44 protein-coding genes and 1 pseudogene are annotated in these 56669 nt (G+C 41.6%); 35 read left to right on the top strand and 10 right to left on the bottom strand.

The window, feature by feature from the left end:
* Positions 1–292, top strand: a 292-nt coding sequence (locus tag AACU25_RS36475; protein WP_339382137.1) for a site-specific integrase, incomplete at its 5' end; no start/stop codon positions are given.
* 141 nt (positions 293–433) lie between these two features.
* Positions 434–976: a hypothetical protein gene (locus tag AACU25_RS36470; RefSeq protein ID WP_096585565.1), complete on the top strand. Its 543-nt coding sequence runs from the start codon at positions 434–436 to the stop codon at positions 974–976.
* Between the two features lie 315 nt (positions 977–1291).
* On the opposite strand, the gene AACU25_RS36465 is transcribed toward AACU25_RS36470, so the two are convergent.
* Complete coding sequence (locus AACU25_RS36465) at positions 1292–2347, bottom strand: hypothetical protein (RefSeq protein ID WP_199346865.1); 1056 nt, start codon at positions 2345–2347, stop codon at positions 1292–1294.
* Between the two features lie 334 nt (positions 2348–2681).
* Here AACU25_RS36465 and AACU25_RS36460 point away from each other — a divergent pair, with 334 nt between their 5' ends.
* On the top strand, positions 2682–2945 hold the full coding sequence (locus AACU25_RS36460; RefSeq protein WP_096585562.1) for a helix-turn-helix domain-containing protein: 264 nt from the start codon (positions 2682–2684) through the stop codon (positions 2943–2945).
* Between the two features lie 267 nt (positions 2946–3212).
* Here AACU25_RS36460 and AACU25_RS37075 read toward each other — a convergent pair whose 3' ends face one another.
* Together AACU25_RS37075 and AACU25_RS36455 are read right to left on the bottom strand one after the other, a co-directional pair.
* Positions 3213–3419 (bottom strand): transposase, encoded by a 207-nt coding sequence (locus tag AACU25_RS37075; protein ID WP_422641130.1) that lies wholly within the window; start codon positions 3417–3419, stop codon positions 3213–3215.
* Between the two features lie 8 nt (positions 3420–3427).
* Positions 3428–4078 (bottom strand): annotated as a pseudogene (locus AACU25_RS36455) (IS1380 family transposase); the annotation flags it as partial.
* On the opposite strand from AACU25_RS36455, the gene AACU25_RS36450 reads away from it, so the two are divergent.
* Positions 4060–4542 (top strand): tyrosine-type recombinase/integrase, encoded by a 483-nt coding sequence (locus AACU25_RS36450; RefSeq protein ID WP_096585560.1) that lies wholly within the window; start codon positions 4060–4062, stop codon positions 4540–4542. The pseudogene AACU25_RS36455 and the gene AACU25_RS36450 overlap by 19 nt on opposite strands.
* A gap of 658 nt (positions 4543–5200) precedes the next feature.
* On the opposite strand, the gene AACU25_RS36445 is transcribed toward AACU25_RS36450, so the two are convergent.
* Positions 5201–5353: a hypothetical protein gene (locus AACU25_RS36445; RefSeq protein ID WP_190445937.1), complete on the bottom strand. Its 153-nt coding sequence runs from the start codon at positions 5351–5353 to the stop codon at positions 5201–5203.
* A gap of 568 nt (positions 5354–5921) precedes the next feature.
* Here AACU25_RS36445 and AACU25_RS36440 point away from each other — a divergent pair.
* Positions 5922–8144, top strand: coding sequence for an AAA family ATPase (locus AACU25_RS36440; protein WP_096585557.1), 2223 nt, complete (start codon positions 5922–5924; stop codon positions 8142–8144).
* Positions 8145–8748: 604 nt separating this feature from the next.
* On the opposite strand, the gene AACU25_RS36435 is transcribed toward AACU25_RS36440, so the two are convergent.
* Positions 8749–12543, bottom strand: coding sequence for a DUF3854 domain-containing protein (locus AACU25_RS36435; RefSeq protein ID WP_096585554.1), 3795 nt, complete (start codon positions 12541–12543; stop codon positions 8749–8751).
* 283 nt (positions 12544–12826) lie between these two features.
* On the opposite strand from AACU25_RS36435, the gene AACU25_RS36430 reads away from it, so the two are divergent.
* Positions 12827–12982, top strand: coding sequence for a hypothetical protein (locus AACU25_RS36430; protein ID WP_190445934.1), 156 nt, complete (start codon positions 12827–12829; stop codon positions 12980–12982).
* Positions 12983–13081: 99 nt separating this feature from the next.
* On the opposite strand, the gene AACU25_RS36425 is transcribed toward AACU25_RS36430, so the two are convergent.
* Together AACU25_RS36425 and AACU25_RS36420 are read right to left on the bottom strand one after the other, a co-directional pair.
* A complete protein-coding gene (locus AACU25_RS36425; protein WP_096585551.1) occupies positions 13082–14938 on the bottom strand; it encodes a helix-turn-helix domain-containing protein in 1857 nt (618 codons plus the stop codon).
* Between the two features lie 336 nt (positions 14939–15274).
* Positions 15275–15481, bottom strand: coding sequence for a plasmid partition protein ParG (locus tag AACU25_RS36420; protein WP_096585548.1), 207 nt, complete (start codon positions 15479–15481; stop codon positions 15275–15277).
* 229 nt (positions 15482–15710) lie between these two features.
* Here AACU25_RS36420 and AACU25_RS36415 point away from each other — a divergent pair, with 229 nt between their 5' ends.
* The 11 genes from AACU25_RS36415 to AACU25_RS36365 all read left to right on the top strand — a co-directional run bounded on the left by AACU25_RS36415 (position 15711) and on the right by AACU25_RS36365 (position 28882).
* On the top strand, positions 15711–16787 hold the full coding sequence (locus AACU25_RS36415) for a ParM/StbA family protein (RefSeq protein ID WP_096585546.1): 1077 nt from the start codon (positions 15711–15713) through the stop codon (positions 16785–16787).
* Positions 16787–17128: a hypothetical protein gene (locus AACU25_RS36410; protein ID WP_321206835.1), complete on the top strand. Its 342-nt coding sequence runs from the start codon at positions 16787–16789 to the stop codon at positions 17126–17128. The genes AACU25_RS36415 and AACU25_RS36410 overlap by 1 nt, the downstream gene beginning before the upstream one ends.
* Positions 17125–17319: a hypothetical protein gene (locus AACU25_RS36405; protein ID WP_096585540.1), complete on the top strand. Its 195-nt coding sequence runs from the start codon at positions 17125–17127 to the stop codon at positions 17317–17319. Before AACU25_RS36410 ends, AACU25_RS36405 begins: the two co-directional genes overlap by 4 nt.
* Before the next feature lie 116 nt (positions 17320–17435).
* A complete protein-coding gene (locus tag AACU25_RS36400; protein WP_096585575.1) occupies positions 17436–18155 on the top strand; it encodes a hypothetical protein in 720 nt (239 codons plus the stop codon).
* A gap of 16 nt (positions 18156–18171) precedes the next feature.
* Positions 18172–18714: a hypothetical protein gene (locus tag AACU25_RS36395; protein ID WP_096585537.1), complete on the top strand. Its 543-nt coding sequence runs from the start codon at positions 18172–18174 to the stop codon at positions 18712–18714.
* Positions 18711–20759, top strand: coding sequence for a type IV secretory system conjugative DNA transfer family protein (locus AACU25_RS36390; RefSeq protein WP_096585534.1), 2049 nt, complete (start codon positions 18711–18713; stop codon positions 20757–20759). Before AACU25_RS36395 ends, AACU25_RS36390 begins: the two co-directional genes overlap by 4 nt.
* A gap of 501 nt (positions 20760–21260) precedes the next feature.
* Complete coding sequence (locus AACU25_RS36385; protein WP_096585531.1) at positions 21261–22340, top strand: trypsin-like peptidase domain-containing protein; 1080 nt, start codon at positions 21261–21263, stop codon at positions 22338–22340.
* A gap of 3 nt (positions 22341–22343) precedes the next feature.
* Positions 22344–23822: a VMAP-C domain-containing protein gene (locus AACU25_RS36380; RefSeq protein ID WP_096585528.1), complete on the top strand. Its 1479-nt coding sequence runs from the start codon at positions 22344–22346 to the stop codon at positions 23820–23822.
* Between the two features lie 8 nt (positions 23823–23830).
* Positions 23831–24850, top strand: coding sequence for an AAA family ATPase (locus AACU25_RS36375; protein WP_096585526.1), 1020 nt, complete (start codon positions 23831–23833; stop codon positions 24848–24850).
* On the top strand, positions 24847–27858 hold the full coding sequence (locus AACU25_RS36370) for an SAV_2336 N-terminal domain-related protein (RefSeq protein WP_096585523.1): 3012 nt from the start codon (positions 24847–24849) through the stop codon (positions 27856–27858). The genes AACU25_RS36375 and AACU25_RS36370 overlap by 4 nt, the downstream gene beginning before the upstream one ends.
* Before the next feature lie 151 nt (positions 27859–28009).
* Entirely contained in the window at positions 28010–28882 is an 873-nt protein-coding gene (locus AACU25_RS36365) for a formylglycine-generating enzyme family protein (RefSeq protein WP_096585518.1), read from the top strand.
* Between the two features lie 121 nt (positions 28883–29003).
* Here the strand turns inward: AACU25_RS36365 and AACU25_RS36360 are convergent, their stop codons facing one another.
* A complete protein-coding gene (locus tag AACU25_RS36360; protein ID WP_096585516.1) occupies positions 29004–29579 on the bottom strand; it encodes a hypothetical protein in 576 nt (191 codons plus the stop codon).
* A 439-nt stretch (positions 29580–30018) separates the two neighbouring features.
* Here AACU25_RS36360 and AACU25_RS36355 point away from each other — a divergent pair, with 439 nt between their 5' ends.
* From AACU25_RS36355 to AACU25_RS36330, 6 genes are all read left to right on the top strand, one after another.
* Positions 30019–31005, top strand: a complete 987-nt coding sequence (locus AACU25_RS36355) for a tyrosine-type recombinase/integrase (RefSeq protein WP_096585514.1) — start codon at positions 30019–30021, stop codon at positions 31003–31005.
* Positions 31006–31433: 428 nt separating this feature from the next.
* Positions 31434–32933 (top strand): sensor histidine kinase, encoded by a 1500-nt coding sequence (locus AACU25_RS36350; protein ID WP_096585511.1) that lies wholly within the window; start codon positions 31434–31436, stop codon positions 32931–32933.
* A gap of 2 nt (positions 32934–32935) precedes the next feature.
* Positions 32936–33871: a response regulator gene (locus AACU25_RS36345; RefSeq protein WP_096585508.1), complete on the top strand. Its 936-nt coding sequence runs from the start codon at positions 32936–32938 to the stop codon at positions 33869–33871.
* Between the two features lie 179 nt (positions 33872–34050).
* Positions 34051–35724 carry a DUF262 domain-containing protein gene (locus tag AACU25_RS36340; protein ID WP_096585505.1) on the top strand — a complete coding sequence of 558 codons (1674 nt, stop codon included), beginning with the start codon at positions 34051–34053 and terminating at the stop codon, positions 35722–35724.
* Between the two features lie 191 nt (positions 35725–35915).
* Positions 35916–36314 (top strand): hypothetical protein, encoded by a 399-nt coding sequence (locus tag AACU25_RS36335; protein WP_096585502.1) that lies wholly within the window; start codon positions 35916–35918, stop codon positions 36312–36314.
* A complete protein-coding gene (locus AACU25_RS36330) occupies positions 36311–36742 on the top strand; it encodes an HNH endonuclease (RefSeq protein ID WP_096585499.1) in 432 nt (143 codons plus the stop codon). The genes AACU25_RS36335 and AACU25_RS36330 overlap by 4 nt, the downstream gene beginning before the upstream one ends.
* 82 nt (positions 36743–36824) lie before the next feature.
* Here the strand turns inward: AACU25_RS36330 and AACU25_RS36325 are convergent, their stop codons facing one another.
* On the bottom strand, positions 36825–37025 hold the full coding sequence (locus tag AACU25_RS36325) for a hypothetical protein (RefSeq protein WP_190445935.1): 201 nt from the start codon (positions 37023–37025) through the stop codon (positions 36825–36827).
* Positions 37026–37209: 184 nt separating this feature from the next.
* Between AACU25_RS36325 and hsdR the strand changes: the two genes are divergently transcribed.
* The 9 genes from hsdR to AACU25_RS36280 all read left to right on the top strand — a co-directional run bounded on the left by hsdR (position 37210) and on the right by AACU25_RS36280 (position 47785).
* Complete coding sequence (hsdR, locus tag AACU25_RS36320) at positions 37210–40542, top strand: type I restriction-modification system endonuclease (RefSeq protein WP_096585497.1); 3333 nt, start codon at positions 37210–37212, stop codon at positions 40540–40542.
* A gap of 2 nt (positions 40543–40544) precedes the next feature.
* Positions 40545–41474 (top strand): pentapeptide repeat-containing protein, encoded by a 930-nt coding sequence (locus tag AACU25_RS36315; RefSeq protein WP_199347456.1) that lies wholly within the window; start codon positions 40545–40547, stop codon positions 41472–41474.
* Between the two features lie 171 nt (positions 41475–41645).
* Positions 41646–43154, top strand: coding sequence for a class I SAM-dependent DNA methyltransferase (locus tag AACU25_RS36310; protein WP_339382136.1), 1509 nt, complete (start codon positions 41646–41648; stop codon positions 43152–43154).
* Positions 43155–43181: 27 nt separating this feature from the next.
* Positions 43182–43799, top strand: coding sequence for a Uma2 family endonuclease (locus AACU25_RS36305; RefSeq protein WP_096585491.1), 618 nt, complete (start codon positions 43182–43184; stop codon positions 43797–43799).
* Between the two features lie 33 nt (positions 43800–43832).
* Positions 43833–44087: a hypothetical protein gene (locus tag AACU25_RS36300; protein WP_096585488.1), complete on the top strand. Its 255-nt coding sequence runs from the start codon at positions 43833–43835 to the stop codon at positions 44085–44087.
* The gene (vapC, locus tag AACU25_RS36295) at positions 44084–44491 is read left to right on the top strand and encodes a type II toxin-antitoxin system tRNA(fMet)-specific endonuclease VapC (protein WP_096585485.1); all 408 of its coding nucleotides are present in this window, start codon (positions 44084–44086) and stop codon (positions 44489–44491) included. The genes AACU25_RS36300 and vapC overlap by 4 nt, the downstream gene beginning before the upstream one ends.
* Positions 44488–46089 (top strand): restriction endonuclease subunit S, encoded by a 1602-nt coding sequence (locus tag AACU25_RS36290; protein ID WP_199347457.1) that lies wholly within the window; start codon positions 44488–44490, stop codon positions 46087–46089. Before vapC ends, AACU25_RS36290 begins: the two co-directional genes overlap by 4 nt.
* Positions 46090–46850: 761 nt before the next feature.
* Positions 46851–47444, top strand: a complete 594-nt coding sequence (locus tag AACU25_RS36285) for a ParA family protein (RefSeq protein ID WP_096585479.1) — start codon at positions 46851–46853, stop codon at positions 47442–47444.
* A complete protein-coding gene (locus AACU25_RS36280; protein ID WP_096585476.1) occupies positions 47441–47785 on the top strand; it encodes a hypothetical protein in 345 nt (114 codons plus the stop codon). Before AACU25_RS36285 ends, AACU25_RS36280 begins: the two co-directional genes overlap by 4 nt.
* 1270 nt (positions 47786–49055) lie before the next feature.
* On the opposite strand, the gene AACU25_RS36275 is transcribed toward AACU25_RS36280, so the two are convergent.
* The gene (locus AACU25_RS36275; RefSeq protein ID WP_190445936.1) at positions 49056–49214 is read right to left on the bottom strand and encodes a hypothetical protein; all 159 of its coding nucleotides are present in this window, start codon (positions 49212–49214) and stop codon (positions 49056–49058) included.
* Positions 49215–49353: 139 nt separating this feature from the next.
* On the opposite strand from AACU25_RS36275, the gene AACU25_RS36270 reads away from it, so the two are divergent.
* From AACU25_RS36270 to AACU25_RS36260, 3 genes are all read left to right on the top strand, one after another.
* On the top strand, positions 49354–51996 hold the full coding sequence (locus tag AACU25_RS36270) for a hypothetical protein (protein ID WP_096585473.1): 2643 nt from the start codon (positions 49354–49356) through the stop codon (positions 51994–51996).
* A gap of 86 nt (positions 51997–52082) precedes the next feature.
* Entirely contained in the window at positions 52083–53171 is a 1089-nt protein-coding gene (locus AACU25_RS36265) for a hypothetical protein (RefSeq protein ID WP_096585470.1), read from the top strand.
* Between the two features lie 2056 nt (positions 53172–55227).
* The coding region (locus AACU25_RS36260) for a site-specific integrase (RefSeq protein WP_339382134.1) at positions 55228–56669 on the top strand (1442 nt) is incomplete at its 3' end.

Genomic DNA, 56669 nt, shown 5'->3' with positions numbered 1-56669 from the left:
TTTCCGTAAACGCATCTATCGTCTTACTGGACAGGCGTTTACACCTCATATGGTGCGGGATTCTATTGTTACGTATCTTAAATTGTCTGGGACTTCGGATCAGGTGCTAGCTGCGTTGGCAGAACTGATGGCTCACAGTCAAAAGACCCAACACCAAATTTATGATCGCCGTACTTCAGAACAAAAATTGGCTCCCGCTTTGGAGGTATTGCAGTCATTACCTACAGGTAATTTGCCACCAGCACCAGCACCAGCACCACTTAAAACTATTCAGCTACCTATGGAGGTTTAGAAGCAATGATTGACTTGACATTCTCTGTACTGACTGTCGTAGTCCTGTACAGGAGCATCGATGAATTCAACAGGCTATTAATGCCCACTTTTTTAGTGGAAGTACCTCAAAAATTATCAAATAAAAATCAGGAGATGATAGATGGAATATTCTAAATTTGTCCTAACCCATCATACACTGCACTCTCGCTTAGTTTCTTATGCAGCGCACAGAATTACCAGAACCAGTGAGCATATAGAATCGGAAACTAGAGCCAGAATTGCCAAACTGGAAAAACAAAAGGAACGGATGGGCATAGACTTGTTAATATCTAAACAATTGCCTTGTGATTATCATGATATCCCGCGCGATCTGTTTCAAAGTATCGCCTACAGTGACCCAACCTACCGCCAGATTTCCCTAGAGCTTGCTGCTGCTAAATTCAGTTTTATGAAAATGATGAGAACTGATACTACCCCAAATCAGCAAGATTATGCACTAGCGGAGCAACAGGTAAGGGATTATTTTGAAGCCTTGCAAAATCCATCAAAATATGTATATGAATACTGGGGAAGTAAGCTATCAGCTAGAGAGAAACACCTCCTCTACAGTTTAGACTTTCTCTGGTATGACGAAAACGGCAAACCCTGTGAGGCAATTGTATCGACCAACGATGTCACCTGCTGGTATAACCCGCTTTTGTGACTCTGGAAGGATAATAATCAAAGCTAAATGATGAAACTCAGATTTGCTAAGGGTACTAGCACTCTCAAACTAATAGAAATTTCCAAACAAAGCTCTACAGGTAAAATCCTATCAGGGCAAGGGTTTCAGTTTTTAGTTTAGTGAAAGTGATAAAGGAGGGTTAGGTAATTGTCACATAAATGACTCATGTCACCGAACAGGAGGGTCTTGAAGCTCTTGGTGCTAAGGAGGCTGGGGGAGTGAGTTGTTAAAATCATCTCTTTGTCTCCTTTCTTCCGCAGCTTCCCCGGCTCTCTTCTTTTACACTTGCTACTTTTATCTCAACAATTGTAAAAATTCTCGAACAACATCAAAAGGTTGCTCTAGACACCTAGTAGAATCGTATCGTTCGACGATTCGTACACCTTGAAGCCGGAAAAGGCGTTCGCGTTCTTGTTCTTCTACCCGTCTATCCGGGGTGTGATACGGCCCATCGACTTCCAGAATTCCCAACTTTCCTTGATAGCAAACTAAAAAATCCGCCTCTTTGTTGACTCGTGAGTTTGGTTTTCCTGGGTCATTCAAGCGTGCTAAACAGTTTGGGAGATAGAGCACAGAAAATCCGTCTAGTGCATGGGCGATTGCGATTTCAGCTTTTGAGCGAAACCGCAATCCTTTCCATTCGTAAATTCGACTATTTGGATAAAATTGAATCCCTTGGTTATGAACCGCTCTTTCTTCTGGCGCAGCATTACTATCAACTTTTGTTGTCCTATCCAGTACAGTAAATTCTAGAACTTCCCTATCAGGAATTGCCTTTTCAAAGTCTGTGCAATCTTCTCCATCGTAATTACCTGGTGCGCCATCGACATACAGGTAATCAGTTTTTTCACCAGAAGATTGCGTTGTTTGATGCACAAATTGTGACAGCAATTTTTCGGGTTCTCTCAATGAGGGAGCAACCAATTTGCGGGCATTTTCGATATCTTCTGCGGTCACTTTATTGTTACGGCAAATCTTTAATGCCATTTTTAATGTTTGGCGTTTCGTTTCCAAATTTTTTGTCTTTCTTAACTCTAAAAGTGTAGTTACAGAAAGTTTAATATTGGAAATATCAATTTGAAATTTATCATTAATAATTATTCTCTCGTTGTAAGCCCAGGCTCTTTCATGACAAGTAGATGGAGCCAAAAAACCTTCTTCTTCATGCAACCTTGCACAAATTTGATCAAAAGACCCAAATTTCTGAGATTTTTTTAGCCCATCATCAAATATTTCATATTTTAAGCGCCAAAGTAAATGATCAATCTTTTGGTTATGAGTGTGTAAAGAATCAATTATTTTTTTACACTCAGACTCTTCAGGTTCCGACAAATATAGCTCGTCTAACATAGACTATACGCAACAACAGTAAATATTTCCCAGATTTATTGACATGGAGAGCATTCAAAGAAGAGTGGTGCGCCAATGCAACACCTGCTTGGTGGCAAGCTCTTGAGTCAAGAAAGTAATTGGTAAAGTGTTCACTTCCCCCCGTCCAAGAGATGCTGAAGCTTGGCTCTACCCGGTCTTTTTGGTTTGGTCGAGAACTAGGGATAGAGGTAAAGTTACTGGAGGTTACCATCCCTTCAATGCAAAATGCAGACGACAGAAACGATTGACATAGGTAATTGTAACAACAATATGCTGTTTTTGCATATTAACTCAGCCACTGTAACCTCCGAGCATGGGAGGTTCTATCTACTCGGTAAGGTACAGGGCATTTCTTGTACGACTGCGTTCAGCGCGACTTGAAGCTAATTTGACTCAAGTAGAAGTTGCCCAAAAGCTAAATCAGCCCCAGTCGTATGTTTCGCGGTGCGAGTCAGGCGAACGTCGTGTTGATGTGGTTGAACTGACCGACTTTGCAATGATTTACAAAAAGCCTCTCGAATATTTTGTGGATTTTTGTACTCCTAGGAATAGCGATGTCAACGAGGCGCACAAGTAAACGCAAATTTCTCACAAACAATAAAAAATCGATTGATATAGACTGATGTGAGACATTTTTTCGATACATCACCCATTCAAATTGACGGAGATAAATAAACTAAGTATAATTTAGTATATATTCAGCTAAAACAATTACTTCATTTATTCTGAATACCGAAACAAAAATGCTCTGTTCATAAAATCAAGTATTCCAAAACCAGGCTTGGATAAAACCAAACCCAAAGCATCATTAATTAGAGATTCAGGAAATACAAATTGCTTGATATTAAGCGGTATTAGTTAGAAATTTTAAGCATCTGTAAGCAGCAGCAAAGATATGTTTAGAAGGACTTGAGCTTGTAATCGCAATTAAAATTCGCCGTGAGCTTACAGTAATTAAGGCTCCTAACTTCAATAATTTTGTCCGAATAGTTCCAACTTGAGCATTTTGTAGTTCGGTTTTAGCTAAACATTGTTGACGCAATGCATTCATCAAAATATATTCTTCCATTGTTGCCATATTTGTTTAATAACTCTCTCTAGTTCTTCTAACGCCCCTGCTGCTGGATCTATATTAGAAGGGCGAAGTTTGGCTGCCAATAAGTGTTTTCCACAAAAGATATAAAGTGGAGCATAGCAGTATCCTCCATAATAAGTGTTGAAGAAAACTTGCTCTTGATTACCATGCACTAAATCATCAGTTACATCCAAATCTAAAATAATTTGTCGTGGTTCTTTAGAGTAAGACTCTAGAAATATCTTCACAAATAGACTTTCAATTTCTTCTGGCGAGTGACCTATTTTATGATAACGACTGTCTGCTCCTTGTTCTACATCTTCAGGACAATGCTCAAGACGATTTAATGTACTTTTCCCTGCTAAAGTAACTGATTCATTTTCTATACCAATTCTTTTTTGCAATGCTAGCGCAAACATTGGATCATGGCGTAATTCCTCGTGGTCATTCAAGTCTTCATACCCCATGACCAGCCCGTATATCCGTTGCTTAATTAAGCTTTCTATCGAATGATTAATTCGATTTGGCTTTCGGTAATCTTGGAAACACTGTGCAAACTGTGATGTGATTTGCAGTTTGCTGTCTATTTCAGCAATTAAGCTTAACCCTGCATCCGATGTTACCTGTCCACCCTCACCGAGATTCAACCATAATTTTGCTTTGCTACCGTCACGGATTGCGAGTGGCAGAGGTGGCATCTTTGCGGTGGGAGCAAATAGATTGGAATGGTGGCACAATTTACGTGAGGCGAGTCAAAAAAGGTACATCCTCTGTTCAACCCCTTTCTGGTTTGGAGATTCGCGCTCTCCGTCAGTTGCAACGAGATTATCCTGCCAGTCCCTATATTTTCCAGTCGTCTCGACTTAGCCCGTTGGCACATGATACGATCGCCGGCATTGTTGAGCGGGCTGGTAAATTAGCAGGTTTGCCTTTCCCTATTCATGCTCATATGCTGCGGCATGGAACAGGTTACTATCTGGCGAATCGAGGTATTGATACCCGAACCATTCAGAGTTACTTGGGGCATAAAAATATTCAGCATACCGTTCGTTACACCGAACTTGCGTCTACCAAGTTTCAAGGTCTTTGGGATGATTGATGTTTAAGGCCCCTGCTTAATTGTTGCCCATCTCCCCCGAAAAAAATCGCTCTCTTGAAAAACCTCAAAATTTAAGTAAAGCAAGCAACAGGGCTTTTATGGTTCATTTGTATGCATTGCAGCGAACAGAGCTTTTAAAACTGAAGCCAGATGCGATCGCTTGATCACTTAATTTGTGGCTAAAACTGTTTTTGAACCATATTGTGGTTCTTGGCAACTTTTGGTGATCTTGGTTGGGGCAAGGCAGAAGGCAGACGGCAGACGGCAGAAGGAAGGAGGAAGAAAAAATTCCCACAATTGTAGAAGTGCAAGGATTATAGAACATCTGCATTGCAAGAAAGCCTTCTTGCGTAGACGCGAAGCGGCTTGTCGCTAGACATCGCCCGTCTTGGTCACAAGTCCCAATGAGGATAACAAAACGTCTTAAAACCTTCTGCCTTCTGCCTCCTGCCTTCTGCCTTCTGCCCATATTGTGGACGTTTTAAATCATATTTTGACCGAAAGTCGAAAATTTAAGGGTAAAATTAGTGTGTCTTGCTCTACATTTTTTGCCAAATCCAAAAATAAAACTTTTGGTTGCATTATGATTCACATTGAAAACACGCGGACATAATTTGATTCATAAAATTAGGTTGTTGATTGGCTCAAAAGCTTGAAATTACGTTAACCTTTGTAGCTTAAAAGATAAAGTGACCGTTTTTAAAGCAATAAGTGGCCGCAGAACAGAACCTATGACAGAAGCGTATTTGCGAGAATTGAGTGCGATCGCTTGTAAAGTATGGCGAAAGTAGGGCGACGCAAAAATAAGCATTGCAGGTTTTTAGGGCGGCCACTTTATCCTTTAATTCCAGCCACTTTATCCCTTAAGTTACAACCTTTGGTCAGGCTATGGTTCAAAATTTGGTCACGCGGGGGGTAAAATCACAATGAACTTACCCTCGTAAATTGGCAAAGGGATTGTCTATTAAAAGGAATTTCTAGTAAGATAATTTACTTAAGACGAATTAAGAGGTGAAGTAAGGGAGAAATACGATAGATGATTTTTGGCAGTAAATTCTTTAGGTTGAATCAACCAAAAACTCCAACGTTGGTTTTAACCTACTTTATTTGTTTAGTAGACGCTATATCTTAAAAGAGGGGGTGCAACAGCTCACTTCCTCAAAAAGTAGTAACCGTCCACCCACCTCATTAAAAAACTTTCTAGGGTTAATTGTAACTTACTTCGTAAATTAAGTAAAATGTTTGCCTTAAATTAAGGCTTCCCTGATTAATTCAGGTTCAGACAGAGTAAGGGTGGCGGCTGTTGTTTAAATTTTGCACAATCCTTAAGTAGGTTGTGCAGGCCTCCTCTTTTGATTCAATCAAGAGAGGAAAAAATCGTGAGTAAAAATAAATCCACACAACTAATAGAAACATTTAATACAGCATCTCCTGTCCAGGAAATTACTAACTCTTCAGAACTTCAAGAGGTAAGTAAATACCATCCATGCCCTCATTGCAGTAAACCAGATTGGTGCTACCGAATAGGTGATTTAACAGTTTGCAAACGTGGTGCTAAACCTGCGCCCGGTTGGCAAGAAACTAGCACAACAGATAATCAAGGAACCCCATATTATGCTTATGTAAATCCCAAAAAGGAACTAAGACCCAAAAGCAAGAAAGAATTTGTTTATGTAGATAGACAGGGTAAGGAACTTATAAAAGTAACTCGCATCGACAATGGCGAAGGCAAGAAAAAATTCTATCAATCTCATTGGGACGGAAAGGAATGGATTAAAGGTTTGACAGATGAAGTCAAATCTAAAGTACTGATATACCGTTATCCAGAAGTCAGGGCAGCGATCGCAGAAGGCAAAAAGATTTTTTGCGTGGAAGGAGAAGGAATTGCTGATCTACTTTGGTCATTGGGTTTACCAGCAACAACAACGCTGGGTGGCTCAAAAGCATACTGTAAATATGGTAACTACAGTAATGACCTCAAGGGAGCAGATTTGGTACTTTGTCCAGACCGCGATAGGCCAGGAGTTGCATATATGGCTGATGTGGCTATTGACTACCCAGATGCTAAATGGCTTTATGCCCCCCCTAATCATTCTTTGTGGGCTAGATTACCTGACAGCGGTGGACTAGATATAGGAGACTGGATTAAAGATGGTGCTACGGTTGAGCAAATAATGGATTCTATCTCCGACAGAATCAAAGAATGGGAAAATTTGCTTGCAGCAGTTCCCAGCGACAAAGTTGAGCAAGCGCAGGTTGAAAAACCACAATCCACAAAGCAGGAAGCAATAGAACAAGCTAGATTAATTCTTCAATCAGGGCTTAATGAAATTGAGGAGGCTATTCAGCTGGAGAATTTGAGGGAACAGGCGAATTTAAGCACTTCCCTCTGGGAACGTAAGATACTGCCATCTTTGCGCCGAGAATTGCAACCTAAACTGTTAAAAATAGAAATACAGGCATTTTTGAAACTGGCAGATCCCATAGAGCAAGTGACGCAGCGGAGCCGTATCGTCAGCCGCTATCACCTAACCAATAGAGAATTTGATCAGCAGTGCCATGCTATTAGGAACGCCGAAAAGCAGAACCTTCAAAAGCCAAGGCTTTTAACACCGAAGGAACTTTTTAACCTTGAGAGCGAAAATCTAGATTTTTTGGTTGCTGGTTATTTGCCGCGCTTTACTAGTGGACTAGTATCCGGCTTGCCGGGGGTTGGCAAATCTTTGTTAACAATTGATTTAGCTTATGCAATCGTCACAGGTGGAGAATTCTTAGGTGAAAAGGTAAAGCAAGGTAAGGTGTTAATTATCAACTCCGACCAGCCCCTCAACATCACTGCTAACTATTTAAGTGATCACGGGTTTGATGAAGAAACTCCTAATTTGAGAGTTATGGGACAAACCAAGGATATGGCTGGGTGGACTATCAAGGATATGGAATCACTTGAGTATTCGTTAGAGGAGTTCCAACCAGTTTTGACAATTATCGATTCTATCCGCGCTACCATTTGCTACCCGCTGGGAATTGAAGAAAAATCAGAAATTGTCGGGTATTGGATGAAGGAAGTAGAGCGCTTATGCATTCGCTATGGTTCGTTATTGTGGGTTCATCACGACAACAAGGACAAAGATTTAAGTGGTGTCAGCCGCTCTTCTGGGTCAACAGCTATACCAGGAAATGCTTCCTTTCACTGGAGATTGGAAAAAGCAAATAAAGATGACTCAGATCCAAACAGGATTTTCTCAATGCCTAAAACACGGGGATTTGAACCTGTAACGCTCAATCTAAAATATGAAGCTAATACCGGACAGTGGATTAGCCAAGGACGAGTCGGGGAGTCTCCAGATGTCGCAAAGGCCAATCAAACCTTACAACAAAGAATTCTTGACTTTTTAATGCAACGCCCAAACACTGGCTATACGGGGATAGAGATAAAAGAAGCTTTAGGTGGTAGCGATAGTGTATACACGATTCTTAACCGAATGGTGCAAAGAGGAATTATTGGTAAGCGAAAATCAAAATCTGACACTGCTAAAAACACCAAAGTCTATTTTGTCAAAATAGAAGATACTGAAAAAGGTGTAAATACCCCTCCCCCCTAATTTTTCCTAAAGTAGTGTTAGGTTTAAAGCTAAAAGTCTTACAGAGTAAGACTTTCCAAAACCTAACACTAAACCTAACACCTTAGAAGTGTTAAATTCTAAAAAATAGGTGTCAAGCTTTGAAAACTCTGACATCACAGCACTTTCAGTTCAAGAACAGGTAAACTTAACACCTAAACCTAACAAGGGAGAGGGTTACACAAATAAGTAGAACAAATCGCTTCTCAAGTAGCCTAAATCGAAAAAGCTGTTTTGAGTTTTTGGGATAAATTTCGGTTTTAGGCTTAATCCGCGAGCGCACTACGCCTTTAGCTCAATCTAACTGAGTTGCGTTACCCAAAACTTTGTTCACGGCTGAGGTGTTTCTGGAAATGGTCTGTGAACGAACAATTGGGCAGTAAAAAATCGCCATGTTCTATTTAACATGCCTGCGATCGCGCTATACATCCAAAACCCCTTAACTGTGAACGGATGATCGCTCATGTTCAATTGAACATAAAAAATGAGTACTGCAACCTCCCAAGTTAGCCAAAAATGGCAGGAGAAACTGTGCCACGTTCATAACTTGACTAGTTCAAAATATCTTTATCGAGCAATTAAATACTTACAAACTCAACCACACATAGAAGTCCGGTATTATTTGTTCCAATCTACGTAGTTCCGCAGCGGCAATTTCCTCAAGCAGCAGGACTGCACCCCACCGCCGCTCTTCACTCCAATTACTGAGGATAGCTGTTACAGCCATAACGCCATTCTTAATCCCCTCCCTTAATAATTCAACACAGGTTTCTATGGGGGTGTTTTCTCCATCGTCTGGCTCAAAAACCCCAAAATCGATGCTCTCAACTTTGGTATCCACCCCTGCCAATGGGGGTATCCCTATACCATTATGGGGGGGGGTGGATACCAAGCAGCTTGACTCCTCAACACCTTTCGGGCTTGTAGTTGCTTCACGTTTTGGCACCGCCTCAGCCCATTGCTCACCATATCTGGTCTGCATTGCCGCCTGATATCGCTGTTGGTCAAAAGCTGCTTGTCTAGCTCGCTCTTCCTTTTGGGCACGTTTACTGGCACGGTGGGCAATTACCGCATTAGCAAAATCCAATTCCGCTGGAGATAGCGAGAAATGTTTAACCTGTTTCCCCCGTGGCCCAACTTTACGATCAACCAATTTTAATCCCAGTTGTTCTAGCAGAACCCCCAGCAGCCATATTGGTTGGCAGTTAGAAGGAACTGTGAAACCCAAAATCGCTTTAATATGAGGCGCACAGTATTTGGCATTTTCGGTCATTCTCAACAAGTCGGGGTCATGAGCCGTAACTTCCTCTCCGGCTACTAAGCGTATGAGAATATCATGCAGTCCCAAGTTAAACCTAGCCAACCACCGCGCCGAGTAATTGCCCCAGTCCATGCACAAAGGTAGGTGGAATCGCTCAAAGAGATCTTTGTCTGCCACAATTCTTGGCGGGGAAGGGTATTGTCTTCCGGTACGTGCATCCACAATTGTACCTTCTGGTTCTTGAAGGATTGCTTCTAAATGGGCGATCGCTTTAGATAATCTGCCACCGTTATCTTTTTCTACCAGAGCAGGAGTTACGGGCATTCCATAAGCATCGAGTATGCGAAATTTCTCACATTCAAATACTTCAGACGGTGTGAGGTAGTCTTTGCTTGCACGCTGACGATATTCGCTCTTGGAGATATCTTTGGCTTGAGCCACAGCTGCACAATAAGCAGTATCTAAAGCATTTGCGGCATTTTTGAGATACTCCTGGGTGAGTTTATCTTCTTGAGTACCCATAGGTATAATTTGATTTCCCATCTCACTCAACAAGTCGCGCAGATCTGCACGCAGGTTGTTGATTGATTGATGACGAGCAGCCATGATTTGGCAGTGTGCATCTAATGCCCAGTCTTTTTCAGTACCGCGAGAGCCAGAATCCCGGTCAATTCGCAACAGAAAAGCGGTTATTTCATTAGTTTGCAGTAAGTGTTCCTTAATCTTGGTGGCGTTAGTGTCTTTGTAGCCAAAAGGCGGGCGCTTTGCCACCCAAACATGAATCGGTACGATTGGGCGATAGCGATAAAGCTGTTGGGCGCATTCAGTAGCAGTTTGGGAAACCCCATGAAAAACGCCAAAAACGGCATCAAAATGATAATTAGGTATATCCACCCCCGTACCCAGGCTAGGAGAGGTTAAAAGGGCATCTAGACCATTTACAGCGTTAGTTATGTCTTTAATGAAGGCGACATTTTCTTCACTACCGGAGTTTTCCGAGTGAATTGCCCAGATTTTTAAGGGTGTGGGGTCACTTTGGGGTGTAGTGCCTATTGCAGGTATCGAAGGCAGGGAATTGTTCTGGGGGATGGTTCTGTGGATAGCGGAGTTATTGACTCTAGTTTCTCCCGTGATGGGTGATGTACTTTCCCCTAAACTGCTATCTGAAATGTTTGGGGTTTTGGGAGATGCTGTGCTTTCTTCCCCAACATACAACAAGCAACACGCAACATCTTGCCCTTGGAAAGCAGAATCTTCCATATGCACTGACATAGAAAGCGACTGCTCAAGTTTTTTAATAAAGCGCTTGGAGTCGGAAACCACCATGATTTTCTGTCCCGTCATCAGTGCTGCCGAAATTTGGGCAACTAGGGCAGAAGAATCATCTCCCTCATACCAGTAGATGGGGCGAGCGCCATTTTTCCACTCGTTTTTGATAATAAAAGGCTTTTCGCCCACAGGACGCATGGCGCGAAAGAAATCCACTGTCACATCGTCCATGTGCGCGTCGGCAATGACGACTAAGGGCGCATTATACACGATGTATTCCAGTATTTCTAAAATTTGTGCCCGGTATTCTTTGCAGGTTTTGCTGTGCAGTAGGTGGGTGAGGTATTGGCAAGCTTCATCGATAAACACGCAGCCATAGGTGAGGGCTTGAGTGTTAAGTTTGTGCAAGCTGTCGATGGTGATGCTGAGGGCAGTAGCTTTGGCTAAACCTGTATAACCCAGGTCAGAGTACATCTCGGTGTTGAGACGTTTTGCCAGGTTTTTCAGTAAATTAACCCGATGTCCGTTATTGAGGAACCGCTTGTCAGGATGTGCAATGCGCCACTGTCGCATGAGTTCGGTTTTACCCGTACCCATGTCACTCCACAAGACAACTAGTCCAGACTGGGGAAGTAGGAAACTCTGGGAGTGGTGGCTATGGGGCTTAGACTCACCTCCGGGAGTGGTGGCTATGGGCCTATGGGGGCTGAAACTCTCCTTTGAGTGTGGGGACTTTGCAACTGTGGGGGAATGGCTCATAAAGGAAGACTCCATCTCATCTTCCTCTACACCCTGGACTGAAATGGCTTGAGTTAGATACTTGACATTTACTGTAATATGTGGATTGTATTTGCTGCTGAGTCCCCGGTGTTTCTGGAAGTAGGAGCGCTGGTAATCTTGAAGGCTTTTGGCATCATCGATGATCGCAGTCAGTAACTCGTCGGCTTTTTCGCCCTTCGGGTTCGCAGAGCCGACACGAGGGAAACCCTCCCGCAGCGCTGACTCACTACGCTCAACAACAAAATCATCTACGCCTTTTTCTGGGCCTGGTAGCAATGCTACAGAGCAGATATTACCTGCTGCCTCAATAGCTTTGCCAGTACGTATGGTGGCTTGAAAGACTGACCAGCGGGTTTTGGGCTTCGCCTCATAGTCGAAAAGGATGATAAACTTGCGCCCTGGTTGTGCCATTGGCAGCAAGTCTGGGTGGAGGCGTTCGTCAAAATCTTTTTTACCAACCCGTCCGTTCCAGATACCAGGGAGAGCGATCGCCACAAACCCAAGACTTAGCAAACAGGCAGCTTTCTTCTCCCCTTCACACAAAATTATGGGGATTTGTGGGTTTTGCTGTACCCACTCCCAAAATAACCGTGGATTAAGCCTGTCTTGTAAGCGCAGGGCAAGGGGGGAATGATACCACTTGATATTGTATCGTCGCGCTACCATTACCCAAATACAGTCAGGGATATCGAAGTAGGTGACACGGTTGGGTGTTTTGGGTGGCGATTCGTATTTGACGGGTTTACCTTTTTCCGCGTCAATTCTGGGTTGGGAAGGTTTTAAGCGCCCCCATTCCATCGGGAGCCAGTTGTTTTGGGGGTCGAGTCCGCTAATCCATAATCCTCCCAATTGCGCGTGTTGGTACTGCTTTAAGAAGCTATCTGTGACTCGACCAGCGTTTTTGCGGGGGATGGCATTGGAGATGAACAGGTAGGAGAAAACTGCTTCTCCTGCGAGATGGATGAAATTGCGCTCAATGAGGGCAGGGTGAATGGCGCTAAGGGTGGCAAGTTCGTGGTACTCAGCAGGAGTTAGGTTATTTGGGTAATGGTTTGGGGTGTTGTCGTTCATGAAGCATCACCCCTTCTGCCACTATTACACCTCAATACTCCAGGAATGGGGCACAAAAGAGAGAAAGGTGAGGGAGAAAGCGATTGAATTGAGCAGTTAGATAAGCTTGTACTTTGTATAGAAATCTTCACGGTGGCTATTCCAGTATAGGAATAATCACGAATAAAGCATCTTTTGTAATAAGCACTTTTCGCTCCCATCAATATTTATCAATATTGATCTAGCTGTTAACTCTGGCTGAAACTATTGCTAAATAAGGGTTTCAAAAAAAGCTGGTCGCCCGATGGGGCGTTTTGGTCGCCCGATGGGGCGTTTTGGTCGCCCGATGGGGCGTTTTCTGTTAACCGCTGAAAGTATTGCCGTGCAAACTTTAGAAGCCTTTTTTAGCAACTTTTTTTGGTTAACAAAACTGTTAACTATTTACCCCATAGGATGTTAACCCCCTATGGGGGGCAACTTGCTTGATTGAAAATTCTGAAACCCTCTTGGGCTAGGGTTTTAACATCGCCAATTCCAAATTATCTTGGGGAAGGTAAATTCACGCTTGGTCTGACTGATTCGCCAAAAAGTCAATACCCGCCCAAAGCTCTTGCGCTTCTTTCGGGTCTAGTTTTCGTTTGCCCTTCTCCACCATGCACAGCCAAGCTTTGGTTTTACCTGCCCACTCAGCCAAGGCTGTTTGGCTGACTCCTTTGGCTTCCCTTTGCTTTCGGATATCAGCCCCTGTTAAGATACCTTCTGACTTGGTGCGTGTGACTGGCTTCAGTTGTAATGGTTCAGTCTTGGCAGCTAGCAGTGCTGGGATAGGGTCAGGCGGCTTAATCGTCAACTTGGCTTTCCACAGTCGGTCAATAATTTTCTCTTTTCTCCAATCAGAAGGTTTCTCGGTTTGGCTATTAGGTCTCAACCATTCTGGGTAGGTGGAATCGTCAAAGATAACTCGCCAGTTCATACTCATTAATAAAGTCAGAGAGTTATCCCATCGTTGCTTCAGATTATAGGCTTCTCGCTTTTCTTGACGGGCTGCATTAATTCGGGACTCAAGCTCTACGGCTTCTAACAGGCTGCCAACTTTGTGTTCGTACTGGTTTTTATCCCACATTTTGATGCGGCTAACCATTGTGAGGTGAATTGCCAGTTTCAGTGCCAGTTCTTCATGGTAGGGGTCGATTTTCAAGATTTCTGTGGCTAGCCAGCCAAATTGATGCAGCGCAATTCCAGCTTTTATTCCCATTCTATTTAGCCATTTTTCAGCCCAAGGCCCAGGACTAACATTGATGTAAACCTCCAAAGGAGCATCCACCTTTCCTGTAAATATATTCTTCTGTCCTCTGGCATCTACCTCGATTACCCATAGTGGAGAAACACTAACACTAACATCAACTTTATTGCCCTTCGGCTTGCCTTCAACCCAGGTGCATTCCATTAACATTCGTCCCAAATGAAAGGCGATGCTAGCAAGTTCAGCGAGTTTTTCAGATACAGTTAAACGATGTTTTTTATCCCAACCTATTTGCTTAATAACTTCTGTACCTTTTAAAATGAAATTAGATTGAAAAGGATTATGTTGATTAAAAAGATGGGAAGCAAAAACTAACTGAAGTTTGGCTGCATCAATTCCCATTAAATCGATAACTTGGAGGGCTGCTTCCCATGCCAAAATATCACCATCCTTTTCCCCACCTATGAAAACTTCTACCCGATTGTTGGGGTTAGTCTTAGAAGCCGCTTCAAACACACCGTGGTTATTGGCATTTCTTTTCCATTTATCGGGACGATAGTGAGACTCAACACCAGCCCTCAGAGGTGCTGGAGTGGGTAAGCCTGTAATTTCGGGTAGTTTGGGTTCAGTGGCTGGCTCTCCTAATGTTGGCTCTCCTAATAAATTTTCTAGAGTTGACAAACTGAGCTTATGCAATTCCATTTTCTGTATTAACTCAGCAGCAACTCGGAGCGCACATAACTTAGTTAAAGAATCTTCGATAACGAATACAGTATCGCCAACCTTATTACTCTGATTGGCCTTACTTTTACTGGAGTCTGGCTTGCATATTGAGGGATTTTTTCTAGATGCAAGTAGGGTTTTATCAATTTTTATGTCTTTGAATAAATCCAGATATGGGTTAATTTCTGAATTGAAAAAATTCTGTAATTCTTTCTCATTATGAGCTAATTTATGAGCCTGCTGTAGCCATTCATATTTCAAATCCCAGAATTCGTCTGGAATTTTAAAATACTTTTCTAAAAAGATGTTCTCAACTCCAAGAGGTACATTATTTATATTTTGTTTTCCTCTTATATCAGGGTCTAGTTTGGTAATTCTTTCTAAGAGAAACTCTTCTAGCAGACGGATTATTTGAAGTTTGAAATAATCCTTATTATCTGGGTCTAACATAATCTCTAAGACTGACCAACTAATGCGGATTCAATTCACCTTCGGACTGGAAAATAATTTACTTGTCCATTGGTTAGTATTCTTGGTAATAAGTACTGCTCATGGCGTTCATGCACTATTACAAAATACCAGCCTCGGTTAATACTTGACTTAAAGCATCAACTTCAGTGACGCTCATTAATCCTCCCTTACAGCGGCACCATCTGATCTCCTAAGTGATGCGCTCGCCCACAAGGGGCAAGGTTGATGGTTTTACCAATGTACAAAACCGCGCTCATACTGCATCACAAAGTAAACAGCAGGGTCTGAAGGGCATCTGCAATTGCAGATGATTGTTCATGCTTCCCCCTTTTCTTTCTTGGCGGGCGAGGGGTTTTCGTTTTCTTCTAGCCATTCTTCTATAAGGTCAGTTATCACTTCGCTCATAGTTTTTTGTTTTGCTGTGCAAGCCAGCTTAAATCTCAGCTTCAAATCCTTGTCGATATAGCTGCTCAGTTCCGTCATGTTTGGCGGTAGTTTCGCCATTAGTTCCTCAAGTTTCATATACGCTCATCCTCGTATATTACTGTTTTGCTTTTTCAAGTTTACTCGTTTACGCGTAAACGAGTAGTGATGCTATACTACCACCATATTCTGAAAACGCCCAAAAACCTTGCGCTGACTCAAAAGCAGCCTATTTTGGGTGACAGAGTTTTATTGTCAAAAAAATTGCCTCAATCAACTCTGACAAAGGATTGAGCGCGTTCATCCCCAATATTTGGAGAAATAAATCATGATTGCTCCTTTTCCGAAATTGGCTGAAACACCCCAAACTACCCCAGCAATAGCTGTAGGAGACGATTCTGGGGCTGGGCTAAAAAAGCTTTGCTTAGGCAATGGCACAACCCAAACAAGAGTCCGTACTCCCTCAAAAGTCTTGGAAATAAAGGAAGAATTGCACGATGTCCTGACCTCCAATGAAGGGGGACACTTCTTCTACCACTCAGGCGACAGGCAGGATTTAGTTGGGCGGGAATTTCTCACTGGTACACTCGCAGCCTGGAAAGCCCCTTCAACCCACATCAAACTCAGTGACGACCCCGCACTAAAAGCTGAATACGGCTTGCACACATTACTTGGGGCGTTGGCTACCCTGCCCTACCGTCCAGAGTGGAACCTGCATTTAGTGCTATCTATACATAATGTGAAAGTTTTCAAAAATTTGTTAACCGAGAAAACCAGTGGCAGTCACACAGTTAGCTTCAACGGCAAAAATACGCCAGTGTCACAGGTCAATTTGAACGTAAGTTTGGTCGTCCCCGAAGGCGCTGGCTCCTACTCCTACTGCGTTTGTGCTAAACCAGAACCATTAATTGACCGCAGCGCCCACGCCATCGCCGTGGATTTTGGCACATCCACAGTCATCCCCACAGTTTTCGCCCCAGGTGGCAGCATTATCCACCGCCAAGTGTTGGCAGTCGGTGGTTGTATTGATTTGTTAGATGCAATCGCCGCAGATCCAGAATTGGTTCAATTCCTGGGAACGGGCAAAGCAGGCAGCATTGAAATTATTCGCCAAGGAATTGAATCGCATTCATTTCAATATGGCACTCGCAATTTTAACTTCCGCCATATTTACGCTCGTCATCTCAAACCTTGGTTAGCAGACCGCCTGCGCCTAGCCTTGAAGGAAGTTGAGGAATGGCGAGATGCTGCTCAAAGCTTTGTCGCTTGGGGTGGTGGTGTGGAAATGCCAGGGGTAGCCTCCATGCTGCAACGAGAAGGCATTACCCCAGTAGCAGAGGGATGTTGGGCTAATGCCATTGGTTTGCAACGGATGGCATTTGCAAGAATGCAGCGGGGGAAATAATGATGGCTGAGAATAAGCGAGTGCGCCTAGAGCCACATATTGAGGAATATCTCAAGTCACATGCTATTAGAGTATTAGACAAACCAGCATCGGCAGTTACTAGTGCTGAGTTAACCACCCTGACCAACGCCATTATCTACGAACACAAGCTGGCACAGTCGATGGCCAAACAGATACCATTCGCCAAATTGTTTAGTTGGCTGATGAGTTGGGTTCCTGGGAGTAGAGTTGTTGGATTGAACCAACAGGCGACGGATGTGCCAACAATGAAGGAACTTCCAGAACCAGACAACTTTGAATTTGACGCAGACTTAGGCGATTTATATGAGGAGGCAGCATGACAATAGACCAAATCGCTCTTCTCAACAAAATTGAGCAGTTGTTGGGCGAAATCATTGCCAGTGCTGAGTTTAAAGCCATTGTTGATGACTATATCCCGTCCGTGGATGTCACCTTAGGCGACGCAAAGACCGCAGTTAGCCAGTTATTGAATTACTTACAGCAGACAAGCTCCAAGTGTTGGCGCTCTTAAAATCCTTTCTTTGGCTCATAACTGCTGTTTCAATTGTCTTGTCTAAATTTACTCTTGAAAAACCACGATTCAAACCAAATCAAATTGACGCTCTTAAAAGCGACTGTGGAGAATTTATGGATTTTGGCATCAAAAACCCAGTAATGGGGCATAGCTCCCACATCGACGAAAAATCTCTCGCTTGGGGTGGTGTAGACCCTGATATCCTGGCTTATCTGTCTGATGTCAGCAAGCTAGAGCAGTTTGCTGACATGGCGCAAAACACCGACCAACTCGCGCAGTACCTCGACCCCTTCCTGGAAAACGCCGCCAAATATTTTGAGGCGATGCAAAAGCTAGCAGACGGACAGGTGACTTGGACTCAACTCAGGAAACAGTTCGGCTCGAAAGTGGCAAACGCGATCGCCAAAATCAGGAAACTCAATGCCGAATTTGATGCCGATATGCAGAAGGTGGATGCTCAAGATAGGGCAGATTTACTACGAATTGAGCAAAAGCGGAAGAATGCACTAACTGAGATAGCGGTACAACTACACCAAGACTTGCAAGCGGAACTGTGGCGACATGAAAACAAGATATCTACCATCGAAAGCCGCCACCAAGTAAGCGCACAACGTCAAACCATCCAGGAGGGGCTAAGGGCGAGAAGGCAGGAATTACTTGCCCGTGCCCGATACGGCTCCAAGGTTTTGAATCCCCACCAAGAGCAAGCAGAAACCATACCAGTATCAATTGCTGCTGGTGCTACACCAGCCAGTTCCGTATCAGCTAGTGGCACAGTTCAAGGCTTTGGAAATTGGTGGACTAATTTCTGGAATGGACTAGGAAATCGCTAAAAGGGGAGTCGGTTGGATGTTAGCACGGAAAGAACCAGAAACTTCGACTAACGCCAGCCCCTTTCAATTTGGGGGGTTGGTACAACCACAACAGGTAAAATCCCAACAACCCAACACGCAACCCCCACCCGTACCAGAAAACAACCGAGAACGGACATTTCGACGGGCAGGTAATCTCTGCGAGATTGTGGCTGGGGCATCCCTTAACTCCGCTGTGATTTTTACTTTCCACCTGCTCCAATTTCACCCCGTGGGGTTGCTGCTGGCGTTAGGTGTAGCACATTTGTACTTCACCGCGACGGCAGCAGGGGAGAAGGGACGGCAACTAACCAATGTCATGACCGGCTGTAGTGCCTCCCTTGCCCTGCTGTGTTCTTTATCGGAACCTGTAGGCGAATGGTGGGAAGCCAGTACATCTAAATCTGTGGCACAGAGCGAAATCCAACAGATGTATGCACCATCTACCAACAAATCAAATTGGCTAACGGGAGTAGGGATTGCAGTAGTTATCGCTGTTTTAGTGATTTACATTACCAGTGGTAGTAGAACGAGAAGATGAGCTACTTAACCCCCCAACATGAGCAATTAGCTCATCAACAGCAGTCCAGCTTCATGCAGTGGTTTGGACAACTGCCTTTTGATAGGAAGATTGCAGCCATTGGGGTTTCCATCACCATCGGCGTAACCTGTGCAGCTGCTTCCTGGACTTTGGAAGCGAGCGATCGCATTTACTTTTGCATTCGCACTCCCCAACAAGGACTACGGTGTGCCGATAATCACAATCGCCCTTACCGCATGACTTTATGGCATTGGCAGCAGTGGCAGAAAGACGGGATGCCTACGGTTGTGGTACCCAATAGGAGTATTTCACCCAAGGGTTTGGTTAAAGCTACTAACCCCTACAAACCCCTGTGGGCAATGGGTGCATTCGTTGGGTTTGCCGCTGCTGGTTGGATGCTCAGGCACTTGCAGGACACAGAACGCCAGCTAGCCAATTTCCAGACTGTAGCAGAGAAACGGGGCTATGCACAGGCTGAACTCAAGGCACAGTCAGAATTACTAGATGATTATCGCGCTGTTGCGATTAAACAGGTAGAATTGCAGACTGAGTTAGAACTGATTGCCAACGACCACACGGTAGACATCCAAAAAGCCGAAATTTTGGGTGAAACCGAAATCAAAATTACCCAGATAGAAGCTAACGATGTGATGTTTGCAGCAGAAACTGTTGGGATGAGTGAGGAACAGAAGCAGGAGTACATTAACTTTCTCAAATCTCAGAAAACCCCATATCTGCAAGGAAGCCAAACTTTACAGGGAACAATTGACCCCGGCGATAAGGTAGAAGGTTCGGGGAATAAAGAAGCACGTTTAGAAGGCGAAAATACTCAAGATGAACAAAATAGCGAAAATAGCGATTTATCCACCTCCCAACCGCTGACACCAATAATCCCAGCAGCTTCTTCCTGCAATAATCCCACCTTGGAACCGCTGAATCGCATACTGGGTGCCAAGCGCTCAACCCTAATTGTCGGTGGTACTGGTGCTGGTAAGAGCGTCACGGAGAGCTATATGCTCACCAAATTTAGTCAACGGTTTCCCAAAGCTGATGTTTGGGCGATCGCTCAAAAGAATGATTCCTTCTGTGGGCTAGACAAAAAAGGACGGGTACTTTTATTTGACCCTTTAGAACCACAACTGGCGATGGCTGCCATTGACCAAGTTTACAGCACTTACGATCAACGCCGTCGAGTACCGGAACACCGCCGCCATGAATTTGAGCATCAACCAGTCAGGTTAATCTTGGCTGATTGGCATTCAATCTACGAAACAGTAAAATTGGAAGCATGGTTTCAGCCCTACCTCAAGAAAATCAGCACCATTATTACAGTCGGTAGAGAACTAAATGTTTGCCTGATTATCGACACTCAATCTTTTAATTTAGCTGCCTTGGGTATAGGGGATTCCAATATTAGAAAAAACCTTTACATCATTGCTCAAGGCAATTACAACGTTGAAGCAGATGGCACAGTTAATGACAGCTATGGTGTACTGTACAACCTGATAACTAATGCCAAGATTGTGGAAGATGCAGTACTGCGTTCCTCATTAAAAGAAAGATTTAGTGAGCTAAAGCCACAATCTAAGGAACTAGGACAACCGCTAATATTTATCTCAGTTGACCCCATGCAGTTGGATATTCTGCCTGATATCACCGATTATAAACCAGGAATTAAACCAGCAATTCAACTGGATACAGTAAGTCCGGAATATCTTGATAATCTACTGAAGCTGGAATTCGATATTGATTTATCTACAACTAGTATAAATAGTTTGCTTAATCAAAGAACTAATCACCCGGTTGATGAAAATGCTAGTGATGATAATCAAGCTGGCTCAGATATTAAACTAAGCGAGATTCAAATTAAACTGGTTGATTATCTCAAGGGGAAAGGTGCAAAGACTCCACGTCAAATTAAACAGAATGCGGGTAGTAAATTCAAGGGTATATCGGAAGCACAAATCCGTGAAGAACTCAATCTATTTGTGCAGAAGGAGAAAGTCATTTGTACAGGTGAAGATAGTTACAAATTAGTCGATTAGGTTGGACTGTTGGTTGGGTTGGCTAAATTGCACTTTTTGGGGAATATATGCGCTTTTCCCCAACACATCCAAAACCAACCTACATACCCAAAAGCATTGCTATATCTAGATTACAGTAGCCAACAGCAATCCAACACTTCACTCAAGCACTAACCAAAATCCAAACGACGATTTAGTTGATTTTGAATACGGGGTGTTGCGATGATGAGCTATCGGCTTTTGGCGACAGCGCTTTGCGATCGCAGTTACAGTTAGAATAAACACGCTGATAAATTTGTTACCCAATCTTGGCTAGCCAACAATGAATTTTTTACGTTAGAGCAAAAGCAAACTGATTGAGATAACGAGATTTCTTGGCTCTACTATTCACAGATGTATCCCCATGTTATGGGAATAAAAAACTTGCCAATTTACTGAATATTGCATGAAAATGCGAAAAAGAGGATACTTATGATGTATTTAAAGCAGAAATATGATTGTTTCGGCAAATAAATCGTAAATATGACTGTTCAATTATCCCAACCTGACTTTCAACGCCTGATCAGAATAGTCTCTAATTTACCAGACTTTGCTAATGTGCGAGATCGTCGTCGTTTAGTTGCAGGTGCTTTAGAAGGTGTACCAAAAGCAAATATTATCTTGGCACAATTAGATTTGGATGGTAATCCGAAGAATGTTGCGGTTGAGGTAGTGCACTTCTTTGCAAATTTTGGACAGGTGGCGTATGGCAAAGAAGCTTTAGGTGTTTTCCTCAATTATATTCAATTCTCTACTAGCGATGAAGATACTTCTTTCATCCAAGATTTATTTCAAATCTATCCTCTTGATACTCCAGCGACTCCCAACCGCTTAATTGATCGTTGGCGAGGAACTGATAATATGGCTGATATTAAAGAAAAAATTATCGGTGAAGATACATTACGCCACATTTATATTTTAGATATGGCGCTTGATGCAGCTAAAGCTGTTGTTCATATCAAAGTTCCCAAATCGGACGGAGGTACTGAAGCAGGTACAGGTTTTATGATTGCACCGGATTTATTGATGACTAATAATCATGTTATTGCCAGCCAAGAAGAAGCTGAAAAAGCTGAATATACCTTCAATTATCAATTAGATAAAAATGGTAATCAATGTCCTATCATTACAGTCAATGCGTTACCTCAGGGAAATTTCTATACAAATTCTGATTTAGATTTTACAGTTGTAACACTTCATAATATTCCCGATTTTGGCAATCATTTAAAACTTAAAAGCAAGCTAGTACGGCAAGATGAACGAGTAGCAATTATTCAGCATCCTGGTGGACATTTAAAAAAAATCTCCATCCAAAATAACTTTGTTGCCTATGCTGATACTAAAGATGTGCAATATACTACTAGTACACTCCCCGGCTCTTCCGGTTCGCCTGTATTTGATGATGATTTTCAGGTAGTTGCAATTCATCATAGTGGGGGAATGTTAATAGAGCCAAGTACCCAGCGCAAATATTTACGCAATGCGGGTACAAGTATGATAGCTGTGTTGAAAGATTTGCAAACAAATGCACCAGAGATTTATGCACAATTGCAGGGTAATTAAGCAATGGCGATCAGTGGTAAATTAATGCAAGAATTGCTAAACTTTCTGCAACAGCATCTTACAGATAAAAATGATTGTAAAAGTTATTTAAGTCTATTATTTGGGACAAACCAATCTATATTAAATCAGATTCAGTGGGATAATACATTAAATAATATTATTATCAATGTTTTAGTTAAACTAGATGCCTATGGTACAATGCCAGATTCCGGACAAACAGCTCTTTGTGGATTTTTCAACTTAATTAGTGAAAATGTGGGATCTGATGTCAGAATAAATATCGATAGGTTACTGGAATTTATTAGAAAAGAACAAGAAGAACAAGCAATTTATGAATTACAAAAAATTCTAAAAACTTTAGAATTAGACTACTTTACACAAATACAACAGTCATACTCTATCTGTGTACCTCGTTATTCGAGTGATTGGTTACCGGAGAATATTGAAGACATTTACCAGGCGCTTCAAGATATTTATCACCAAGAAGATTCTCTCGATTCAATTACTAAATTTGTAGCTCTATTATTAAATAATTCAGAACTTTGTGAAAATACTGCTATTGCTAAACTATTAAAACAATGGGGACAGCATAATAATCCCCAGTTTTATCATTTATTGAAGCAAACTAAACAAGATAGCCAACACAAACAGAAACATATAGATATTTATCTAATTATTTTAATAGAACCCAGTATTCAGCAAGCTGATAATAATCTTTATATTATAAAATCGTGGTTAATTCCAAATATCAGTCATAAATCCTTGGAAATTTCATATCAAACCAAAGAAAAGTTCTATTTTAAAGAAATACCCAGTTTATTGAGCTATTTTATTCAACAAAGCATTCATCAACTAGGAAAATTACCCAAAACAATCGAATTTTTCTTACCTCATGAGCTATTTAACCAAGCAATCGATGCTTTTATTCCACAAAAAAATGCAGATGATGAAGATGAGGATGATGAATTACCAATTCCAATTGGTGTAAATTATACCGTTAGTATTCGTTCTTATCAACGTATAAAAAAATTATTGAAGAAAAAGGAGCGAGATGAAAAAATTATACGTTGGCAAGAGAAGTGGGTAAATCTCAACAGCAGAGGGGAAGAATTCTGTTTTCCTTATTTTATGTCAGGAGATAACTGGCAAGAAATTTTTACTGAATTACAATCAGATAATGCTATTGGATTAAAATTATTTAAACTTCCTTCTAAGGATATTTTGAAGGTTATTGATCAAACTGGCACTCCAGTGGCTTTATGGTTAAGAAATGAATTGAATAATTCAAATTTACTAACTGATTTTGAAGCAATTTTACAAGAGTGTTTAATTGCACAATTACCGAATAAGGTAAAAGAGAAGCGTATAGTTGCCTTTAAGGAGGAAAACCATATCGGAGAACATATAACCCTATTATGGGACAATCCAAATATCTTGCCGCCAGAAGTTTTACCTGCATCACTACCAGAAGTTTTACATTAATATCAGTTATGACATCTTGGAAAATATTTAAAGGAACCCCAGAACATCCTCATGATGGCATCACAAAACTTCCTGAACCTCCTAGTTGGCGAAAATTCGATAAACAAGAACGAGGTTCTAATTACCAAGCTAGGGGAGAAGAAATAGAACTAGTAAATGCAGCATTGTATCTACGTCGTCCTTTATTGGTAACGGGAAAACCGGGCACCGGAAAAACTTCTTTAGCTTATGCAGTAGCTAAGGAATTAAATTTAGGGGAAGTGTTACGTTGGAATATTACTACTCGCTCAACTCTACAGCAAGGGTTGTATAGTTATGATGCTATTGGTCGGTTACAAGATGCCAAAGCTAATGAGAAAGATAATTTAGCAGAGATTGGTAAATATATTCAATTGGGTTCTTTGGGAACAGCCTTATTTTCTTCAAAATTCAAAAAACCCAGGGTATTATTAATTGATGAAATGGATAAAAGCGATATTGATTTACCTAATGATTTGTTGAATATTTTTGAAGAAGGAGAATTTGATATCCCCGAATTAGCCAGAATAGCCAACGTAGATGATAAAGACGATAAAAATCAATTAAATAACATTATCGTTAAAACTTATGACAATCAAACTGCAACCATTGTTAAAGGCAAAGTTAAATGTGAAGAATTTCCCTTTGTCATCCTCACAAGTAATGGCGAACGAGAATTTCCCCCTGCTTTTTTACGACGTTGTTTGAGGTTAGATTTACCACAACCAAGCCGTCAGGAATTAGATAAGATTGTCAAAGCCCATTTAGGCAATGATATTATTGGACAAGCAGAGAAACTGATTGAGCAGTTTCTCAAGCGACGAGATCAAGGGGATTTAGCTACAGACCAATTACTCAATGCTATTTATCTATTAACCAATACAGCTAATAAACCTGATTCCCCCATGCTTGAATCTGTTGATAATCAGGAGAAAGTTAAAGATAAAGACTCAAAAACAAAGTTAGTAGAACATTTGCTGCGCTACTTAAATAGTAGAGATGGACTATGATAGAGCGGGCAATCGCTATTCTACAACAAGCTGGGTACGACCTAACTGCAAGAGAATTAGCAGACATTTTCTGGTTGGCAGTTCATATAGAACAATCTTCAGCACCGTTACCTCAGAAAATACCAGAGCTATCAACACCATTACCTGCACCAAAACCAGACACCCCAAATAAACATGTAGATACTTTTAAGTCTAAAGTTACCGAAACTCCAGAAACTCCAGAAACTCTAAGAACTCAAGAACCAACAGCCCCAGTTGTTCTTCCTCCGCCTCCAACGCAAAAGCCAAGCACCAAAGAAAACGCAGAAGCGATTCCCATCAAAATACCCGCAGCCGCAGCACTGAGAAATTCCCTGGCTTTAGGACGTGCGCTTCGTCCTCTTACGCGGAAAGTACCATCTTCTACAGAAAAGATATTGGACGAAGAAGCTACAGTTCAACGCTTTGGAGAAGATGAAATTGGCATTCCAGTTCTCAAAGGCACTCCAGAAAGATGGTTAGAGTTAGCTTTAGTAGTAGAAGAAACTAGCATCACTGAGATTTGGAAACAAACAATTATAGAATTTCAACTACTTCTCAAGCATCATGGTGCTTTTCGGGATGTGCGGACTTGGAAATTAAAAAGCGCAGAAACTTCAGATGAAACAAAAATACAATTATTTGCTGAAAATAGTACAGGATTTAATGAATATACCCCCTATAAACCAAATATATTAATTGACCCCAAAGGCAGGCGTTTAATTCTTTTGGTAACTGATTGTATTTCTCCAATTTGGCGAAAACAACTAATTCATCCAGTTCTAGAGTTATGGGGAAAATGTGGTTTAATTACTATTCTTCAGTTACTTCCAGAAAGATTTTGGGATAGAACAGCTTTAGTTTATGAAATTCCTGTTTTACTCTCCGCTTTCGCTCCTGGAGGCTGCAATTCCCAATTAATTGCACAATTATGGGATGAAGATGATATTGATGATTTTTCAAATGAAAACAATAAAAATAAATTAGAAATTATAAAAAACTTAACTTCTATTCCTATCATTACCATAGAACCAGAACCTTTACTTAGGTGGTCAAAGGTTATAGCAGGTCAAGGAAATATCTCAACAGCAGGATTTAAATTCTATTCTGTTTATTCTCATCAACAAACAAAAAACTCTACTGAAAATTACTCGCCCAGCATACCAGAGCAATCTCCTTATGATTTAGTCAATTTGTTTCGCGCTAATGCTTCTCTACAAGCTAGACGTTTAGCAGGATTAATGGCAGCAGTTCCTGTGAGTATATCGATAGTAAACCTAATTCGAGAAACCTTGTTGCCAGATGCAAGAGAAATTCATGTGGCAGAAGTGTTTATGAGCCGACTGCTGAAACGTTTGCCAGTTTCTTATCAAGATGATACTGAGTATGTTACCTACGAGTTTGTTGATGGTGTTAGAGAATTATTAAGAGATTTTGTTCCGCCTAATAAACAAATTTCAGTTATTGATTTAGTTATTGCTAAAGTATCTGAATTTATTGCTAAACGACTAGGAATATCAATAAAAGAATTTGACGCGCAGTTAATTACACATAACAATGATGCTCTAGCATCCAAACTGCGTCCCTTTGCAAAACTCAAAGCTCAAGTTCTTCGACAATTGGGAGGAAATTATGCACTTGAGGCTGTAAAACTTGAGCTAAGTCAATTTTTGCAGGAATATGCTGGAGAATACGCTTGTGCAGTCAAATGGGGTGGAGCAAATGGAACTTGGCAACAAGAATCAGAACCAGAACATTTATTAATTTTTTCCCAAGGTGAAGTACAGTTCCGTTCTCGCTTTGGTTTGGAGGTAATTCAAAATTTAAAAGTTGAAGAACAAACGCTGTCTTGGAGCTTTGATGATAATCAAACTGCTGCTAGGATCACTTTTAAAGTAGATAGTGAAAATAGTTATTTTTGGGAAAGCAAGCAGACAGGTAAGTTATTTGAGGGATGGTTGAATTATCCCAATGAAGGCAGAATAGATTTTAGAGGTAAGTTTATAAATGGTGTAATAGTACCAAAAGTCCAAGTTTTTGCATTTGAAATCGCAACCATCACTTTTGAAGGTGAGCCAACTGTTAATCTTCAATCCTTTGAATTTGAAGTAGCTACTATTGAACCAAAACAATCAGGTTTCATCAGACGAAAAACAGAATTGGCAGTCAACCGTCGTCGTGTGCAATCTCAGTATTTTATCGAAAACTTGGGTAAAGGAATTGAGCTAGAGATGGTGCTGATTCCTGCTGGCAGTTTTACGATGGGTTCACCAAAAGATGAACTAGAGCGTAGTAACTCAGAAAGCCCTCAGCATTTAGTGAACATTCAGCAATTTTGTATGGGTAAATATCCAGTCACCCAAGCACAGTGGCAAGCAGTAGCAGCACTACCGCGGGTAAACCGAAAACTTGACCCAAACCCCTCGAAATTTAAAGGTGCAAATCGACCAGTAGAGCGAGTGTCTTGGTACGATGCGGTGGAATTTTGCGATCGCTTATCTTCCGATACAAAAAGACAATACCGCCTACCCAGCGAAGCAGAATGGGAATATGCGTGTAAGGCTGGTACAACAACACCATTCCATTTTGGAGAAACAATTACATCAGATTTAGCTAACTATGATGCTAACTACATTTATGGCGCAGGTATGACAGGAACATCCCGAAACCAAACAACGGATGTAGGCAGTTTTGGAGTAGCAAACGCCTTTGGGCTATACGATATGCACGGAAACGTATGGGAATGGTGTCTAGACGATTGGCACGATAACTATGAAGGAGCGCCAAAAGATGGCAGAGCATGGTTTGATAATGATAATTATAACCTTTATCAAAAACAAGGGAATGCCGTGCTGCGTGGCGGTTCCTGGCTCTACTATCCTAGACTCTGCCGTTCCGCGTCTCGCAACCTCAACGCTAGGGCGGGGCGCGTCGACCTCAGCAACAATTTTGGGTTTCGTGTGGTCTGCGCGTTCGAGAGTATTTTTTAGTAGCCCTTTATACTGTAGTCCTTTTGCCCTTTACAGTTGTTCTTTTTTTCCCTTTGTTAGCGTAGCGAAGCGATCTAAATTTCTTTCAAATTTAAGTCTGGGAAGCGCCCAAACTTACAATTATGCAAGAAAGTAAAGCAAGTGGTAGTAAATGCCAAAAATAGTTATAAATCGAACACAAAAGACAGCCCAATACTATGTAGAAAACTTGGGTAAAGGAATTGAGCTAGAGATGGTGCTGATTCCTGCTGGCAGTTTTGTGATGGGTTCACCAGAAGATGAACTAGAACGTAGTAATTCAGAAAGCCCTCAGCATAGAGTAAACATTAACGAATTTTGCATGGGCAAATATCCAGTCACTCAAGCACAGTGGCGAGCAGTAGCCGCTATGTCGCAAGTTAACCGAGAATTTGACCCAGACCCATCTAATTTTAAAGGTGCAAATCGCCCCGTTGAGCGAGTGTCTTGGTACGATGCGGTTGAGTTTTGCGATCGCTTATCCTCCCATACAAAAAGACAATACCGTCTGCCCAGCGAAGCAGAATGGGAATATGCCTGTAGAGCCGGAACTACGACCCCATTTCATTTTGGCGAAACAATCACATCAGAACTGGCAAATTATAATGCTAACTACACTTATGGCGCAGGTGTGAAAGGAACATACCGAGAACAAACAACGGAAGTGGGAAGCTTTGGAGTAGCAAATACCTTTGGGTTATACGATATGCACGGTAATGTATGGGAATGGTGTCTAGACGATTGGCACGATAACTATGAAGGAGCTCCGACAGATGGCAGAGCATGGTTTCATGATAATAATGATAATATTTCTCAAAAAAAAGGAAGAGCCGTGCTGCGGGGCGGTTCCTGGAACGTCAATCCTATGCTCTGCCGTTCCGCGTCCCGCGACAGCAACAATGGGGCGGAGCGCGCCTTCATCTACGACGATGATGGGTTTCGTGTTGTCTGCGCGTTCGGGAGTACTCTTCACCGCGAGAGTCGGCAAGTGGGAATCTGCCCTTGAGTGCAACCGAAGAGTCCAGCCTGCACCTGTGATGTCAGTGATGATATCAAAAAATCAAACCGAGTTGGGTAGCTTGGTAGGTGTAACCCGAACAGTTGCTCAACTCTACAATTAACAAAAATTATTTAATGGGGTGGTAGAGTCCATTGTCACTCCTGCGCCAGCCAATAGAACTAGGATCTCTTGACCTAGACCACCTTTCAAAATCTTTAGGAGTTTGGGTACTTTGTTCAAGCTCCAGAGTTGCTAAAGAAAGACCTAACCTTTTAGCTAAATTTTCTCCCGTATAGGCTTGCAGTTGTTGCTGGGGTGGATGGTAGTTATAAGACTGCCGCTTAGAAGTAGTAACCGAGCGCTGGTTGAGTAAAGAGATCGCTCCTTCTAGTTGTGCTAATCTAGTCGCAATTGCTTCAGTCTTCTGTTCCAACAGTGAAAGTCTCTGTTGGGAATTATCGTCTGCACCCAATTCTTGTCGAGTATCTTGTCGATTGGCGAATTGGTTAAATTGGGTTTCGAGTTGGTGTAAACGAGTTTCTAGACTTATTTCTGTACCTGGGGTTGGCCCCAGGACATGATACAAACCTTGAATAACTAGGTCAGTAGCAGTGGTCTTACGTTCTCGTGCAGCAGCGCGAAGTGCCTTAGTCAGGGTTTTGGGGAGCTTGAAATTAATTGATTCGCGTTCTGTGTTAGCCATATATACACCACATATATACCCTAGTACAGACAGTTTACCGCGAACCGACATGTGCGCCCACAAACTTGATTTGTGTTTACTTTCAACATTTCTACACCCGTTTATACCCAGCGTGTAGACACTGTACCTCTTGGGTGGAGACTACCCTAGAAACATTTTTTCCTGTCAAAGTCCATACAAGCGATTAAGTACCTCCGCCTGATAAAACTGTTGTATTAATTACTAAATCAACTAAAACTTCTTACTATTCAGCCTGCTAACTTGTACAAATAGCTACGTTTATTACGCAGAAGCCAAAAATCTCAACTCAAGCCCTTCTTGAAACCGAGCCAAAACTGCTTGTGTATCCACAATGAAGGGAATATGTGGATTAGACGCAAGTAATGTATGCAATGATATAAGACGTTAACGAAAATCTGCATTGTCATTAACGGCAAAAATGAATCAGTTAAGTGCTTATACTGAAAGTTCTATTACGTCTGTGGCTGCCCAGATGCAAGCGTCAAATGATTTTTTGGCGGAGTTGCAGCAGAAAGCTAAAACTACTCAGCGGGGGTATGCTGGCAATATCAAGATATTTTTTCAGTATTTTCTGCTTAGGGAGCCGAATCAGAAAGATGTAGAAGAGTTTTGGGGGTTAGATGAGCAGACGGCTAACGGATTAATCCTCAAGTTTAAGAATCATTTGGTGGCCGAAGGTCGAAAGGCGGCGACGATTAACCGTTATTTGGCGGCGATTAAGTATTTAATTAAGGTGGGACGGAACTTGAAGCACTGCCACTATCACTTTGATAGTGACCGGATTGAGTCTTTGAAGGTGACGAAATACCGGGATACGCGGGGTGTTTCTGTGGATGAATACAATAAAGTATTTGATGTCATTGATATTGGCTGTGCTAAAGGTAAGCGGGATTATGCCTTGTTTTTGCTGCTGTGGGCAAATGTTCTGCGGCGGGGGGAGATGGCTCAGTTAACTGTGGGGAATTTTGATTACCACGAAAATACATTAACTGTTTACGGTAAGGGTAAGGGGAATGACTTGACTAGAATTGACTTAAACCCCTATGTTGCAGAAGCGATTAGTGACTGGCTGGGTTGTCGTAGAAATATTAAACCCAGTGACCCTTTGTTTATTGCTTTGGATTTTCATAATTATGGGCATCAGCTGACTGGGGATGGGATATATGCAATTGTGAGAAGAACCTGTGAAAAAGCTGGGATCTCTAAGCGGATGACTCCCCATAAGATTCGGCATTCTGGGATTACTGATGCGCTGGATTTGGCACAGGGAGATTACCGAAAGGTGCAGCATCTAAGTCGTCATGCTGACCCCAGGACAATTTTGGTTTATGAGGACAATAAAAATCAGTATCAACTGGAGTTAACTAATAAGTTAGCAGCCCGTGTGGGGAAAAAGCGGCAATAAAAATCACAATAAATGGCTCAAACATTGAGCGTGGATATATGACGATATCAGCACAGAAAGGGCGTTAATCGGGTGTAAGCATCTTGAGATTACCGAAGACTGGCAGAATCAGCTGCTCAAGCTTTTTTAGCTTCCGATAATTTGCTGATGACGGTATTTTCAAGTAGAGGTTAGATTAAGCCAAAGCAATAGCGAACGCAGGGAAACCGGGGATGGCATTTATAAAATAGTCAAATGCTGATTTAAACTTTTATGTTAGTTTTGTCTTGAGAAAGTAGCCAAGATATTGGCTAATAATTTACGCAATATTACTGAGATATTAATTTATTAATTTGAGCATTATAGAAATATCTTTGTAGAACGTCTTATATTTATGGCGATTTCTCTAGTGAAAAAACTGTATTTTAGAATTTTAATTATATAAAAATATGTTGCCAATATATAAATTTTTTGAAAAGTATCTTGTTTTAAGATTTTTAAGTATTCATATAGTCGCATATATATTATCTGTTGCAGGGTGTTTCGTTAGCTACAAAGGGTACTGGCAGACTGTTTTTACAATTCAAACAGTAGATTTTAATATTATTTCTCATATCCTACCGACGAAAATATCGATTTTGTTGTCACAAAAATCTAAAGAAGAATTACAGAGAACAATTGATAGTAATTATGGATTATTTGGAATTGTAGTTACTGATTGTTCTCTATCTAGTAAAGACTGTTCAAGCCAAAAAATTCTATATTATTCTAGTCGATTCTTTAAAAAAGAACCGCAGATTGATACATTAGATATCAGCCCTTATGATCTACTAAAAGACCCTCCTCCTATTCTCGCAGAGTCATACTACCCAAAACTTTTTTTAAATAAGCGAGAAAAAACAAATAAAAACAATTTAGGACGTATTATTGGAAGAGTTTATTATATTCGGGGAAATCAACCATCTTTTTTAGACGAATATATTAAATTTATAAAAAAACCATTGAGGCTAGGATTCAGATCCGTTGTTTATGGACAGACTACAATTTTATTTTTAATTTTAGGTGTTTTGAGTTGGGGAATAATTGAATATCAACTCAAAATATCTAAACAAAAATACAATCTTTTAAAAGCGCAGGTGGAACTAGATAGAATAAATACGCTTAATGAAACATTCTCTCATGTTATTGAAAGTGAATTTTCTTCTAGAGTTACAAATAATCTACAACAACTGGATTTTGCAATTAAAGGTATAATATCCAGGCTTCGTTCAGATACAATTAACATTATTCATGACATCCAAAAAGCTCCTTTGCTCTCAAATACAGATGATTTTGATGAGATTCTGGCTTCATATAGCAAGGAGCATAATGATTCAAATTTATTAGGGTTATTAAGAGATGCCAATGATTCAATTAAAACAATCGATTTTGTGGTCAAAGAGTTAAGAGAAATAACTGATTTAGAAGAACAATCTATGGTTGTTCAAAGTGAATTGCATAATTTAAAAGAAAATCTTTCTCCCACAATTACAAAACGAACTAAGATAGAGTTTGATTTAACAGAATCGCCAATAAGTATAATATGTAATCCTTGGCGATTTCGTAGCATCATTCGTAATGCAATTTATAATTCAAGTGCGGCATTAAATAAACATAGCAGAAACACTAAAATTGTAGACTTTCAGCCAAAAATTTTTATTAAATGTTACGTAGAGAGTAAATTAGCAATTATTGAAATTATTGATAATGGCCCGGGTATACCATTAGATATACTACCAAAATTATATGAATCTCAGGAGAGATTAAATAAAAGCGCAGGGGAATTAAGAGGAAATGGTAGTTTGATAGTTACTGCGTATTTAAAGTTTCATAACGGAAAAGTTAGGAAAATAAATCATGATGAAGGAGGAGCAAGTGTTGCTTTTTTATTTCCCATATCAGGAGATTAAAGATGCCTAAATTTTTAATTGTTGAAGATGAAGCGAATATTCGTCGCCAATGGCGTGGGTTATTAGAATCAGAGAATCACTCATGTCAAGAAGCAGAAGACATCTTTGAAACATTAGAATTGTTAATAAAAAATCAAAATGATCCAGAAGATTTTGATTTAATTATTTTAGATCATCACCTGGGTTCGGAAACAGGACTTGATGCAATCGAAGCTATAGAACAAAAAGTTGGAAAAGGCTACTGCCAGTATAGAGTTGTAGTTATAACTGGACATTCTAATCGTAATTTAGCCACAGAGTATGTCAAGCTAGGTTCTATAGGTCATTTGCTGAAACCAGTTTCCCCTGCCCAGTTTTGGGTCACTATTGAAGCAGCTTTAGAACGCCGTTATATATACATTGAACAAAAAGAAGACTGGGAAAAAGCTTATGAGGTACTTGAAAACTTAGGAATATTAGAATCTGTTGATAAATTAAGACAAGTAAATGTTGAGGTTAATGAACAATACGAAATTTTAAGAGCTACTTATGAAAAATTACTTGAAGAATTAGAGAAATCAAAAGGTAATGAGCAGGAAATAGGAGAAGCTTATCGAAGAGCAGCTATAACTCTTAATAAATCGCCTGGTAGTATAGATTCAATTCTGCCTTTTCTACAGCCTTTTCAATATAAAGAAGCATTTTGGAAAGATACTGAAAATTTATTTCAGTCGGATCGTTTAGGATTTTATATTCTGCAAACATATCTAAAACGCATCGCTGATAATCCTAAAAGTCTACCTATAAAACTAATTGCAGGAACCGATAACTACTATGAGTATCGTGTGGGAAGCGCTTTCAGACTTTATTATCGCAAAGATGGTAATGTGATTTCACTTGAAAGGTTTGGACATAAAAAATTGCAAGAAAAAATAATAAAATATTTACGTGAAAACTAAAAATACGATCCTTATTGGGATATCCCCCTCAACGAGAACCTCCCCCAACCTGTTATTGACTTACCGATACCAGACGCAGTAACCGAAGAACAACAGCTTGAAATATCTGGTAAAAGTGTGGCTTCAGAAGCTAAAACTAAAAAGCGCACTACCAAAACTCGCAAGAGGCAGTAATTTTTATGCCCAAAATCTTTTATCCCAGTTCTGAAAAACTGAAATACCTGCTAGAAAGTATTCATCAGCGCGAAGTTGCCCTACCTGACTTCCAGCGAGACTTTGTTTGGGAACCCCGTTCTACAGAAGAATTAATTGAAAGTATCTGCCAAAACTACCCAGCAGGAAGTTTGCTGCGGATTAGAAATTCTAAAGGTTTTTACTTCGTTCCCCGCGAGTTTGCAGGAGCACCAGAACTAAAACATCATGCCCCTTCTTATTTAATTCTCGACGGTCAGCAGCGACTCACTTCTCTTTATCACGCATTTTATGGTACAGGCAACCATTGCTACTTTATTAATCTGCAAAAACTAATTGATGATCAAGACTTAGAAGATTGTATCTTTTACCTCAACAACAAAGAAGCAGACAAAAAATTTGGGTCTTTACAACAACAAGCCAACGCCTTAGTCTTTCCTTTAAAAACTTTATTTGGTGTGAAAAATGGTTTTGAAAAATGGCTAGATGAGATTATTGACTTGCGCCCGGAAACTGGTGGGGATAGAGTAACCCTGAAGGCGAAGCTGCGAGAAGTTAAGGAAAGCTGGTTAGAACCAGCAGAAGAGTACGAGTTCCCTGTAGTCACCCTCGATGATAATACCTCTGCGGCTGCCGTCTGTACCATATTTGAAACCCTCAACCGCACAGGCGTTAAACTGTCAGTCTTCGACCTCTTAGCCGCCCGTTTTTGGACAGCAGACGTGCGTCTCCGTGACTTATGGGATATAGCTAAAACCAACTACCCAATTATTGTTGACTTTGAAATAGATCCATACTATATCCTGCAAGCAATCACTATCTATACCGCCAGCACCGCCCCTTCCTGCAAGCGCAACGATGTGCTGAAAATGAATGTTGACCAAATCAAAATCGGCTGGAACCCAATTGTCAAAGCCCTAGCCGAAATTTTACAAATGCTGCGCGACGACTGCGGAGTGATTTTACCTCAATGGCTACCTTACTACACAATTTTGATTCCCGCCGCTGCAACACTTGCGGCTGTGAGTAGCGTCACAGGGCCGAGTGTTGGTGCAATCCGCAACAAACTCAAACGCTGGTTTTGGTGTTCCGTATTTGGACAGACTTACGAAAACTCTCCTAATTCTCAATCGGTAAAAGACTACAGCGAACTCAAGCAGTGGATTGCAGGAGGAGCAGAACCGCAAACTGTGTCAAATTTCTCCTTTGATATCAACCTGCTACGACAGACAACTCCCCGTCAACGAGCAGTCTATCGAGGTGTCATTGCTTTGATTTTGCGTCACGGTGCCCAAGATTTTCACAAAGGTGGCAAAATTACCGCTAGTATGATGCTTGACAAGAAAATCGACGACCACCACATCTTCCCACAAGCATTTTTGAAAGATAAGTTTCCTAGTGTTAGCTCAACTCTGCGGGACTGCGTTCTCAACCGCACCTTGATTGACAAAGACACCAATATTCGCATCAGCAAACGCGCCCCTTCCAATTATCTCCAGGAAATCGAGAAAACGATAGGTACATTTGAACTACAAACCATCCTGCGATCTCACCTGCTACCGGATACGCCCACATCGCCTTTATGCCAAGATAAGTTTGAAGACTTCCTCAACGAACGACAGCAACTCATTGCTGCCGAATTGGAAGCCGTAACGCAGTAGGGTGTTGACTCTGTAACGTTTAGCCCGTAAGACTTCATGCAAAAAATGTGTCGCCTGCTTTTATCGTAAAATGGCTGTTCCAGAAGCTTTTCCATAAATCAAAAATGACACAAATAATTTTTCGCGAAATCCCCTAAAAACACACAAAATCAACACCCTAGTAACGCAGTCATTTTCTTGCTGAACAATAGATGACTACTGAAATTACCCTCAATTTGCCTGATGAAGTGTATCGCCGTGCCGAACACTTAGCCCAAATGGTCAACCGCAATGTCGCCGAGGTACTCACCGAGGCGATAGCCCTCTCCTTGTCTCCTGTTAGCCCTCAATCCTCTGACAGTGCTTTAATTCCATCCGTTACTTCTCTCTCTGATGATGAAGTCTTGGCATTGAGCGAATTGCAGATGCCACCAGATCAAGACCACCAGTTGAGTGAACTGCTTGACCGTCAGCAAGCCGGAACGCTAAGTGATGCAGAGCGTCCTTACTTGACGGCATTGATGCAAGTTTATCAGGAAAAACTGTTACTCAAAGCTCAAGCCCTGCGGGAAGCAGTACAGCGCGGTTTGCGGGCATCCCTTGAATCATGAGTTCAGGGTCAATTTCTGATGAGTTGCGAGCAAAAATCCGCGCCCAAGCAGGCGATCACTGCGGTTATTGTTTGAGTTTGCAAAAATACGTTTTAGGAATATTAGAAATTGAACATATTATTCCCACAGCCAAAGGTGGTACGAACGAAGAGGAGAATCTTTGGTTAGCCTGTCGGCTGTGCAATAGCTACAAGGGTGTGCAAACAGAAGCTGTTGACCCCCTGACTGGACGAACAGTCAAGCTATTCAATCCCCGTCAACAAAAATGGTCACAACATTTTCAATGGAGTGAAGACGGCTCGCAAATTATCGGATGCACAGCTTGCGGTCGAGCAACAGTCGTCGCCTTGCAACTTAACAATATCATCGCCGTCACCGTCAGGCAACAATGGGTAATAGCTGGCTGGCATCCACCACAAGATAGATAATTTATATTCATATTATTTATATTCCAGGGAAAATACTCCTTTCTGGAGAGGTTATACTAGGTAGCAATAGTTACCGAAGAGCTTACAAAAAGGGCATAGAGCCGAGATGTCTGGCGTTAGGAAAGCCATCTCTATCAAAGGCATCTTCTAGGTGTTCTTGTATTGTCTTTTCTGAGGAGCTTAATCGGTGTAGTTCTAATAAAATTGGAATATATGGGAATTTATTAAATACACTAGACCAACGACCATCAACATAACAAAGAGCAATATGCTTTAGCAGCATTGTAAGAGCGCCAAAAAGTGCGATCGCCCCCCATACTACGCACCCAATCCTCCCACCGCGATAGTCGAGAATTTTCAATGCAATCAGAGCGGAGTTTGATTGTAGATTCAGTAATAATCTGTTAAAAAGATATTAGGCTAGTAGCAATCTACACCCCCAAGCTCTCAGGAGAACAACTGACAAAATGTTAGTATCGCCAAACTTTGGGTTTCTAGAAATCCATGACCCGCAACTGGTGCGACTGGGAGCTTTAGCAGAAAGATATTTTACCGATGACCCAAATACTTGCTTAATTAAACTGCGTCAATTTGGCGAACTCCTAGCGCAGCTGATAGCCGCTAATGTGGGGATGTACGATCCAGAAGCAAGGCAAATTGATTTAATGCGTCGCCTGCGGGATAGAGGCATTCTCAAAGGTAAAGTATATGACTTATTTGACCAATTGCGTTTAGCTGGGAATGATGCCACTCACGCCTTGGGAGCCGACCATAGAACTGCCCTCAGCAATCTTAAATATGCACGCCAGCTAGGAATTTGGTTTCATCGGGTGACTACAAAAAATCCCGATTTTCACCCTGGCTCCTTTGTCCCACCTCAAGACCCAGCCAGAGAAACCCAAGCACTCAAACAAGAATTAGCACAGTTAAGGATTGATTTACAAGCCAGTCGCACCGCCGCCGAACTAGCGCAAATTGCTGTCGAACAAGAAGCACAGCGCCGCATATCCGCAGAAGAATTAGCCAAAGAAGCCCAAGCCCAAAGACAAGCTGCCGTAAATCATCTTGTAACAATTCAAACTACAGCCCAAAGTCAGTCTGCCCAAACAATTCAAGAAACCATCCAGCGTTCCCAACAAGCTGGGGAGAATATTGACCTGGATGAACGGGAAACCCGCCGTCTCATCGATGCTCAACTGCGGGCTGCGGGTTGGGAAGTAGACTCAGAACAGCTTACCTATAAAAATGGTATTCGTCCCCAGAAAGGAAAGAATTTGGCGATCGCGGAATGGCCGACAAATGATGGACGTGCTGATTATGTTTTATTTGTGGGACTCCAGGTCATGGCTGTAGTCGAAGCTAAACGTCAAAGCACCGATGTTTATGCAGCTATCGACCAAGCCAAGCGCTACAGTCGCAGCTACAAAATTCAAGGTCATGAAATCCTCCCCGGTGGCCCTTGGGGTGAATATCAAGTCCCCTTTGTCTTTGCCACCAACGGTCGAGAATTTTTACGCCAGTTGCAAACTAAAAGCGGCATTTGGTTTTGTGATGTCCGCCGCCCGGAAAATATCCGCCGTCCCCTCACCACTTGGTATAAACCAGAAGCTTTCATTGATGCCCTCAATCAAGATATAGATCAAGCACACCAACGACTTGCCCAAGAAAGTTTTAACTATAACTTGCAACTGCGCGACTACCAAATTACAGCGATTAAAGCCGTTGAAGCGAGATTAGCAATAGGTGCAAGGGAACTGTTATTGGCAATGGCAACGGGAACCGGGAAAACTAAAACCTGCATTGCCTTAGTTTATCGTCTCCTGAAAACCAAACGTTTTCGCCGCGTTCTATTTTTGGTAGACCGCACCGCCTTGGGCGAACAAGCCACTAATGTTTTTAAAGAAACGCGCATCGAGAATTTGCAAACCTTCGCTGACATTTTTGATATTAAAGAATTAGGTGACGCGGTACCGGATAGAGATACCAAAGTCCACATCGCCACTGTGCAAGCATTTGTCAAACGCATTCTCTACTCAGGCGATAACTCAGATATCCCCACAGCCGACCAATATGATTGCATCGTCGTGGATGAATGTCACCGGGGATATTTGCTAGATAGGGAATTAAGCGATGCAGAAATTACCTTCCGCGACTTTAACGATTACATCTCCAAATATCGCCGCGTCCTCGACCATTTTGATGCTGTAAAAATTGGACTGACCGCTACCCCCGCCCTGCATACTACTCAAATATTTGGGGAACCAGTTTTTACCTACAGTTACAAAGAAGCGGTGATTGATGGTCATCTCATCGACTGCGAACCCCCCATCCGCATTACTACCGCCCTCTCAGAAGATGGCATAGTTTGGCTACCTGGGGAAGCAATGGAATATTTTGACCCCCTCACGGGCAGAATTGATTTAGTTCATGCCCCGGATGAAGTCAGAATTGAGGTAGAACAATTTAATCGCCAAGTTGTTACTGAAGAATTTAATCGGGTAATCTGTGAATTTTTAGCAGCAAATATCGACCCTAAACTCCCAGGGAAAACTTTGATATTTTGTGTGAAAGATGATCATGCTGACATCGTTGTTAACTTATTAAAACAAGCCTTGATTGCCCAGTATGGCAGTGTGGAAGATGATGCGGTTCTCAAGATTACTGGCAAGGCAGACCAACCATCTCAATTAATTCGCCGTTTTAAAAACGAAGCTAATCCCAAAATTGCGGTGACTGTGGATTTATTAACTACTGGCATTGATGTCCCAGAAATTTGCAATTTAGTATTTATTCGCCGAGTGAATTCGCGCATCCTGTACGAACAAATGTTGGGACGGGCAACCAGGCGCTGTGATGGAATTAAAAAAGAAGTTTTCTATATTTATGATGCTGTGAATTTATATGCAGCTTTGTCTCCTCTCTCCACGATGAAACCAGTGGCGGTTAATCCCAAGATTTCCTTTAGTCAACTGATAGAAGAATTGAGGACAGTCAATAACAGCAATGCTGCGGCTACTATTGTTGACCAACTCTTAGCTAAATTGCAACGCCAGCAGAGAAAGTTGGGAGATAGTAAGCGGGATAATATTGAAGCCGCCGCCGGGATGGGAATGGCGGACATGATTAACCACCTGCGTCAAACCGACCCCCAGCAACTTAAGGAATGGTTTAAGCAACGAGCAAGCATCGCCCAAATGTTAGATGCTAGAGATGGTGGTAGACAACCTGTGCTGATTTCTCGCCACGCCGATGAACTGCGGCGGGTGGAAAGGGGGTATGGTAATGCTCAAAAACCCGAAGATTATTTAGATAGTTTCAGTGCATATTTACGCGAGAACATTAATAAAATTCCGGCTTTAACTGTAGTTACTACCCGTCCCCGTGAGTTGACTAGAACGCAGTTGAAAGAATTGCGGTTAATGTTAGACCAAGCTGGATATTCTGAGAAGACATTGCAGGTGGCATGGCGGGAAATGACTAATGCTGATATTGCGGCTTCCATCATTGGCTTTATTCGCCAAGCCACTTTGGGGGATGCTTTAGTTCCCTATGAGGAGAGAGTGGACAAGGCAATGAAGAAAATCCTGGGTTCTCAAAACTGGACACCACCCCAGCGTAAATGGTTGGAGAGAATTGGCAAGCAGTTGAAGGTAGAAATTATTGTGGATCGGGAATCATTAGATCAGGGAGAATTCAAAACTCAAGGCGGTGGATTTGTGCGATTAAATAAAGCTTTTAATGGCAGTTTAGAAGATATTTTGGTGCAGATTAATGATGCTCTTTGGCAGGAGATTGCTTAGAAATGATTGACCGTGACTCACAAGATTTCGATTTTCGAGGTGAAAATCTTCAAGGTAGAGATTTCCAAGGTGAAAATTTTCAACCTTTTTATGTAAATTATCGGGATACGCGGATATTAGCTCAATTCCAGGGCGCTAACCTTATAGAAGTAAACTTTCAAGAGGCGAACCTTTATAGCGCACAATTCCAAGGAGCAGACCTTAGAAATGCTAATCTACAGTCAGCAATTCTTCGCGGTGCAGGATTTCAAGGGGCAGACCTTAGAGATGCCAATCTACAAAACGCAGACCTCCATGAAGCGAGCTTCAAAGGAGCAAAGCTTCATGGAGCTAATTTGATAGGATGCCAAGATTATAGTATTGCGAATTGGACTAATGCTGAATATGACAGCAAGACTCAGTTCCCTGATGGTTTTAATCCTTATAAATATGGGCTTATCAAAACACGTAGAAGAGGAGAGTCTGTCACTAGAAAATCTAAAGAACAGGTAACAGATGAACTACATACAAAAATTAATACTGCTTTAAGTGAAATTAAAAAATCTATTCAAAAGCGACAGGGACAAGAAAAGTTTCGGAACGCTTTAATTACATATTATGAGGGACGTTGCGCTATTAGTGGTTGTGAAGTTACAGGTGTACTAGAAGCAGCCCACGTTGAACCTTATTCTTTATCTAAAAACAATAATCCTAACAATGGGATACTGCTGAGAGCAGACTTACATACTCTTTTTGACCTGAATCTAATTGTTATTCATCCATACTCTAAGAAATTAGAGATTAAGCCTGCCTTGCTTTTAAATGAAGACTATAAAAAATTTCACGGAATAACTTTACCATCTTATCAAGATAATATTTGGTCGCCCGATGATTATTATCTTAAATGGCGACAGGATAATTATGAAAAATATATAGGACAATTTTTACGATAAAAACTTACTTAATGCATTTTTTTGAAAACTTAAATTTAAGGATATTTATTATATTATTCCGCCAATTATAGGCATTGCTTACCCTATAGTAAATTTGGTAAATAACTTTATCTGCTGTCATCCCCCTCTATACCAATCATCACAATAGCTGGCTTTGACAAGACTACCTAATTGCGTATAATTTCAAAGCGGCATTTATATAGTGACTATTTATTTAAAACCTTGAGCGCAACCACTGACATCGTCCAAAAACTCTGGAATCTCTGTCATGTCCTGCGGGACGATGGAATTACTTATCTCGATTATGTAACTGAATTAACCTACCTGCTATTCCTAAAGATGGCGCAGGAAACAGGGACAGAAAGCCAAATCCCAGAAGGTTGTCGCTGGGGTGATTTGGTGGTTAAGGATGGCATTGAGCAGATGAACTTTTACCGCGCCACCTTGTTAAATTTGGGTTCTAACACTACGCCACCACGGGTGCAGGCAATTTTCGCTAATGCCCAAACTGCCCTGAAAAAACCGCAAATTCTCAATAAACTAGTCAAAAGCATTGATGAACTGGACTGGTACTCCGCCAAGGAAGAAGGCTTAGGCGATTTGTACGAAGGGCTGTTAGAGAAGAACGCCAGTGAGAAAAAATCTGGGGCTGGGCAATATTTTACACCCCGTCCTTTGATTGATTGCATGGTGGAACTCATCAAACCCCAAGCTGGGGAACTGATAGAAGACCCCGCAGCTGGGACGGGTGGGTTTTTAATTGCGGCTGACCGCTATATCAAAAAGCACACCTATGATTTATTTGATTTAAGCGAAGCGGAACAATCATTCCAGCGCCATCAAGCATTCTACGGGATTGAGTTGGTGCAGGATGCCCATAGGCTTTTGTTAATGAATATGCTGCTACATGGCATTGAGGGGGCTGTGGATTTGGGCGATACTCTCGCCAGCGATGGGCAGCAGCTACCCAAGGCAAATGTGATTTTAACCAATCCCCCCTTCGGGACGAAAAAGGGCGGTGGACTGCCGACAAGGGATGATTTTACTTATCCTACTTCCAACAAGCAATTAGCTTTTTTACAACATATCTATCGCGGACTGTTGCCGGGAGGACGGGCGGCGGTGGTGTTACCTGATAATGTGCTGTTTGAAGATGGACAGGGGCGTAACATCCGCGCTGACTTGATGGATAAGTGTAACTTGCACACAATTTTGCGATTGCCCACAGGGATTTTCTACGCCCAAGGTGTCAAGACTAACGTGCTGTTTTTCCAACGAGGAACGACGGATAAGGGCAACACCAAGCAGGTATGGTTCTATGATATGAGAACTAATATGCCTGCTTTTGGTAAGCGGACTCCTTTAACTAAGGAACATTTTCTGCCGTTTGAGTCCGCTTACGGCGATGATTCCAATGGCGGAAGTCCCCGTGTTGACCAAGGAGAGTTGGGACGCTGGCGCTGCTTTAGGCGGGAGGATATTGCTAAACGCGGCGAAAACCTGGATATTACTTGGCTGCGGGATGAAAGTTTGCAGTCGGGGGATGATTTACCGGAACCGGATGTTATTGCTGCCGCTATTATGACGAAGTTGCAAACGGCGATGGAGGAGATGGAAGCTTTGACGGCGTTGCTGGAAGCGGAAGAAGCAACTGAGGAGGAAGCTGCGCTTTTAGAATGAAAACACAACCCGCAGTAATCAATTGTTATGACCCAAGCCTTATCAAAAATAGTTACCTTTGACGAATTTATTGCATGGCATCCCCAAAACTCTGGGGTACGCTACGAGCTGCACAATGGGGAAATTGTCGAAATGTCACAGCCCACGGGGAAGCATGAAAGGATAAAAGGATTTTCGGCGGCTGAATTGACTTTAGAATTTCGCCGATTAAATCTCCCCTACTTTATCCCTAATCAAGCAATAGTAAGACCACCGGAAAGAGAATCAGGTTATTTCCCTGATGTATTAATACTAAATGACGATGCTTTAGTTAATGAACCGCTTTGGGAAAAATCTTCTACTGTGACTCAGGGGACATCAATTCCTTTAGTGATTGAGGTGGTCAGTACTAATTGGCGCGATGATTATTATCTGAAGCTGGCTGATTATGAGGAGATGGGCATCCCCGAATATTGGATTGTTGATTATGCAGCATTGGGGGCTAGGAAGTTTATCGGTAATCCCAAACAACCTACTTTCTCAGTCTATCAATTAATTGATGGGGAATACCAAGTCACTCAGTTTCGGGGTAGCGATAAAATTATATCTCCTACTTTCCCTGAGTTAAATTTGACTGCGGAACAAGTTTTTAATGCAGGTAAATAAATATTCAATCCACTATATATAGGATAATCAGCTATGCACAGTATTAAGTTAACAAAGCGTATTGGGGCAGATGGAGTTTTACATTTAGATATCCCAGTGGGGATAACAGATAAAGAAGTGGAAATCATGGTGATTTATCAACCACTGGAAACAAAAACTCAGCAAAAAACACCGGAGCAACGGATCTGGATGCCTGGGTTTTTTGAAGAGGTAATTGGTGGTTGGGTCGGAGAACCTTTAGAACGACCAGAGCAGGGGAATTATGAAATTAGGGAGCAGTTATTTTGACTTATCTGCTGGATTCAAATGTCTGTATCCGCTTAATTAATAACAGCAGTCTGGCGGTAACAAATCGGCTGGCATCCCTACAACCAGACGATATTGTAATTTCTACGATTACCCAATTAGAACTTTATTATGGCGCTTACCGGAGCGTTCAATTAGAGAGAAATTTAGAGATATTGCAACGTTTTTTTAGTCAGTTTAATATTATACATTTAGATTCAGCCGCCGCAATCATAGCGGGAAGACTGAGGGCTGAGTTGGCTGCTAGTGGTACGCCGATTGGCCCTTATGATGTGCAGATTGCAGCTATTGCAATAGCAAATAATTTAATTTTGGTAACGCATAATACGCGGGAATTTGGGCGAGTTAATGGGTTGCAGATTGATGATTGGGAGGAAGAAAGGTGAGTTTTGATGAATTAGCTGAACTTCCGGAAGGTTGGGTGTGGGCAAAATTGGGAGAACTAGGACTTTTTATTAATGGTGACAGAGGCAAAAACTATCCAAATAAAAACGCTTTAGTTGAATCTGGCATACCTTTTATAAATGCGGGACATATTCAGGACGGAATAATAAAACTTTCTGAGATGAACTACATTACCGAGGAAAGTTTTAACTTATTAGGTAGTGGAAAAGTTAAACCTAACGACATTTTGTATTGTCTACGTGGTTCCTTAGGAAAAACAGCAATAGTTAAAAATATTACACAAGGTGCTATAGCTTCTTCTTTAGTTATTATTCGCCCTTGCAATTCCAGTAAGCATGAATATCTCTTTTACTACCTTATAAGTCCATTTGGTGATGCCGAAATTCGTAAATATGATAATGGTTCAGCACAACCCAATCTTTCTGCTCAAAGCGTAAAAAGTTATTCAATCCCCCTCCCCCCCCTCAACGAACAACGCCGGATAGTTGCGAAAATAGAGGCGCTCGCTGCTAGGAGTCAGCGAGTGAAGGAGGCGCTTCTTGATATCCCTCAACTCCTAGACCAGTTCCGTCAATCTGTCCTCGCCGCCGCCTTTCGTGGCGACCTCACTGCTGATTGGCGGGAGCAGAGCAGTAATGTTGAACCTGCTGAGGTTTTGTTGGAGAGGATTCGTGCAGAACGTCGCCGCCGTTGGGAAGAATCGGAATTAGAGAAAATGAAGGCGAGTGGTAAAACGCCGAAGGATGATAAATGGAAGGGTAAATATATTGAACCTGAAGCAGTTAGTAATGAGGAATTGCCCGAAATACCTGAAGGATGGATTTGGACTGATATCAATAATATTTCTTTTGTAGTTCGTGGTGCTTCTCCACGACCTGCGGGTGATCCAAAATATTTTGGTGGAAATATACCTTGGATTACAGTTGCCGAAATTACTAAGGATGATGAGATATATTTAACACAAACCTCTGGATTTGTAACTGCAGAAGGTTGCAAAGCTAGTAGATTTATTGAACCTGGAACTTTTTTGCTAACTAATAGTGGAGCTACTCTTGGTGTACCGAAAATTACTAAAATTGGAGGATGTATTAATGACGGTTCAGTAGCTTTATTGTTTGTTAATGGAGAAATTCAGATTTATCTCTACTATTTTTTAACAAGTTTGACTCAAACTTTAAGGAAAATAAATCAGGGTGCTGCTCAACCTAATTTAAACACAGAAATTGTTCGTAATATTAAAATTCCAATACCCCCACAGGAAGAACTGCAAGTAATTATAAAGCTATTAAAACATCAACTTTCAACAGTATCAGAATTAAAAACTTTGGTAAACAACAAATTGGAGTTAGCGGTAACACTTGATCAATCAATTTTAGCCAAAGCCTTTCGCGGCGAACTCGTCCCCCAAGACCCCAACGACGAACCTGCATCCGTCCTGCTAGAACGCATCCGCGAAGAACGTGCCAAACTCCAGACCAAAACTGCTAAAAAATCCACCACCAAAACCAGCGCACGACGCACCAAAAAAACTCACCCGCAAGAAGAAGAATCGGTGCAGTTAGAACTGGGGTTGGAATAGTTGGCGATTTTCAACCCAATTTTTCGATAACCTTCCAGCCCACACTGTATCACTCCAGCTTTTTTATTGGGAGATGCGATCGCCCAAGCTAATCATCATTCAAATTGTATCGGTGCGTGCTTATGAGGCTGAGGATTATGCAACAAATGACTCCTGAGCTTACCACTCTCGCCATAAAAATACCCCCATGAATATGAAGGGGGCTTTTGATGTGGTTCATATTTCTTCAAAGAAATGAAGAGGATAATTCAAGTTCAGTATAAGGAGTTCTGTATATCTGCCCCATAGTAGCAACTAAGAACGTCAATGCTAAGGGCGATCGCTGATTCTTCAAAATTGCTTCACAAGAACTGATCAATATACTTATTTTTCCACCGGGGCGATCGCTATTGTGCAAGGGAACAAGATGCGATCGCACTTTTTAAGCAGCTATTGAAGCTACCCAAACCAGTGATACCACGAAGCGTTGAGTACATGGAAGTTGAGGAGTGCGATCACGATTTTTAGCTTTTTGAGTACGCAAAAATCTGAATATTCAAAAACTTAATGTTTCTGATGAAGTTACTAAACTAACGACATCCAACTTTTAGCTTTTTGAGTACGCAAAAATCCGAATATTCAAATACTTGATGTTTCTGCTGAAGTTGCTAAACTAATGACATCCAACTTTTAGCTTTTTGAGTACGCAAAAATCCGAATATTCAAATACTTAAATATTCAAGTTTTCAGCGATTTAAATATTCACACCTTGGAACAAAGACATGATTATCACAGTTGCCTCATTTAAAGGAGGCGTTGGGAAAACGACAACAGCTGTTCACTTAGCTACTTATTTACAAACCTTGGGTGAAACACTTCTGATAGATGGCGACCCCAATCGTTCTGCTAGTGGTTGGGCAAAGCGAGGTGATTTACCTTTCAAAGTGATTGATGAGCGACAGGCGGCGAAGTTTGCTAAAAATTATCAGCACATTGTCATCGACACCCAAGCTAGACCAGAGCAAGAAGATTTAGAAGCTTTAGCAGAAGGTTGTGATTTACTCATTCTTCCCACTACCCCTGATGCTTTATCTCTTGATGCTTTGATGCAAACCGTCAATGTCCTCAAGTCTCTAGGGGCTAATCAATATCGTATCCTCATCACTCGAGTTCCACCTAAACCGCGACGGGATGGAGAGGAAGCAAGGGAAATGTTGACTGAGGCTGGATTACCTGTATTTAAGGGGAGTATCCGCGATGCAGTTGCTTTTCAAAAAGCGGCGTTAGCTGGTGTGCCAGTTAATAAAGTCGGTGACCAACGGGCCAAGATTGCATGGCGGGATTACCAAAGTATCGGTATTGAGGTGATGAAATGAGTAGTAAGTTCAAAGGTCTTTTGGATGCAGTCAAGGGTCGTGAACCTGAACCGGAGCCAGAACAACCAAGCCAGGAGCCAAAAACTCAATTAAGTGAAGCTCAACAGTCTCTTGAGTTACAGCCCGAGACAGTTGCTGAACCTCAAAGCGAAGCAAAACGGGGACGACCCAAAGGCAAACGCTCTGACTCCAATTACGAACAGGTGACGGCTTACATCCGCAAGGATACACACACAGCAGTCAAAATTGAACTGCTTAAAGAAAGTCAAAACGGTCAAAAGCGAGAGTTTAGCGAGCTAATTCAAGAACTACTAGACGAGTGGCTAAAATCGCGTAGTTGAATTTTTGCGTACTTAAAAACTTAAAAATTTGAATACTTAAACAGTTGCTGAATTTGAACATGATTGTGATATATGATGTAGTGTCAGGCATCAATCTCTAACGCACCAAAAATACTGCACCGTCACACCATTTTTACAATTTCAGGTACGCAAAAAGCTGAAAGTTTAAATATTTAAAATGGTGGAGAATCTGGTAGAACAGTAGGAGCGCCTAACATAGGCTTTAATCAATGCCTTATTCTCAATTACGAGAATTTTATTTATGGAATTTGGCATTAGTAAGTAAAAATTAAGCAATGGCATTTTCTTATTTACTCAAAAGGGTGATTTACATGCCTTTCAAGAGCCATTATCTCGCACCTTTCTTGCTCGGTAATGCCTCTCAGAATTTACTTAAACTTTAGCCTCTGGCAAGGAAGACTTGATGGAACTACGAATGAGAGTGACTAAAGTAACTGTTGAAATAGGACTATTGTCATATTTATTTTTTTGTAGAGGTCGGTTAAATTGAATTTACCCAAATTACAAAATTGTAATTTAAAAAGTAGGCAAACTGTTATTTTGAAGTGGGTTAATCAAAATGTTAATAACATTAGTTTTCGAGATTGATCGTCATGAAGATTTCTATTCAATTTCTTCATTTGAGGCAGCATCTAATAATCTAATCCATGAGAGAAAGACAGATGTATTAAGCTATCTAACAATTCTGTAGCAGTGGACTGACAAAAGTTCTGCGTGTGGATGCCGAACTGTTACCAGTCCGCTTACAAATAAAGTCAAGAAGGCATTGAGTTAGGTCGAGGGGGAGTATTATCTCCCGCCCCTCCCGTTTAGAACCGGACGTGCGCGTTTTCCGTGCATCCAGCTCCCGACAATCTTAGGTATTTCCTTTGCTCATGTGGATAATTTGATGACAGGATTGGTGTACAACCGTAAGGTTGTTGAGCTTCCAGTTGTGATGATTCCTATCTATGTGGTGTAGATTTATATCTTCACCGTCTGCAAATTTAAGTTTGCAGTGTCCACATGGGGTAGATATAGCATGGCTGAAACTGTCACTATACCCAAAAGATTTCAGGGTCTGGAAGCATAACCGAGTCTTTAAATATCTGAAACCCTTATTGTTGCGTTACTGGATTGTCAGTAAGTCCTAACATTGGAAGTATAACTTGTCCTTTGACTCAAAATGGAAGCATAAAGCTATGCGTAAGTCCCAAAATTTTGCATCCTTTAAACCCAATAAAAACGTTGGACAAACACTGGATAAATTTTATACACCTTTACCTCGCTTAAGTTTGGGGCTTAGAACGATAATTTGTCCGGAACGCGATTGGAAGCATAAGATGTCTTTTACTGCCAAGTTATCCTTCCAGTGACACCATACTTTACAAGCGATCGCATTCAATTGTTTCAAATACGCTTCTGTCATAGGTTCTGTGCTGCAGCCACTTTATCCTTTAAAAACGGTCACTTTATCGGTTCTTGGCAACTTTTGGTGATCGCTTGTTGGGGAAAGGCAGAGGGTTATTTTCACTATGCAAGAGTAAACAACATTTACAACTCGAGTTATGCCAGAACTTTCAAATTCTTCTAGGACAATTCAAAAAGCGACTTATGTTCCTCTAAAGATGGAAAATACAAGGCGGGACGTTGGCAATGCAGTCCTAAAGTTTGGATTCGTTCGCCAACTAGCTCTACAGATGGGAGAAGTAGACATGGTTCGGTCTGATACCAACATAGAGGATGCATTCTCTCTGGCATTAGATGAAGATAAATCACTATGGACTATACTTCAAGCTTTTGAGGGTTCACCACTATCCTCTAAGCTTCCTTCCCCAAGTGTCTTTGCCACTGTACCGCACAACACCTTGATTGCGTTCGGTAATGCATTAGCTGCTTTACGTCAGCAAACAGTTGATAACCTACAGATGCCAGAAACTGCTGTGTCAACATTGGTTTCAGAGCCGTTATCAAGTGATTTAATATCTCTTCCAACCACTATAAGGACAGAAGCTACAAATAATCTAGAACTCGGTCGGGCTTTAACCCTGCTTAATTCCAGCATTATCTCGACGAAAAGTTTTGCTGCCAACGTTACTGCAACACCGATCGGGATGCTTAATCTCGAACGTTTAGAAATGACACCAGCAGGAATTGAGCGAGGGGAATTAATCGCTACAATTCCCCTCGCTCCTGGTGAACAAACAGCAGTAGTGCAGAAGGAATGGTCAGTCACCAGCCAGGAATTTACGTCTATTGTGACTGATTCATTAGATAATTACAGTGAGACTGGCGTCACCGAGAATACTGAGCTTTCTCAAGCCACTAATTCTCAGACTACACACAGCAATCAGTTCAACATTACTTCCAATACTTCAGGCGGAATTGGTTTTGTCACGGAATCCATCGCAGCTTCATTCGGCATACAAGACCAAACCTCTGCCTCAGCTGCTGATAGCCGTAAACACGCAAAGAACACTACCAGTAAAGCGTCTGCACGAGTAAAGCAATCACATAAAGTAACGATATCGACCTCTACAGTTTCTGGGAGTTCAGAAACCTCCACTCGAATGTTGAAAAACACAAGCACGACCGACCCGATCCGCATTGACTACTTCAGTATGATGCGAAAATGGCATGTTGGTCTTTACCGTTACGGGCTGAGGCTAACCTACGATATCGTTATTCCTGAACCGGGAGCAACACTTCGTAAAGTGTTTGCTAGGCTAGATGAATTGCAGAAAGCGCTTGGACAAAGTTTTGTTTTTTCATTATATTATTCAGACATCAATGAAGGTACTTACCAAGACCTTGCTAGCCAATATAGAGCGCAAGTACCACCGCCGCCAATACCTGAATTGGTGCAGACAATTGGTGGACAGATTCCCGGACTAACAAACAATGATAACGATCAAAGTTTTCACTTTAATCAACTGAATTTCACGGTGCCTGAAGGCTATGCAATTACGAATGTGACAATGGAGATTTTCCTCAGTAACGTTGATAACACACGTCCCTTCTACGTCTTTGGCAGTCCAGTGAATACGGATCTTCATCCCCATGAACCAAGCCGAACCGTTAATCTAAATAAATTTATGCAGGGCTTACAAGGTAGCCAAGTCATCACCTACTTTGTCCAGAATGCTGGTGCTGGTGCGGTAACGTTTACCATTACCCAGCATTTGACAGCCCAGGCTTATGAACAGTGGGTGGCAACAGTCTGGAATGCACTCTTCAATGCAGCTCAGACCAAGTACTATACCCGACAACAGGCGCTAAGTAATGAAATTGCAGCCCTAAATGATCAAATTGCCAGGGTTGATACATTAACCCTTCGGCGTGAGGAAAATGATGAAATTATGAAGGGGGTACTGCATTGGCTGCTTGGTCCGACATTTGACTTTATGCCATCAGAAGTCACCACTTTATTTAACAGGAATGGCAATGACCTTACACATGGCATCGCTTTCACTAGTAATGATTTAGGGTTGACTGCATCTTCTTGGATCACCATGATGCAATACCAGGAAATGGTGAAGTTTATAAACGAGGCAATTGAGTGGGAAAACGTTATCTATTTTCCTTATTCTTACTTCTGGGACGTACCACAAAGCTGGGACTTTATCCGTACCATTCGTTACCCTGATGCAACACGACAAGCATTTTTACGCGCTGGCAGTGCCCGTGTTGTTCTAACGGTGCGTAAAGGCTTTGAAGAAGCATGGATGTCATTCGTGGAGTTAGGTGATTTCGGTTTACTGCTTCCGCCCGGTCATCCTTACCTAACTATTGCTCAAGAGATTGCAGCCTATGATAGAACTAATTATCCGGGAATCCCACCTGCTAATCCGAATGGTGGATCTTTAATTGGCGATGGTAGCTCAGTTGCAACCACGTCAGAAGATCGACTTGAACCCAGTACAAGCCCAATTACGCTCACAGTTGTATCTAGCGTGGGCTTCGTCGTAGGTTATTCAGTGATTATTGATAGTTATGCATCTAGGGTACAAGAAACACAAACTATTGTTTCAGTGCCTGATAATACGCACATCACTGTGACTGGACTCTCCCATACCCATGATGGATCTGAAACGCCATTTCCATTGATGCAAACTGGTGAAAAGGGGTTGCTAATCGCAGAGTGGTTTGAGTACACACCTAGTTCTGGCACTGATATTGCGGTGACGAGTAATTTGGCGACGATAGCGTAACTTACAATAATCTCAGATGTGATGTACCCAAGTGCGACCGCACGCAACACGTCGTTCTACTCTCCAATACTAAGGAAACTCTGGCTATGGCAGCAGCGACAACCTTTTTTGGCATTGTTGATCTGATCCGAAAGGCAGAGGATGCGCTGATCAGGAAAGCAGGACAGACGAATCCTCTAGATAGAGCTTGTACTTTACGGGGGATATATTATGGAACCGATTGGAGTCTTGACTATAAAATCGAAAGCAAACGTAGCGAAGCTGGAGCCCGAGTTCGTAACTTTGGTTTTTTAGCTTATACGGGCGGAAATCTACCAGCTGACCCCCGTCCAGCATTGGGAGCGGGACTCTTCAATGATCTACAGGAAAGCCAAAGTATTCATGACCGCGGACGTAACATTGATATTGGTCATGTTCTGATAGGTCTTGAAACGCGTGCCAGTCAAAAGATGCGCGAAGTTCATCTCGCTGGACAAGGCGGCACTGGCATCGAAGTTGTTACTTGGCTTGGCGATCTTGGTGGAGGTGTTGCGAGTCTGGCTCGTCGACGTGCATCAGCACCGCCTACTAGGCTTCCATCGGTTGAGATTATCTTCAACAACTCTACCTCTGACTATGGAGTAATGGACAACCTTGAGGGCGATGTGGGCGGGTATCTTATCGCTTGCGGGACTTCTCCTGGCGGAGCGCCGATATTTCTAGGAGGGAAGGGCATTGCTGATGCCCTTTCCGACTATCTACCTTTAACTTCGACGTCACAGTGGTCGACACGGGCCTCCCGTTTTGCCACTGCACTAGGGGCTAAGGTGTCTACAGCAGGGATTATCAATATAACTACGATAGTCGATCAGCTAACACCCAAACTTTACGATTTCGCAGTCTGGTATGCCGCGACACGCTGGGTTCCTTCCGGCGAACTGCTAGGTAACGCAGCAGTGAATGCGTGCAAACACATGAAAGGTGCGGCTCGCGAGGTAGCTACAGTCTTCGTCAACACATTATCGAAATCGATTGCTAGTCCGTCGCTTCCGATTCAAGCATCAAGACCATTTCCAGCACCTACCGCAGTTGGTAGCTGCGACAGTAATCTTTTAAAGGCAGCTTCTGTTGATGTCTCCAACGTACGCAAGCAACTAGATGACTGGCGAAAGGAACTCGGCAGTCTATTTCAGTAAGAGAAGAATTCTGGGCAAAAGTAGCGAATGTGACATGCTTCGCTATGTAAAGCCCGAAAAGAAGAGTATGCTTTGAATCATAATGGGAGAAAAATTTTGATCCATAAATTAGAAAAGAGTGTCACTTAAAGGATAAAGTGACCGTTTTAAAAGGATAAAATGGCCGCAGAACAGAACCTATGACAGAAGCGTATTTGAAATAATTGAATGCGATCACTTGTAAAGTATGGCGAAAATAGGACAACGCAAAAATAAGTATTTCAGGTTTTAAGGGCGGCCACTTTATCCTTTAATTCCGGCCATCTTTTCCTTTAAGTGACACTCAAATTAAAGGATAAGCTTGCCATCGCGGCAATCTTTTACTTTAAGTCACAGTGATTTGTGTCACTATACCCAAGAGAAAAAGCCATTGCGATCGCGAAGCCAAATTGACTCATCCTTTGATATCCAACTTTAGGTGGAGATAGTTTGATTGATGCTTATCTTTTAGCAATCCGAACTTTCTGCCGATAGCTTTCCCTGGGTGAATTTCCTACTATAAACACATCAAGCGAAACGAAAAGCGCAGCGGAAATAACCAAGATAAAACAAATTATAACTCCCGGTTCGCTCACTTTTTTTGGAGTTCGAGAAATTGCCGAACAACAGAAAATCTAGGTGTAGTAATAGTTTTAACGATTTCCCTCAATTTACCTTGAACTACCACCCAACTCTAAAAACTCTATTTTTATGCGATCGCGCAAAGTCGATCCGAAAGTACATTTGTATTATAGGCTGGAACCCCTATTAAATCGTTCAGTTTTTTTTCTAACTCAATTTAAAATGGGCGAACCGGGAGTTATTAGTTAATTCTCAATAATATTCAAAATCTCACAAACACTCGTTAATCTAACGTGATTGTGAGATTTATTTGCTTAATTCCTCTGGGAAGATGGCTTAAAAGCGATCGCTTCTCACAGTTAAAGAAGCATAATTAAATATATTTATGTATCCAAATACACTAAATTGTCTAACATTGCTACATATTCAGCAACAAAAACGACTAGTTGCTGGAATGGTACTGTAAGCCTCATCGCCAAGAGATTTGCTCAACATAAAACCGTCAGGTTTACCTTTGAGATTGAAAATATGAGAAAAAAGGCGTAAAATTCCAAATTAAACAAAGCACTTATCAATGCTTGCCCACGCCCTAAATTTAATTTATACCCTCAAAGAATTGATACCGATGCAGGAGCAAGGGCAAGAGTTAGTACTTCAGCAAAACTCATCCCTTTAACACCCAAGTTACCAAGATCGCCCTAAAAATGGTAATCTCCTTCCTAAGCGACCCTAACCTCAAGGTCAGGAGATCGCCCCCACGATCCGGAGCTTTATCGCCAACCATATACGAGTGCTGTATCCAATTTCCTTGGATGAAGATACCATTGCCAATATGGGATCGTCTTGTGATGTTTTCTGGCTATCGTATGAGTCACCCAAAAAAGTGAGATCGCTTATAATCTTACAAGTGACTTATGACTGCACCAAAGATATTGGCAACTTGAATCATACTTTACGCTTTTTTTAGTCAGCCTTGACATCTCAACTTATCCTATAGATATAATTAGGTAACAAATAAAAATCAAAAAACCACAATTAAATAAACTAAACCTAAGCCGGGGAGTTACATCCCCGGCTTTTTTGGTAAATCTACCTTTTACCGAATTAATCTCAAATCGATTGAGGGTTTTAGCGTCATAAATACCTGTGACAAATATTTATGACATTACCAGAGTTTAGTTACGTTAATTCCCTAATAATTGCCAGGTTTTTTGAGTTTTTATTAGTCCATTAATTGAGAGGTAAAACGGTAAATTCTATGGCACTCTGTTTATTATAAACTGTCATAAACTGGAGGTTTATTTAGCAAGCTTGATTAAAATAATTCTCGCTAATTTCATACCTAAAAAATGGAGAAAGTTGATGTTTACTAATTTTAATCTTGGAGATTTATGCCGATTAATTATGTCATGACCACTTTTATTAGCAAACAAGAAATAAACTAGGAGCTTCAATTATGAGCATTATCCCATCAAATCCCACAACGCTTTTTGATGTTTACCAACTTTATTGTATATTCCTGAAATTACTATACAGTGATAGAAAATATGATGTGACGGCAGGTATTCGCACTGCATTAATTCGCTATACCCTACCCAAATTTGGCTTCCCTTTACCCTCACGCAATAAGCTAAATGCTGAGCAGGTAAATGCTGGATTAGAGTTTATGAAAAAAGTGCCTATATCGGAATTAAATAACGCGCTTGACTATCAACAAGAAGTTTTTGATTCTCTTGGTGATGTTAAGAGTGAGCGAAATTATCGCTTTCATCTCAACAAGATGGTTACTTGGTGCCATAACCAATCTTGGTGGAAAATTGCCAAGAAAGCAGATGCAGAAAATTATTGCCCCCCCATCCGCCTGCTAAGAGGTCGGGTTAGCGATAAAGTTCGCGTCACTTCTAAGAACATGACACCCAAATCTAGCAATTTTACTTATGGCTTAAAACCTGCGGAAATCTCAACCCAGTTACAACAAGAGTTAGACAGTTTTTTAAATTTTCAGACAACAATTGTTGGCAGTCGCAAACGTCAAGATGCCCCTTTACGTACTCGCAGCGCGATGGCTCACGTTAATAATGCTAAACGAATGTTGGGATGGCTCCATCGATTTAAGGGTGTCCCTGTTGAGCAATTGAGTTTAAAACTACTTGTGATTGGTAGTGGTCTGACTCTCGATGGACAGCGAGATGAAAATGTCATTGATAAGGTCATTGATTTGAGTGATGAACATTTACAGTGGCTTAGAGAGGTTCGAGGAGCTTCACCTAATACTGAATTAAAATGTGTTGAATCGTTGGTTGCTGTAGCCAAATTTTTGTATCACAAGGAATCTAAATACCAATCCCGTGAGCAAGTTGCTAGCAAACGTGTGGGATATAGGGACATTCCCATCATTGAGGAATTACGGCGACTTGAGTGTGAAGTGATGGCACGAGTTAATACCACACCTCGCTGCTCTGATGAGTCAAAAAAATGGGTTGATTGGCCCACTTTTAAAGCCTGTATCCTGCGTTTGATTGAAGAATGCGCTCCCCTCGACAAAAAGGGTAAAAAGCGCAGTCAGCGTGTTATTGCCCAAAGTCATCAAGTGGCTTTGATTTGTCTGCTTTTGAGTGCTTTTCCAGATAGGTCGAGAACTATCCGGGAGTTAGAGGTAGGTAGGACTTTAGTTAATCGCGATGGCAAATGGTTTGTTGAACATACTGCGGAGGATTTTAAGACGGGAAACTCTTTTTGTAAGAATGGGCAGAAACGAATTGTAGAACTTCCAGAAGCTTTATATCCTCGACTGGAGGAATGGTTATCAAAGTGGCGGTCAGTTTTTCAGCCAAATCATTCCTATGTCTTTACACAAGTGAATGGTAAACCACTGACAGACGGCTCTCTCTATCAATA

The sequence above is a fragment of the Tolypothrix tenuis PCC 7101 genome (assembly GCF_963874875.1).
Classification (GTDB): Bacteria; Cyanobacteriota; Cyanobacteriia; order Cyanobacteriales; family Nostocaceae; genus Aulosira; species Aulosira tenue.
Note: the sequence above shows the minus strand (reverse complement) of the source record. Positions and strands in the feature narration are given on the sequence as shown.

What these genes read in the sequence shown, in the direction of transcription:
- AACU25_RS37075 (WP_422641130.1), bottom strand. Translation starts at nt 3,419, where the DNA reads ATGAATGCATTGCGTCAACAATGTTTAGCTAAAACCGAACTACAAAAT.
- AACU25_RS36325 (WP_190445935.1), bottom strand. Translation starts at nt 37,025, where the DNA reads ATGCTGCTAAAGCATATTGCTCTTTGTTATGTTGATGGTCGTTGGTCT.
- AACU25_RS36420 (WP_096585548.1), bottom strand. Translation starts at nt 15,481, where the DNA reads ATGAAACTTGAGGAACTAATGGCGAAACTACCGCCAAACATGACGGAA.
- AACU25_RS36410 (WP_321206835.1), top strand. Translation starts at nt 16,787, where the DNA reads ATGATGGCTGAGAATAAGCGAGTGCGCCTAGAGCCACATATTGAGGAA.
- AACU25_RS36370 (WP_096585523.1), top strand. Translation starts at nt 24,847, where the DNA reads ATGATAGAGCGGGCAATCGCTATTCTACAACAAGCTGGGTACGACCTA.
- AACU25_RS36425 (WP_096585551.1), bottom strand. Translation starts at nt 14,938, where the DNA reads ATGTTAGACCCAGATAATAAGGATTATTTCAAACTTCAAATAATCCGT.
- AACU25_RS36415 (WP_096585546.1), top strand. Translation starts at nt 15,711, where the DNA reads ATGATTGCTCCTTTTCCGAAATTGGCTGAAACACCCCAAACTACCCCA.
- AACU25_RS36380 (WP_096585528.1), top strand. Translation starts at nt 22,344, where the DNA reads ATGGCGATCAGTGGTAAATTAATGCAAGAATTGCTAAACTTTCTGCAA.
- AACU25_RS36390 (WP_096585534.1), top strand. Translation starts at nt 18,711, where the DNA reads ATGAGCTACTTAACCCCCCAACATGAGCAATTAGCTCATCAACAGCAG.
- AACU25_RS36340 (WP_096585505.1), top strand. Translation starts at nt 34,051, where the DNA reads ATGCCCAAAATCTTTTATCCCAGTTCTGAAAAACTGAAATACCTGCTA.
- AACU25_RS36285 (WP_096585479.1), top strand. Translation starts at nt 46,851, where the DNA reads ATGATTATCACAGTTGCCTCATTTAAAGGAGGCGTTGGGAAAACGACA.
- AACU25_RS36395 (WP_096585537.1), top strand. Translation starts at nt 18,172, where the DNA reads ATGTTAGCACGGAAAGAACCAGAAACTTCGACTAACGCCAGCCCCTTT.
- AACU25_RS36355 (WP_096585514.1), top strand. Translation starts at nt 30,019, where the DNA reads ATGAATCAGTTAAGTGCTTATACTGAAAGTTCTATTACGTCTGTGGCT.
- AACU25_RS36280 (WP_096585476.1), top strand. Translation starts at nt 47,441, where the DNA reads ATGAGTAGTAAGTTCAAAGGTCTTTTGGATGCAGTCAAGGGTCGTGAA.
- AACU25_RS36275 (WP_190445936.1), bottom strand. Translation starts at nt 49,214, where the DNA reads ATGACAGAAGCGTATTTGAAACAATTGAATGCGATCGCTTGTAAAGTA.
- AACU25_RS36330 (WP_096585499.1), top strand. Translation starts at nt 36,311, where the DNA reads ATGAGTTCAGGGTCAATTTCTGATGAGTTGCGAGCAAAAATCCGCGCC.
- AACU25_RS36405 (WP_096585540.1), top strand. Translation starts at nt 17,125, where the DNA reads ATGACAATAGACCAAATCGCTCTTCTCAACAAAATTGAGCAGTTGTTG.
- AACU25_RS36265 (WP_096585470.1), top strand. Translation starts at nt 52,083, where the DNA reads ATGGCAGCAGCGACAACCTTTTTTGGCATTGTTGATCTGATCCGAAAG.
- AACU25_RS36345 (WP_096585508.1), top strand. Translation starts at nt 32,936, where the DNA reads ATGCCTAAATTTTTAATTGTTGAAGATGAAGCGAATATTCGTCGCCAA.
- AACU25_RS36460 (WP_096585562.1), top strand. Translation starts at nt 2,682, where the DNA reads ATGGGAGGTTCTATCTACTCGGTAAGGTACAGGGCATTTCTTGTACGA.
- AACU25_RS36450 (WP_096585560.1), top strand. Translation starts at nt 4,060, where the DNA reads ATGTTACCTGTCCACCCTCACCGAGATTCAACCATAATTTTGCTTTGC.
- AACU25_RS36270 (WP_096585473.1), top strand. Translation starts at nt 49,354, where the DNA reads ATGCCAGAACTTTCAAATTCTTCTAGGACAATTCAAAAAGCGACTTAT.
- AACU25_RS36435 (WP_096585554.1), bottom strand. Translation starts at nt 12,543, where the DNA reads ATGAACGACAACACCCCAAACCATTACCCAAATAACCTAACTCCTGCT.
- AACU25_RS36315 (WP_199347456.1), top strand. Translation starts at nt 40,545, where the DNA reads ATGATTGACCGTGACTCACAAGATTTCGATTTTCGAGGTGAAAATCTT.
- AACU25_RS36430 (WP_190445934.1), top strand. Translation starts at nt 12,827, where the DNA reads ATGGGGCGTTTTGGTCGCCCGATGGGGCGTTTTGGTCGCCCGATGGGG.
- AACU25_RS36365 (WP_096585518.1), top strand. Translation starts at nt 28,010, where the DNA reads ATGCCAAAAATAGTTATAAATCGAACACAAAAGACAGCCCAATACTAT.
- AACU25_RS36465 (WP_199346865.1), bottom strand. Translation starts at nt 2,347, where the DNA reads ATGTTAGACGAGCTATATTTGTCGGAACCTGAAGAGTCTGAGTGTAAA.
- AACU25_RS36305 (WP_096585491.1), top strand. Translation starts at nt 43,182, where the DNA reads ATGACCCAAGCCTTATCAAAAATAGTTACCTTTGACGAATTTATTGCA.
- AACU25_RS36470 (WP_096585565.1), top strand. Translation starts at nt 434, where the DNA reads ATGGAATATTCTAAATTTGTCCTAACCCATCATACACTGCACTCTCGC.
- AACU25_RS36350 (WP_096585511.1), top strand. Translation starts at nt 31,434, where the DNA reads ATGTTGCCAATATATAAATTTTTTGAAAAGTATCTTGTTTTAAGATTT.
- AACU25_RS36400 (WP_096585575.1), top strand. Translation starts at nt 17,436, where the DNA reads ATGGATTTTGGCATCAAAAACCCAGTAATGGGGCATAGCTCCCACATC.
- AACU25_RS36335 (WP_096585502.1), top strand. Translation starts at nt 35,916, where the DNA reads ATGACTACTGAAATTACCCTCAATTTGCCTGATGAAGTGTATCGCCGT.
- AACU25_RS36445 (WP_190445937.1), bottom strand. Translation starts at nt 5,353, where the DNA reads ATGCTTATTTTTGCGTCGCCCTACTTTCGCCATACTTTACAAGCGATC.
- AACU25_RS36300 (WP_096585488.1), top strand. Translation starts at nt 43,833, where the DNA reads ATGCACAGTATTAAGTTAACAAAGCGTATTGGGGCAGATGGAGTTTTA.
- AACU25_RS36385 (WP_096585531.1), top strand. Translation starts at nt 21,261, where the DNA reads ATGACTGTTCAATTATCCCAACCTGACTTTCAACGCCTGATCAGAATA.
- AACU25_RS36360 (WP_096585516.1), bottom strand. Translation starts at nt 29,579, where the DNA reads ATGGCTAACACAGAACGCGAATCAATTAATTTCAAGCTCCCCAAAACC.
- AACU25_RS36375 (WP_096585526.1), top strand. Translation starts at nt 23,831, where the DNA reads ATGACATCTTGGAAAATATTTAAAGGAACCCCAGAACATCCTCATGAT.
- hsdR (WP_096585497.1), top strand. Translation starts at nt 37,210, where the DNA reads ATGTTAGTATCGCCAAACTTTGGGTTTCTAGAAATCCATGACCCGCAA.